The 56,367-nt window shown below is 71.8% G+C and carries 48 protein-coding genes and 1 pseudogene (1 of these 49 only partly in view); 20 read left to right on the top strand and 29 right to left on the bottom strand.

The annotated features are described in order from the left end of the window. Positions 1-238 carry the 3' portion of a secondary thiamine-phosphate synthase enzyme YjbQ gene (locus LZ198_RS37655; RefSeq protein WP_253976981.1) on the top strand. The gene continues 176 nt to the left of window position 1, outside the view, so 238 of the gene's 414 nt are visible here — the last part of the coding sequence; the start codon falls outside the window, past its left edge; it ends in the stop codon at positions 236-238. Positions 239-245: 7 nt separating this feature from the next. On the opposite strand, the gene LZ198_RS37650 is transcribed toward LZ198_RS37655, so the two are convergent. The 5 genes from LZ198_RS37650 to LZ198_RS37630 all read right to left on the bottom strand — a co-directional run bounded on the left by LZ198_RS37650 (position 246) and on the right by LZ198_RS37630 (position 8,040). Further along, positions 246-1,862, bottom strand: coding sequence for a L,D-transpeptidase family protein (locus LZ198_RS37650; RefSeq protein ID WP_407667499.1), 1,617 nt, complete (start codon positions 1,860-1,862; stop codon positions 246-248). A gap of 796 nt (positions 1,863-2,658) precedes the next feature. Further along, positions 2,659-3,822: a C39 family peptidase gene (locus LZ198_RS37645; RefSeq protein ID WP_253976979.1), complete on the bottom strand. Its 1,164-nt coding sequence runs from the start codon at positions 3,820-3,822 to the stop codon at positions 2,659-2,661. Between the two features lie 191 nt (positions 3,823-4,013). After that, complete coding sequence (locus LZ198_RS37640) at positions 4,014-4,565, bottom strand: hypothetical protein (protein WP_253976978.1); 552 nt, start codon at positions 4,563-4,565, stop codon at positions 4,014-4,016. Between the two features lie 29 nt (positions 4,566-4,594). Then, positions 4,595-7,507, bottom strand: coding sequence for a CHAT domain-containing protein (locus LZ198_RS37635; protein ID WP_253976977.1), 2,913 nt, complete (start codon positions 7,505-7,507; stop codon positions 4,595-4,597). Beyond that, positions 7,504-8,040, bottom strand: coding sequence for an RNA polymerase sigma factor (locus LZ198_RS37630; RefSeq protein WP_253976976.1), 537 nt, complete (start codon positions 8,038-8,040; stop codon positions 7,504-7,506). Before LZ198_RS37630 ends, LZ198_RS37635 begins: the two co-directional genes overlap by 4 nt. 197 nt (positions 8,041-8,237) lie before the next feature. Between LZ198_RS37630 and LZ198_RS37625 the strand changes: the two genes are divergently transcribed. After that, the gene (locus LZ198_RS37625) at positions 8,238-9,692 is read left to right on the top strand and encodes a hypothetical protein (protein WP_253976975.1); all 1,455 of its coding nucleotides are present in this window, start codon (positions 8,238-8,240) and stop codon (positions 9,690-9,692) included. 34 nt (positions 9,693-9,726) lie between these two features. Here the strand turns inward: LZ198_RS37625 and LZ198_RS37620 are convergent, their stop codons facing one another. From LZ198_RS37620 to LZ198_RS37610, 3 genes are read right to left on the bottom strand one after another with little or no spacing between them, the layout of a single operon-like run. Then, positions 9,727-11,070 carry a sigma-54-dependent transcriptional regulator gene (locus tag LZ198_RS37620; protein ID WP_253976974.1) on the bottom strand — a complete coding sequence of 448 codons (1,344 nt, stop codon included), beginning with the start codon at positions 11,068-11,070 and terminating at the stop codon, positions 9,727-9,729. After that, positions 11,067-12,500, bottom strand: coding sequence for a sensor histidine kinase (locus tag LZ198_RS37615; protein ID WP_253976984.1), 1,434 nt, complete (start codon positions 12,498-12,500; stop codon positions 11,067-11,069). The genes LZ198_RS37620 and LZ198_RS37615 overlap by 4 nt, the downstream gene beginning before the upstream one ends. Before the next feature lie 51 nt (positions 12,501-12,551). Next, on the bottom strand, positions 12,552-13,001 hold the full coding sequence (locus LZ198_RS37610; RefSeq protein ID WP_253976973.1) for a hypothetical protein: 450 nt from the start codon (positions 12,999-13,001) through the stop codon (positions 12,552-12,554). A gap of 297 nt (positions 13,002-13,298) precedes the next feature. Here LZ198_RS37610 and LZ198_RS37605 point away from each other — a divergent pair, with 297 nt between their 5' ends. The 5 genes from LZ198_RS37605 (at position 13,299) to LZ198_RS37585 (ending at position 21,470) form a co-directional block, all read left to right on the top strand. Beyond that, positions 13,299-13,550 (top strand): hypothetical protein, encoded by a 252-nt coding sequence (locus LZ198_RS37605; protein ID WP_253976972.1) that lies wholly within the window; start codon positions 13,299-13,301, stop codon positions 13,548-13,550. 303 nt (positions 13,551-13,853) lie between these two features. Next, positions 13,854-14,444 (top strand): GAF domain-containing protein, encoded by a 591-nt coding sequence (locus tag LZ198_RS37600; protein WP_253976971.1) that lies wholly within the window; start codon positions 13,854-13,856, stop codon positions 14,442-14,444. 103 nt (positions 14,445-14,547) lie between these two features. Beyond that, positions 14,548-16,422: a serine/threonine-protein kinase gene (locus LZ198_RS37595; protein ID WP_253976970.1), complete on the top strand. Its 1,875-nt coding sequence runs from the start codon at positions 14,548-14,550 to the stop codon at positions 16,420-16,422. Positions 16,423-16,504: 82 nt separating this feature from the next. Next, positions 16,505-20,284, top strand: a complete 3,780-nt coding sequence (locus LZ198_RS37590) for a tetratricopeptide repeat protein (RefSeq protein ID WP_253976969.1) — start codon at positions 16,505-16,507, stop codon at positions 20,282-20,284. Between the two features lie 142 nt (positions 20,285-20,426). Beyond that, positions 20,427-21,470 carry a hypothetical protein gene (locus tag LZ198_RS37585; protein WP_253976968.1) on the top strand — a complete coding sequence of 348 codons (1,044 nt, stop codon included), beginning with the start codon at positions 20,427-20,429 and terminating at the stop codon, positions 21,468-21,470. 107 nt (positions 21,471-21,577) lie between these two features. Here the strand turns inward: LZ198_RS37585 and LZ198_RS37580 are convergent, their stop codons facing one another. The 3 genes from LZ198_RS37580 to LZ198_RS37570 form a co-directional block, all read right to left on the bottom strand. After that, positions 21,578-22,954: an alpha/beta hydrolase family protein gene (locus tag LZ198_RS37580; RefSeq protein ID WP_253976967.1), complete on the bottom strand. Its 1,377-nt coding sequence runs from the start codon at positions 22,952-22,954 to the stop codon at positions 21,578-21,580. An 81-nt stretch (positions 22,955-23,035) separates the two neighbouring features. Further along, positions 23,036-23,422, bottom strand: a complete 387-nt coding sequence (locus tag LZ198_RS37575; protein WP_253976966.1) for a hypothetical protein — start codon at positions 23,420-23,422, stop codon at positions 23,036-23,038. 132 nt (positions 23,423-23,554) lie between these two features. Continuing rightward, the gene (locus LZ198_RS37570) at positions 23,555-24,667 is read right to left on the bottom strand and encodes an isoaspartyl peptidase/L-asparaginase family protein (protein WP_253976965.1); all 1,113 of its coding nucleotides are present in this window, start codon (positions 24,665-24,667) and stop codon (positions 23,555-23,557) included. A 196-nt stretch (positions 24,668-24,863) separates the two neighbouring features. Between LZ198_RS37570 and LZ198_RS37565 the strand changes: the two genes are divergently transcribed. Beyond that, complete coding sequence (locus LZ198_RS37565) at positions 24,864-25,568, top strand: type 1 glutamine amidotransferase domain-containing protein (RefSeq protein ID WP_253976964.1); 705 nt, start codon at positions 24,864-24,866, stop codon at positions 25,566-25,568. A 55-nt stretch (positions 25,569-25,623) separates the two neighbouring features. Here the strand turns inward: LZ198_RS37565 and sufT are convergent, their stop codons facing one another. From sufT to LZ198_RS37530, 7 genes are read right to left on the bottom strand one after another with little or no spacing between them, the layout of a single operon-like run. Then, positions 25,624-26,166, bottom strand: a complete 543-nt coding sequence (sufT, locus tag LZ198_RS37560; protein ID WP_253976963.1) for a putative Fe-S cluster assembly protein SufT — start codon at positions 26,164-26,166, stop codon at positions 25,624-25,626. A gap of 18 nt (positions 26,167-26,184) precedes the next feature. Then, positions 26,185-26,640 (bottom strand): Fe-S cluster assembly sulfur transfer protein SufU, encoded by a 456-nt coding sequence (sufU, locus tag LZ198_RS37555; RefSeq protein ID WP_253976962.1) that lies wholly within the window; start codon positions 26,638-26,640, stop codon positions 26,185-26,187. Next, positions 26,637-27,860 (bottom strand): cysteine desulfurase, encoded by a 1,224-nt coding sequence (locus LZ198_RS37550; RefSeq protein ID WP_253976961.1) that lies wholly within the window; start codon positions 27,858-27,860, stop codon positions 26,637-26,639. Before LZ198_RS37550 ends, sufU begins: the two co-directional genes overlap by 4 nt. Continuing rightward, positions 27,857-29,185, bottom strand: coding sequence for a Fe-S cluster assembly protein SufD (gene sufD, locus LZ198_RS37545; RefSeq protein ID WP_253976960.1), 1,329 nt, complete (start codon positions 29,183-29,185; stop codon positions 27,857-27,859). Before sufD ends, LZ198_RS37550 begins: the two co-directional genes overlap by 4 nt. Then, positions 29,182-29,967, bottom strand: coding sequence for a Fe-S cluster assembly ATPase SufC (gene sufC, locus LZ198_RS37540; protein WP_253976959.1), 786 nt, complete (start codon positions 29,965-29,967; stop codon positions 29,182-29,184). Before sufC ends, sufD begins: the two co-directional genes overlap by 4 nt. 2 nt (positions 29,968-29,969) lie before the next feature. Next, a complete protein-coding gene (gene sufB, locus LZ198_RS37535; RefSeq protein ID WP_253976958.1) occupies positions 29,970-31,406 on the bottom strand; it encodes a Fe-S cluster assembly protein SufB in 1,437 nt (478 codons plus the stop codon). Further along, entirely contained in the window at positions 31,403-31,921 is a 519-nt protein-coding gene (locus LZ198_RS37530; protein WP_253976957.1) for an SUF system Fe-S cluster assembly regulator, read from the bottom strand. The genes sufB and LZ198_RS37530 overlap by 4 nt, the downstream gene beginning before the upstream one ends. A 194-nt stretch (positions 31,922-32,115) precedes the next feature. On the opposite strand from LZ198_RS37530, the gene LZ198_RS37525 reads away from it, so the two are divergent. Next, positions 32,116-33,360, top strand: a complete 1,245-nt coding sequence (locus tag LZ198_RS37525) for an ABC transporter substrate-binding protein (RefSeq protein ID WP_253976956.1) — start codon at positions 32,116-32,118, stop codon at positions 33,358-33,360. A 59-nt stretch (positions 33,361-33,419) separates the two neighbouring features. Here the strand turns inward: LZ198_RS37525 and LZ198_RS37520 are convergent, their stop codons facing one another. From LZ198_RS37520 to LZ198_RS37495, 6 genes are all read right to left on the bottom strand, one after another. Further along, complete coding sequence (locus tag LZ198_RS37520; RefSeq protein ID WP_253976955.1) at positions 33,420-33,611, bottom strand: hypothetical protein; 192 nt, start codon at positions 33,609-33,611, stop codon at positions 33,420-33,422. Positions 33,612-33,631: 20 nt separating this feature from the next. Next, positions 33,632-34,486 carry a hypothetical protein gene (locus tag LZ198_RS37515; protein WP_253976954.1) on the bottom strand — a complete coding sequence of 285 codons (855 nt, stop codon included), beginning with the start codon at positions 34,484-34,486 and terminating at the stop codon, positions 33,632-33,634. After that, a complete protein-coding gene (locus tag LZ198_RS37510; RefSeq protein WP_253976953.1) occupies positions 34,486-35,622 on the bottom strand; it encodes a TadE/TadG family type IV pilus assembly protein in 1,137 nt (378 codons plus the stop codon). Before LZ198_RS37510 ends, LZ198_RS37515 begins: the two co-directional genes overlap by 1 nt. Then, complete coding sequence (locus tag LZ198_RS37505; protein ID WP_253976952.1) at positions 35,619-37,184, bottom strand: TadE/TadG family type IV pilus assembly protein; 1,566 nt, start codon at positions 37,182-37,184, stop codon at positions 35,619-35,621. Before LZ198_RS37505 ends, LZ198_RS37510 begins: the two co-directional genes overlap by 4 nt. Then, on the bottom strand, positions 37,160-37,948 hold the full coding sequence (locus LZ198_RS37500) for a TadE/TadG family type IV pilus assembly protein (RefSeq protein ID WP_253976951.1): 789 nt from the start codon (positions 37,946-37,948) through the stop codon (positions 37,160-37,162). The genes LZ198_RS37505 and LZ198_RS37500 overlap by 25 nt, the downstream gene beginning before the upstream one ends. Before the next feature lie 345 nt (positions 37,949-38,293). Beyond that, positions 38,294-39,844: a DUF4388 domain-containing protein gene (locus LZ198_RS37495; protein WP_253976950.1), complete on the bottom strand. Its 1,551-nt coding sequence runs from the start codon at positions 39,842-39,844 to the stop codon at positions 38,294-38,296. 180 nt (positions 39,845-40,024) lie between these two features. Between LZ198_RS37495 and LZ198_RS37490 the strand changes: the two genes are divergently transcribed. Next, positions 40,025-40,321, top strand: a complete 297-nt coding sequence (locus LZ198_RS37490; protein WP_253976949.1) for a hypothetical protein — start codon at positions 40,025-40,027, stop codon at positions 40,319-40,321. A gap of 68 nt (positions 40,322-40,389) precedes the next feature. Beyond that, on the top strand, positions 40,390-40,689 hold the full coding sequence (locus LZ198_RS37485) for a hypothetical protein (RefSeq protein ID WP_253976948.1): 300 nt from the start codon (positions 40,390-40,392) through the stop codon (positions 40,687-40,689). A 57-nt stretch (positions 40,690-40,746) separates the two neighbouring features. On the opposite strand, the gene LZ198_RS37480 is transcribed toward LZ198_RS37485, so the two are convergent. From LZ198_RS37480 to LZ198_RS37470, 3 genes are read right to left on the bottom strand one after another with little or no spacing between them, the layout of a single operon-like run. After that, positions 40,747-41,580, bottom strand: coding sequence for a tetratricopeptide repeat protein (locus tag LZ198_RS37480; protein ID WP_253976947.1), 834 nt, complete (start codon positions 41,578-41,580; stop codon positions 40,747-40,749). Between the two features lie 34 nt (positions 41,581-41,614). Continuing rightward, positions 41,615-42,820, bottom strand: a complete 1,206-nt coding sequence (gene hemW, locus LZ198_RS37475; RefSeq protein WP_253976946.1) for a radical SAM family heme chaperone HemW — start codon at positions 42,818-42,820, stop codon at positions 41,615-41,617. A 13-nt stretch (positions 42,821-42,833) separates the two neighbouring features. Then, positions 42,834-45,518, bottom strand: a complete 2,685-nt coding sequence (locus LZ198_RS37470) for a plectin 1 isoform 8 (protein WP_253976945.1) — start codon at positions 45,516-45,518, stop codon at positions 42,834-42,836. Between the two features lie 210 nt (positions 45,519-45,728). On the opposite strand from LZ198_RS37470, the gene LZ198_RS37465 reads away from it, so the two are divergent. Together LZ198_RS37465 and LZ198_RS37460 are read left to right on the top strand one after the other, a co-directional pair. Then, on the top strand, positions 45,729-48,329 hold the full coding sequence (locus tag LZ198_RS37465) for a M16 family metallopeptidase (protein ID WP_253976944.1): 2,601 nt from the start codon (positions 45,729-45,731) through the stop codon (positions 48,327-48,329). 92 nt (positions 48,330-48,421) lie between these two features. Next, the gene (locus LZ198_RS37460) at positions 48,422-49,288 is read left to right on the top strand and encodes a 50S ribosomal protein L11 methyltransferase (protein WP_253976943.1); all 867 of its coding nucleotides are present in this window, start codon (positions 48,422-48,424) and stop codon (positions 49,286-49,288) included. A 131-nt stretch (positions 49,289-49,419) separates the two neighbouring features. Here the strand turns inward: LZ198_RS37460 and LZ198_RS37455 are convergent, their stop codons facing one another. Beyond that, a complete protein-coding gene (locus LZ198_RS37455) occupies positions 49,420-50,544 on the bottom strand; it encodes a metal-dependent hydrolase (protein WP_253976942.1) in 1,125 nt (374 codons plus the stop codon). 175 nt (positions 50,545-50,719) lie between these two features. On the opposite strand from LZ198_RS37455, the gene LZ198_RS37450 reads away from it, so the two are divergent. The 4 genes from LZ198_RS37450 to LZ198_RS37435 all read left to right on the top strand — a co-directional run bounded on the left by LZ198_RS37450 (position 50,720) and on the right by LZ198_RS37435 (position 53,475). After that, the gene (locus LZ198_RS37450) at positions 50,720-51,244 is read left to right on the top strand and encodes a DUF1993 domain-containing protein (protein WP_253976941.1); all 525 of its coding nucleotides are present in this window, start codon (positions 50,720-50,722) and stop codon (positions 51,242-51,244) included. Positions 51,245-51,356: 112 nt separating this feature from the next. Next, positions 51,357-52,346, top strand: a complete 990-nt coding sequence (locus LZ198_RS37445) for an AraC family transcriptional regulator (protein ID WP_253976940.1) — start codon at positions 51,357-51,359, stop codon at positions 52,344-52,346. Between the two features lie 108 nt (positions 52,347-52,454). After that, complete coding sequence (locus tag LZ198_RS37440; RefSeq protein WP_253976939.1) at positions 52,455-52,946, top strand: Mpo1 family 2-hydroxy fatty acid dioxygenase; 492 nt, start codon at positions 52,455-52,457, stop codon at positions 52,944-52,946. A gap of 10 nt (positions 52,947-52,956) precedes the next feature. Then, the gene (locus tag LZ198_RS37435; RefSeq protein ID WP_253976938.1) at positions 52,957-53,475 is read left to right on the top strand and encodes an Mpo1 family 2-hydroxy fatty acid dioxygenase; all 519 of its coding nucleotides are present in this window, start codon (positions 52,957-52,959) and stop codon (positions 53,473-53,475) included. A 10-nt stretch (positions 53,476-53,485) separates the two neighbouring features. Here the strand turns inward: LZ198_RS37435 and LZ198_RS37430 are convergent, their stop codons facing one another. Continuing rightward, positions 53,486-54,481, bottom strand: a complete 996-nt coding sequence (locus LZ198_RS37430) for an asparaginase (protein ID WP_253976937.1) — start codon at positions 54,479-54,481, stop codon at positions 53,486-53,488. 187 nt (positions 54,482-54,668) lie between these two features. Here LZ198_RS37430 and LZ198_RS37425 point away from each other — a divergent pair, with 187 nt between their 5' ends. The 3 genes and pseudogenes from LZ198_RS37425 to LZ198_RS37415 all read left to right on the top strand — a co-directional run. Further along, complete coding sequence (locus LZ198_RS37425; protein WP_253976936.1) at positions 54,669-55,403, top strand: 16S rRNA (uracil(1498)-N(3))-methyltransferase; 735 nt, start codon at positions 54,669-54,671, stop codon at positions 55,401-55,403. A 110-nt stretch (positions 55,404-55,513) separates the two neighbouring features. Beyond that, positions 55,514-55,780 carry a GlsB/YeaQ/YmgE family stress response membrane protein gene (locus LZ198_RS37420; protein WP_253976935.1) on the top strand — a complete coding sequence of 89 codons (267 nt, stop codon included), beginning with the start codon at positions 55,514-55,516 and terminating at the stop codon, positions 55,778-55,780. A gap of 196 nt (positions 55,781-55,976) precedes the next feature. After that, positions 55,977-56,367: pseudogene (locus tag LZ198_RS37415) on the top strand (hypothetical protein); the annotation flags it as partial.

The raw sequence follows: 56,367 nt of genomic DNA, 5'->3' as shown, positions 1-56,367 counted from the left end.
TCGCGACCTGGAGTCCTTCTTCTCCCGGCTGGTGAAGGACGGAGACCCGCTCTTCGTCCACGACGCCGAGGGGCCCGACGACATGCCCGCGCACGTGCGCACGGTGCTCACGCAGAACTCGCTCAACATCCCCGTGAAGGATGGCGCGGCGGACCTGGGGACGTGGCAGGGCGTCTACGTCTGGGAGCACCGCACCTCGCCCCACCGCCGACGCGTCACCGTGTCGGTGGTGGGCTGACGGCGGCTCAACGCGCCGCGCGTGAGCTGGCGACGCGGACCTTGCGTTCCTTGCGCTCCGGGGTGGTGACACGCGCCTGTCCCCGGATGCGCACGAAGGAGCCGGGCGCGTCCGCCGTCGCGTTGACCATGGACCAGCCCGTGGGCACCTCCGGCGCGGCCCAGCCGTAGAGGATGCGCGCGTCCCGGGGCGACAGGTTGATGCAGCCGTGGCTCATCGGCTCGCCGAACCGGTCGTGCCAGTAGGCGGTGTGCAGCGCGTAGTCGTCCTGGAAGAACATGGTCCAGGGCACGGTGGCCACGCGGTAGGTCTCGTTGCCGGCGGTGCCGTTGCCGGTCATGTCCGCCTCGGCGAATTTGATCCACACGCGGTAGAGGCCCTCGGGCGTGTCGGTGCCGGGCTTCCCGGAGGAGATGAGCGTGGCGTACACCGGGCGCTCGCCCTCGTAGGCGACGAGCACCTGCGCGTCCAGGTCCACGTCGAACCACCGCTCCCCGGACTCGACGCCCGGCGGCGCGTGGGTGAACCAGGCCACGTGCAGGTCCTCGCGCGACACCCAGTGGTCCTCCGCGATGAGCACCCAGCGTCCGTCCGGGGACAGCTCTCGCACGGCGACGAGCGTGCGCGGGGGCAGCACCGTCTCGCGCGCGGCGTTCGCGTCGGGCGCCACCTTCACCTCCACGGGCGCCGAGGGCCGCTTGCGCGATTGGGCCCAGGCGAAGGGCGTGGACAGCTCCGACATCGCCTCGGCGTCGACGCCGACGAACGAGGAGGGGCGGTACTCGCGCAGGACGCGGGCCTCCAGATACTGGCCATCCGCCGTGCGCCAGAAGGTGCGGCGCCCCACGCGCACCTGTCCGCGCAGCTTCACCGTCACCGAGCCCTTGAGCAGCACGCCCTTCCGCTTCGCGCGCGCCAGGGCGAGGCTCGGATAGGCGCGCACGCGCTTGCCCACGACACGCGCGTAGGTGCCCGGCGTCAGCTCACCCTCGCGCAGCCGGGGCAGGTCCCGCACGCGAGGCTCGCGGAAGTTGGGCTCCAGGTAGCGCTCACAGACCCAGCCGCGCGGTTGGATCTCCACCCAGGCCTCGCACTCCGGGCCGCGCATGGCCGTCTCGCCCTTCCACAGCACGCGCATGTCCTGGGCCACGGTGCCCAACGGGGGCGCGTTCTGCCTCGGGGCGGAGCGCACCGCGATGGAGCGCCGCACCCGCAGCGAGCCCGCATCCGGGGCATAGGGCACGGCGACGGGCTCGGTGCCCGCGTCGACGGTCCGGGCCGTCCCGGGCTCCGGTGCGTCCTCGTCTTCGAGCGAGGGGTCGTCGAGCACGAAGCTCGTGTCCTCGAGCGGCTCGCCGTCGGGGCCGAGGACCAGCTCGGCTCCCGGGTTCCGGCGGTCCGGGATGACCACGAGTTCCTCGGCGGGGAGTGGCTCGGCCTCGGGCTCGTCGTCCTCGAGGGGGTCCTCGTCGCGCTCGCGCTTGGGCGTGGCGCTGAGCGCGGGGTCGATGGAGAGCGAGGGCGCGCCGCCTTCCGGGTCGCGCGCCTGTGCCCCCCGTGACGCCACGGGTCGGGTGGTCCCCGCGTCCGGCTCCGGCGCCGTGCGCTCCCAGGCGGCGTGCAGGTCCCCTTCGGTCGTGACGCCCGCGATGATGCCCCCGTCGCGGGCGATAGTGGCGACGTCGACCGCGCCCTCTGGAGATGACGCCGAGGCAGTACCCGAGTCCTGCGCGGAACCCGCCACGTCCACGCGAACAGGGTCCACGAGTCCCGAGGCACCGAGCGTCTCGACCGCGCCTGTTCGCCCTGTTCCCGCGAGAGCCGTGCTCCCGTTCGGAGCGGTCGCTGCTTCCGCTCCGCCCGGCCCAGAGGGGGTCATGCCCTCACCCCGTGCAGCCGCCACTCCCGCTTGAGTCGCTCCAACAAGACTCCCTGCGACGTCCGGCGCGGTCGCCGCTTCCGAGCCGCCCGCTCCGGGACGGGCCGCGACGCCGCCCGCCGCGTTCATTCCGGCACCGGAGGGAGGCGCGGCATCACCGGTCGCGGTCGCCGCCCCCGTATCGATGGAAGTCTTCATGACCACGCCGGAGGCATCCGGAGTGGCTCCGGTGAGCCTCGCGTCCGCGCCCCCGGCCGGGCGGTGCGGTTCCTCCGTCGTCGGCGAAGGAGTGCAGGCGAATCCAGGCAGGAGCAGAGCGAGCCGAAGCCAACGTCGCATGTGCATCGCAGGCTAACGACTGCACGCCCGACCGCTCAACGTCGGCTGAGGTGGGGATGACTCCGGTCGGGTGCGTAATCCGTGCGGTGTCGACGGTGGATGTCACATGCACCGGAATACGAGCGCCACGCCATCCCCGGAGTGCGGGTTCCCCGCATCATGTTTCACGATGAGACATGTCACATCGTCGCGGCGCACGCCCTCAGCGCAACTGGCCGATGAACTCCGGCGGGAGCGTCGTGCCCGCGGGCCAGAGCACGTACGCCGCGCCTCGCGAGTGCTGCCACGCGCGCCACAGCTCGTCCCGCTTGTAGGTGACGTCCACCGTCTCGTCCGTCTTGAACGCGGGGTCGTTGCACACGACGTCTCCCGTCGCCGTGAAGCCCTTCAACACGATGAGGTGACCGTCCGAGCTGCGCACGGGAGAGCCGGTCAGCTCGCCCTCCTCGTAGGCAATGCTGATGCTGACGGGCACCCCGGCGGCGATGAGCCGCTCCACCTGCGCGAAGCCATCCAGGCGCAGCACCGCGCCGTGCAGCGCGCCGTCGCCCATGGCGGAGGCATACGCGGTGTTGAAGGCCCAGTTGCCCGTGCCCTTGTAGACCCAGTCATACGTGCGGTCCGCGGACGAGGGCACCGTGGTCGACAGCTCCGTCCGCCCGAGCTTCTGCCCCCAGTACCCGAGCAGCATCGTGGTGGACGTGGGCGAGCACCACACGGGCCCCCCGTCCGGATACAGCATCTGTGAGAACCCCGGCACCGGCAGCACCGTGCCCCACGCCGTCCCGTCCGACACCGCGTCCGCGGCGACGCCCTGCTTGTCGCTCACCGCCGCCGACAGCGCCCGCACACGAGGCGAGGCATCGGCCTGGGACGAGAACAACCACACCGTCATCCGCAGCGCCTCCGCGCGCCGCTTCAGGTTGAGCGTGTCGGTGAACACCTGCCCGTTCGCGTCCCCCTGCCCATCCACGCTGTGCCGCGCCACCGGCGCCTTGTCGAAGGCCCACACCCCCAGTTCGTAGTCCTTCGTCCACGCGCCCTCGATGCGCGCCGCGAGCGTCACCTTCACCCAGGTCCCCGGAGGCGTCAGCGCGTCGAAGGACGGCACCACGCTGGTGAAGCCGCCCGGCACCGGTTGCACCTCCGAGACGGCCTTGCCGAGGCGATAGGAGGCCTCGTGGTAGCGCGTGCTCCCATCCTCGTTCCGACCCGCGGGGACAGGCTCCGAACCCGTGGGCGCCGAAGCGTCCAGCACCAGCGCGCCGTCCTGGGCCAGCGCCGTGCCCTCGCGCAGGAATCGCTCGAAGTCATGTTCCCGCGCGCTGCGGTGCCACCACCGCGCCGGGGGCCCAGGCTCGTCCACGGAGGCCTCCTCTCGGCCAAGCTGTTGCGAGACACAGGCTACCTGGGTGGCGGCAACGAAGAGGGAGAGCGTCGTCAGGGCACGGGCGTTCACGGCCCGGAAGTCTGGGAGTCCCCACCCTTCCGAGACAAGCCCCTCTCTTCGGGACGGTCGCTCCCCTGTTCACCAGCCCCTGTCCCCAGGCCCACGTTTCACGGCTGCGCGAGGACACGCAGCGTGACGCGAATGGCCTCCGTCATGTCGCTGAACTGCGGGCGGAGAACCTTGGCCAGCCGCTCGTCGCCAATCGGCGGGGTAGGAGGAGTGCCGGTCGGCTTGTTGATGGTGGTCTGCCCTCCATTATCAAGCGCTTGCCCCACGCCCGACATCAACACCGCGAGTTGGCGCAGCTCCCGCCGATTCCGGATGACCACCTGGGCATTGGCGGGCAGCCGTTGGATGAAGGCGCTGAGCTGCTCCGCCGTGCGCCCCGTCATCGAGAAGACGAGGGTGGAGCGCCCCGCGTCGACGCCGTAGACGGCGAAGGGCGCCGCAGGACCCGTCGCCGTGTCGTCCAGGACCACCACGGCCACCGGGCGTTCGACGGTGCGAGGCCAGACAGGGGCCGCCCCCTCCCATCCGGCCAGGACGCGCAGCATGGAGTTGTCGACACGCACCGCGATGGGGGTGACCGGCTTCCTCTCGCCCCCCTGCCCCATCGTCATGGACAACGACAGCACCACCACCGCATCGAGCAGCCTCATCGTTCCCCTCCTCGTGGAGTTCCGCCTGCCTACTCAAAGAGCAACACATCCCGCACCCAGCTCCCCGACGATGCGGTCAGCCAGCGCATGCGTTCCTCCCGAAGGGCGAGCGCGGGAGGCGCTCCCGCGCGAATCCGACCGACGACCGCGGCGAAGAAGGCGGGAGCCTCCGCGTCCTGGACGAGCGAAGCGGAGGCGAGGACCACGCTCGCCCCGGAGGCCAGGAAGGCGGAGGGCAAGCTCCAGGTCGCGTGCGGCATCGAGGCGCCGCGCGACGCGTGACATGCCCCCAGGACCACCAGGGGCGCCCCACTCAACCGCTGACCCCGGATGTCTTCCGCGCTGAGCAGATAGCGCCCGTCCGGTGCTGGTGACAGGACGAGCACGGACGCGTCCGGATGCTCCACCCCCTCCAGTCCGTGGACGTGGAATTCGATGAGGCCGGCGTCGCGAATCTCCGTCAGCACCCGGCCGGGCGTGGCCTCCGCGCCCTTCAGCGCCACGTCCGGTGCCGGCCCGCTGCCGCGCCAGCTCGCGAGCGGAGCAAGCCCCAAGGACGCGGGCGCCTGCACCGAGGACACCACGACGCTGCGTCCACGTCCCAAGGGCGGGAGCGCGCGCACCGGGGAGAGGCGATAGCTCCAGGCGATGCGCTCGGGAAGCAGCCGGGGCATTCCCTGCAGCGGCGGAGGCGCGAGGACCTGGACCTGCTCGCATCCCTCCAGTGCCCGCGACAACCCTTCCGGAACCAGGCCCTCGGCCCGCGGGGTCCGGGTCGTGAGCGTGCGGAGCCACCCCACCGCGCGCCCATCCGGCCCTCGCGCGGCGAGCGCCACGCGCTCGTCATCCATCGTCACCGCCAGCACACACTGCTCCGGCACGGGCAACCCGACCTGACGCCCCATGAACTCGAGCGCCCGCGTCGGCTCCTCGCTCCTGACCGCGTCGATGGCCAGCACCGCCAGGCTGAAGGTGCGGGCCTTGTGGCCGGAGACGAAGGCACCTGGCAGCCCCTCGGTGGCCTCCACCGACCGCAGCAGGAGCGCGCGTCCCAGGTCTCGCGTCCGCTCGATGACGACACGCCCCTCGATGTGGTCGAGCAGGGCGCGGTCGGCGACATCCAGGTCCGTGCGCGCCCGCAGTTCGGCGAGAGACTCCTGGAAACGAGCCTCGGTCTGCGGCCGCGCCCCATGGCGCACGAGGTCCGCGAGCACGAACGCGCCATGCAGTGACACGGGCACGCCACACGTCGGAGCCAGGGCCATCTCCCGCTCGCCCGTCACCGGGTCCAGCTCGCTCAACGCGATGCTCGCGAGGATCTCGTGGACATAGTTCTGGCTGCCACAGTCATCGGGGTTTCGCAGGAGCGACTCCCGCAGATAGGCACGCGCCAGGGGAAAGACCTCTTGGAAACGCGCCGTCTCGCCGAGGCGTGACAGCAGCAGCCCCTCCTGCACCCACTCGTTTCCCGTACGTGCCAGCCGGAGGCCCGCCAGCGCGTGCGTACGGGCCGCGTCGAGCCGATGGGTCCAGGTATAGAGCTTGGAGAGCTCCAGTTCGAGCAGTCCGCACCGATAGAACACCCGCGACTCGGAGCACGCGGTGAGCGCACGCGTCAGCACCCCCTCCGCCCGCGACACGTCCCCCCCGCGAAACAGTGCGAGCGCCCGCTCGTGCGCGGCCAGCGCCTGGAACCAGGGGTCGCCCGTGCGTTCGGCGAGGCGCGAGTAGGTCTCGAGATGGGCTCCGACGAGCCCCGCGCGATACAACACCCCCAGGACGATGTCCTCCTGCCCCGCGACCTCGGCCCTGCGCAGGAGGGACTTCGCGACGCTCGGGTCGGGCACCACGTCCTCGACCACGAGGGCGGCATACCCACGCGCCACGGGGCCTCGCGAGGAGAAGGCCGCGCTCGCCACCCGCTCCACGTAGCCCGTGAGCACCGTCCCGCCCTGGACCGAGTCCAGCTCCGCCGCGAGCGGCAGCAGCCCCCTCACCCGGGCCGCCGAGTCAGCGGCCCGGACGGCGTCATACAGCAACAACCGGGAGACTCCCGGGTGGGCCCGCGCCAGGGAGGGCGGCAACGGCGCGCCGCCCTTCACCATCTCCCGACCCAGGCGATATGCCTCCTTCCAATCACGCTGACGGGTGTCCTCGTCCCGCCGAAGCGCGGCGGCGCGCTGACGTGCCTCGTCCGCCCAGCCTGGCTCGCCCCGGGCGGCGACCGCGTCGAATGACCGCGCCGCGAGCAGGGGAAGCCCCAACTCCCCCAGCACGAGCGCGCGATTCCACGCGGCCTGCGGGTGTTCGGGCTCCACCGCGAGAACCCCCTCGAACAAGCCCAGCGCGTCATTCCATGCGCCGCGCTCCATCGCGATCACGGCGCGGTCGCTCTCCAGCGCCACAGAGGTACCGGCCGTGGTCAGCAGCGCCTCCGCGCGCGCGGTCGCGCCCTGCAGGAGATAGGCGGTGGCGAGGCCATGCACGTCCGCCCGCGCCTCCAGCAGCGCGAGTGCCCTGGCCGGAATGGCCTCGGGTTGACGTTGACCGAGGGCGCGGTCCACCACATAGGGACGGTGCGCCTCCGCCAGCGCGTGCGTCAGTCGCGCCTCGAGGGTTCTCGACGGGCCCAACGCGAGCGACACCGGCTCCTCCGCCGGCGCGCGCGAACGGAGCACGCGCGCCGCCCCGAGGACGAACAACACCGAAGCCGCGAGCACCAGGAGGGCGACACGCTCCCGTCGAAAGAAGCGGTGGGGGCGCGACACCACCTTCTGGTCGCGCGCGGCGGCTTCCTGGAAGACGAGGTCCAGTTGGATGGCCTCGTGGAGTCTCGACTGGCAGGCGGCGCAACCTCCCAGGTGCGCCTCGAAGGCCACCGCTTCCCGCTCGCCGAGTGCGCCCGCGACGAAGGCATCGAGGCTTTCACATGGAGCACTCATCCCTCGTCCTCCGGCCGCCCCAGGAGCATGGCCCGCAGCCGCGCCTTCGCCCGGCTGATACGTGAGCCCACGGTGTTGATGGGAATCCCCAGGGCCAGGGAGATTTCCTTGTACGAACGGCGCTCCAGGCCGTGCATCCGACAGACGTCGCGGAACCCGGGCTCCATGCGGGCGAGCGCCGCCTCGAGTTCCTCCGGCCCCACACGCGCCCAGGCTTCTTCAATGGGAGACACGTCGCCCACCGCGTGCGCGGCGGCATCCAGGGGTTCTGCCGCCTCACGCGCGCGGACCCGACAGTGGTCGATGAAGCGATTGTGGAGGATGGCGCCCAACCAGGCGCGCCCGTTCTCGACCTGGGCGAACTGGGTTTGCTTCTGGAGCGCGCGCTCGAAGGTGTCCTGCACCAGGTCTCGCGCGAGCGAGGGATTGCGGCACAGCCGCAGCGCGGTCGCGTAGAGGGATGACTCCGCAGTCTTCAGGAGCGCCAGGAGGGCAGCAGGTGCCTCGGCCCGTGGGCGCGCGACGACCGGCATGTCGCGGGAAAGCTGGCATGTCATCGTCTGGGAGGTCAAGGCACGGTCCCTCGTCCACGGGCTTCGCGCGAGGTGACGACGGACGTCTGGATTTCTTCCCGCGGGGAAGAACTTTTCCGCGCGTCGTCCCTGCCATGGAAGCGGCGAGGCCCCAGCGACCGCGCCCTTCCATTCACTCCTCATGAAAGGCAAGGACCATGGAAACCCGTCCCCGGACCGCGCTTCGCGCGGGCCCCCTGTGCTGGCTGTTCATCGCGATGCTGGCGGCCTGCGACCCGACACAGACCACCGCGCCGGACGACACGCGCATCACCCTGCTCGATGCGAAAGGAGGGAAGAAGTGGGACCAGCCCTGGCGCCCGGGTGGAATGAGCATGGGCCCCGAGCAGGGATTGACCTCCGCGCTCCAGGGCTCGACGAAGCTACACATCCAGCTCGGATTGAAGGACCCGCGTCCCCCCGCCTTCGTCGAGGCGTTGTTCTTCCGCGCGGACGCGGAAGCCCGCACGGCGAGCCTGACCGCACTGGGGGTCTCGAGCGCGGGGAGCGCGGCTGACCCCGAGCCGATGCAAGACTTCCAGGACCAGGTCTTCGCCAGCCAGACGGACCTCTCTGGACACGGCTTCGAGTTCACGGGCTTCAGCCATGACTACCCCTTGAGCGCCGGGGACCTCGCCGCCCAGACGCTGCGCGTCTACGACCATGGCCAGTGCTCCGTGTTCGAGCCCTGGAACCAACTCTTCACGACCCTGGGGCAATCCTTGTTCAAGGAGTTCGCCTGCGAGGCACTGGGGCACACCGGCGTCGACAAGGCCGTCCGCGACGTGACCGGTCTCTACCCCACCTTCCAACGCGCCCAGGGGACATGGGCGCCGAGTGATGGGTTCGCGCTCTATGGTTTCTATACCCTGGACGTGTCCGTCTTCTCGGATGAGCGGGTCGCCTTCTTCCAGCAATACGGCCTCGAGGTGGAGACCGGTTCGCAGGTCCCCCACACGGTCAAGGTCGTGCCGCTCGGCTCCCGCAGGGTGGAGTCCGACAACACCGACATCGAGGATGGCCTCGGCGATGCGCTCGGCACCCGTGTCCCCGAAACAATCGCTCGCAACCTCAACGAGCGCCTGACCCAGTCCTTGCCTGGGAAACTCCTCGTCGGGCATGACTGCCCCACGGGACAGGGGGTCTGCGGAGGTCCTCCCACCCCGTGCAACGCCACGTCCTCGGCTCCGGGCGTGGAGGCAACGAAGTGCCTGACGGAGACCGTCAAGAACGTGCTCCGCCCGGCGCTGGCCCTGGGTGAACTGAAGGTGCCCGACGCGGAGACGGATGCGTGGCTCAGCGACTTCCGCGCGAGCGATTTCGCCTGCGTGGCGGACGCGGCGAGCGCGACGGGGGGCTCCTGCCGATTCCATGTCCCGGTCGAGCGGGTGAACGTGCTGCCCGACGGCTTCGAGTTGGTCTTCCGGCAGAACCCGAACCCCAAACACCATGACGTGGTGGAGGTGCTGAGCGCGCTCAACCGCCAAGGAGGCACGCCCGGCAGCATCGACCATGCGTGCGACCTGAACCGCTTCTCGGATGTGAGCAACGAGTCGCAGCGCCCCTTCACCACGTGGAAGGAAGAGCGCACGAGCCTCGACTCCTGCCCCTGACGAGGAGCCCTCCGCGCGCGCCCGGGCGGAGTCGCTACGACTCCGGCGTCTCCGCCCCGGACGCCTCCAACAGCTTGTAGAGCGTCTTGCGGTCCACATCGAGCAGGCGCGCCGCCTCGCTCTTGTTGCCGCCCACGGCCTGGAGCACGTGCGCGGCGTAGCGCCGCGACAGCTCCGCGAGGCTGGGCATGTCCCCAGCAAGCCCCGTGAGGCGCTTGGGCGCGTCGCCGATGGGCTCCGGGAAGTCCTGCGGCCCGAGCACGCCCGTCACGTTGAGCGCCAGCGCGCGCGCCACCACGTTCTCCAACTGCCGCACGTTGCCCGGCCAGTCGTAGGCCGTCAGCCGCGACATCGCCTCCGGCGTCACCACCGGGCTCACCCCGCCCCGCGCGTGTCGCGCCGCGAAGTGCTGCACCAGCGAGGGGATGTCCTCGCGCCGCTCGCGCACCGGCGGCAGGTGCAGGTGCACCACGTCCAACCGGTAGAGCAGGTCCTCGCGGAACAGCCCCTCCGCCACCCGCTCCTTCAAGTCCTTGTTCGTCGCCGCCACCACGCGCGCGTCCACCTTCACCGGGACGCTCTCGCCCACGCGGCGGATCTCTCCCTCCTGGAGCACGCGCAGGAGCTGCGACTGGACCTTCATCCCCACGTCGCCAATCTCGTCCAGGAACAGCGTGCCGCCGTTGGCCTCCTCGAACACGCCCCGCCGCGCGCCCGACGCGCCGGTGAAGCTGCCCTTCGCGTGGCCGAACAGCTCGCTCTCCATCAGCGACTCGGTGATGGCGCCGCAGTCCACGGGGATGAACGAACCGGACGCACGCGGCGAGCGCTTGTGCAGCGCCCGCGCCACCATCTCCTTGCCCGTGCCCGTCTCCCCGGTGATGAGCACCGGCACGTTGCTGGCCGCCGCGCGCGCCACCTGCTTGTAGACCTCCAGGAGCGCCGGGCTGCGCCCCACCAGCGCGCTGCGGTCCACCTGCTGGCGCAGGGAGCGGTTCTCCTCCACCAGCCGCTTCTGCTCCAGCGCGCGCCGCGCCACGCGGAGGATGGCGTCCACGTCGAAGGGCTTGGCCAGGTAGTCGAAGGCGCCCAGTTGGATGCTGTCCAGCGCGCCCTCGATGTTGCCGAACGCCGTCACCACGATGACGGGGGTGTCCGGCAGATGCGCCTTCACCTCCTGGAGCACCTTGAGCCCGTCACCCGGCTCCGGCATGGCCATGTCCGTCAGCACCAGGTCGTACGCCGTCTCCGCCAGCTTCTCCGCGGCGGCCTTCGGGTGCGGGGCCTGCGACACCGCGCCCAGCGTCCCCAACAACCGCTGGAGCAGATCACGCGCCTGGGGGTCATCGTCCACGACGAGGATGCGGGCAGAGCTCACGAGGCCACCTTGCGCAGCGAGGGAGCCCCGGACGAATCCACGGGACCGGCGGAGCTCCCCGCCACCGGCCGCGTCACGCGCGCGAAGCGCACCACCATCCGCGTCCCCTTGCCTACCTCGGAACGCACCGTCAGCGTCCCGCCATGCGCCTCCACCACGCGCTTCGTGGTGGCCAGCCCCAAGCCGTGTCCCGGCAGCGCGCGCACCTCCGGCGCCCGGAAGAAGGGCTGGAACAGCGAGGCCTGCGCCGTGGCGTCCATGCCGATGCCGTTGTCCTCCACCACCAGCACCGCGTCCACGCCCTCGGTGGACACCCGCACGGACACCTTCGCCTCCGGCCGCCCCGCCGTGTACTTCACCGCGTTGGTGAGCAGGTTGCGCGCGGTGACCTGCAACAACTGTCCGGGGCAGTCCACCGCCACGCCCGGCGCCAGCTCCCGCTCCAGCGCCACGCTCTGCGCCACGGCCGTCTGCGCCACCTCCAACAGCACCGTCGTCACCGCCGTGTCCAGCTCGCCCACCGTGTGCTCGCCGCGCGTGCCGGCGCGGCAGAAGCGCAGGAGCGCCTCGATGAGCTCGCCCATGCGCACCGCGCTCGACTCGCACTGCGCCAGCATCTCCAGCGCGCCCGCGTCCTTGACCGCGCCGGTGCGGCGGATGAGCGTCAGGTAGCCCTTGAGCGGCGCCAGCGGACTGATGAGGTCGTGCGCCACGCGCCGCGTGAAGGCGTCCAGCTCCTGGTTGTGGCGCCCCAGCTCCTCCAGCTGTCCCTGGATGGTGGCGTCGCGCTTCTTGAGCAGCGCGGTGATGTGCCAGCCCACCAGCAGGGACAGGAACATCGCCAGCACCGTGGTGCCCGAGCCCAGCGCCATGTTGCGCACGCGCAGCTCGCCCAGCGTGGCCAGCATCCGGCGCGCCGCGTCCGAGTTCTCCTCCTCCAGCGCGCTGCCCAGCGCGTCCAACTGCGTCGCCGAGGGGCGGATGCCCTCCGCCAGGTGGCGCCGCGCCCGGTCCGCCTCGCGCCGCTGCGAGTACACCGCCGCCGTGCGCACCTGGTGCGCCAGACCCTGGCTGGCCGCGTTGAAGCGCTCCCACATCGCCTTGTCACCCGGCGGCAGGTTGCGCGTGTACGCCTCCGACGCGTGGCGGATGTCCGTGAGGATCTCCTCCATCACCACGTCCGCGGCCTCGCGCTCCGAGTCGTCCGTGGCGCGGATGTGCGCCTCGATGGCGGACTCCAGCGACAGCGCGTCGATGCGGATGCGCCCGATGAGGCCCGCGCGGTTGAGCGCCTCCTGCACGAGCACGTCCACCTCCGCGCCCGTGCGGACCTCCGTCCACAACGTGAAGCCCGTGACGGCCGACAGCAGGGCCACCACGAAGAAGAAGCCGGCACGGTAGCCGCGGATGGGCGTGCGAGTGCTCACCAGGGCCTCGTCCTCTACCACGGTCCCCCGTCGCCGCGAGCCTGTCCCGCGAACCTACGGCGCCCCCGTCCCTCCGCCTGCCGCGGGAGCGTCCGGCTGTCGCACCGACGGCAGCCGCCGCCGCGCCCGCTCCAGCGCGGACTCATAGAAGACGTCCGACAACTGCTCGTGCATCTCCCGCAGCTCGTTCAGCTCCCGCTCGCGCGCCAGGAGCTGCGCGTTGTGCTCCTCCAGCAGGTGCCGGTCCGCCTCCGTGCGCACCAGCTCCTCCAACAACGCCGCGCGCCCCAGCTCCGCCTCCGCGCGCTCCTGCTGCAGCCGCTCGATGGCGGACTCCAGCGCCGCCAGCCGCACCGCCACCACCTCCAGGCGGTCGCGCTGCGCCTCGTACTCGCGCCGCCAGTGCTCGGTCTCCAGCACCTGGGCCTCGAGACGCTCGGGGGGAATGCGCACGCACCCCGCCACCAGCCACGCCATCGCTGTCGAGAACCACAGGGACCGCATACACCGTCTCTTTCGCGCCACGGCCGCGCGAGCCCTCGGCGATGTGCCGCACGCTCGCTCCCTCCTGCCGCGCCAACGCACGCAGCTTGCTTAAAGCGACGCGCATCGTCAAAGCGTCAAGCGCTCGTCTGGGGAGCAAGCCCCCAATGTTGGAGCGTCAACTGAGGAGTTTCTCCCCAGGCGACGCTCGCACCCGTGCAGATGTCACTCGGAGACACCCACTGGCACGCGCGCTGCTGAGGCCCCCGGGCGCAGATCCGGCGCAATTCCGCGCCGTGCCCCTCAACGGAGCTTTCCATGAAGACTGTCTTCGCCGCCGCCCTGCTCGCCGCCGCCACCGCGTTTGCCAACACCCCCGCCCCGGCCGCCGCCGAGACCAAGCCGGCCGCCGAGGCCAAGCCCGCCGAGGCCGCTCCTGCCGCTGAGGCCGCTCCCGCCGCCGAGGCCCCCGCCGCCGAGGCCAAGCCGGCCAAGTCCGCCAAGAAGGGCAGCAAGAAGGCCCCCAAGGCCGAGGCCCCCAAGGCCGAGACGGCCGCCGAGACCAAGTAAACAGGTTTTGCCTGGATAGAAGCACCGCCGCGAGGGCGCCCATCCAAGGGGGCGCCCTCGTTGCATTTCAGGGGTCTGTCGACACCCGGACACTCCGTCCATCCTCGATACCACTGGGAAGCGGTCCCGTGTCATCTACACCCCGCCCCGGGTCAACGGTGCGTCCACCCACTCTTGACTTTCAGTAAAACTGGGATTTGACAGAAACACAAGAATCAAGCTTAATGCGACTTCAGCGGATGACAGACCGTTCCGGATACTGACGGGACGCCACTTGAAATCTTTGTTTTCCTGGAGTTGCCCATGGTGGAAGCCTTCACGAAGGTGTCTGAAGCCTCGAAGCTCCTGTTGGAGAAGGGGCTGGGACTGAGCACCGCCACCGAAGCCCTGGGGATGGTGGGCCACGCGCTGGGCGTGGACCGGGCCTACATCTTCGAGAATCGGACGCAGCAGACGTACGGCCGCTTCATCACGGACCTGCGCTACGCGTGGGCGGAGCCCCCCACGGCGTCGCCCCTGGCCAACCCCGTGCTGCGCGCCTTCTCGTTCCGGGACTTCGCGCCGGGCTGGGTGGACATGCTCGAGGCGGGGATGGTGGTCGCGTGCCCCACCCGGGACGCGCCGCCGATGATGCGCGATCTGCTGGAGCGGCAGGGGACGCAGTCGGCGCTGATGTGCCCCATCAACCCCTCCCGCCAGCAGTGGTGGGGCGTGGTGGTGTTCGAGGACTGCCACAAGGCGCGGCTGTGGAAGCCGGAAGAGGTGTCGCTCCTGAAGTCGCTGTCACGGGCGGTGGCGGCGTCGGTGCGCCACGGGCAGATGCGCTCCTCGTTGGATCAGGTCCGCAACAGCCTGCGCGCCGCGGTGGGCCGCGCCCCGGCGTCCGGCCACTAGGTCCCCCTGACTGGTCGCCCGGGGGGGTGGCGGTGACCCTCGGCGGGCCCGGACACCACGACCGGGCGTTTGCTGCTACCCTGGCGGCCCCCAGTCCACCGCCATGTCCTCCATCGACCCGACGGCGATCAGCCGGCCCCGCTCCCCGGACCTCATCACCGGCTACCGCCTCGAGAAGCTCGTGGGCACCGGTGGCATGGGGGAGGTCCACAAGGCCACCCAGTTGTCGCTCGGCCGCACCGTGGCGGTGAAGCTGCTCAACCCGGAGCTGGCCAAGGACCCGTCCTTCATCGCCCGCTTCCAGAAGGAAGCCGCCGCGCTCGCCGCGCTGAGTCATCCGAACATCGTCTCCATCGTCGACAAGGGGAAGACGGAGACGACGTACTACCTGGTGATGGAGTTCGTGGACGGGGCGTCGCTGCGCGAGTTGATCCGCGCGCCGCAGCTCGACATCCCCGGCGCGCTGCGGCGCATGGTCGAGATCTGCCGGGCCATCGAGTACGCGCACGGCCGTGGCGTCATCCACCGCGACCTGAAGCCGGAGAACATCCTGCTGGATCAACAGGCGGGCGGCATCGCCAAGGTGTCCGACTTCGGCCTGGCGTCGTTCCTGGATGACGCCAACCCCTCGTCGCGCTTCGCGCTCACCTCCACGCACGTGTCCATGGGCACGCTGTCGTACATGGCGCCGGAGCAGCGGGTGGACGCGAAGAGCGCGGACGCGCGCGCGGACATCTTCTCGCTGGGCGTCATCCTCTACGAGTGGCTGACGGGCGAGGTGCCGCTGGGCACGTTCGATCCGCCGTCCCAGCGCAAGCCGGGGCTGGACGCGCGGCTGGACACCATCGTCACCAAGTGCCTCAAGCCGGACCCGGAGGACCGCTACCCGTCGGTGGCGGCGCTCATCGCGGACCTGGAGCTGCTCGTCCCCGGCAGCCTGACGTCGCTGGCGCCGGTGAAGCTCACGCGGCTGCAGCGCATCAAGCGCGGCGTCATGAAGGTGGTGCACGTCGCGCTCAAGTCGGCGGCGGTGCTGCTGGTGCTGGCGGCCATGTTCGTGCTGGGCACGGCGTGGTGGCTGAGCGGCCAGCGCGAGCGGCCGTCGACGCCGGGCGCGGCCATCATGACGTACCTGGGCGAGCCCGAGACGCAGATGATGCCGGGCCGCGAGGAGAGCCGTCCGGAGCGCCGCAGCTACACGCTGGGCGACGGTCCGGACCTGCAGAGCCTCCAGGTCGCCGGGCGCCCCGTGGTCATCGACGAGAAGGCGCAGGCGCTCGTGTTCCCCTGGACGGACGACGAGCGCCCCGTGGGCCGCGCGCGCGTGGACGTCACCCGGCGCGACGGCGACATCCTCAGCTTCACCAGCCACGTGCTGGCCCAGCCGCCTCCCCAGACGTGGGAGCGCCGGCTGCGCGACATGTTCAACCTGTACCAGCCGGCGCCCGCGCCCATGGTGTCCATGCTGCTGTTGGGCAGCCAGGGGCGCTACGTGGCGCTGGTGCACACCGGCCCGGGCGAGCCGCTGCGCCTGGAGTGGGCGCTGGGCGAGCGCCGGGGCGCCATGCTGGGCACGGAGGCGCCGAAGAAGGCGGACCCGCTGCCGCTGGAGCTGGCGGTGGACGCCGAGGGCCGGCTGGAGGCCTTCATGGGCACCGGCAAGGACCGCCGGGCCGTCTTCGAGCCCCTGGCCCTGGGCACCGGGTGGGTGGAGCAGTTCGGCGACGCGCCGGCCCCCGCGCTGGGCTGCATCGGGGCGGCCTGCACCCTCAGCCGCATCGTCTACACGCTGAAGCAGTCCCCGCCGGGTGGCACCACCGCCCCCCTGCCGGCGCTGGTGGCCACCCCGCCGCCCCCCGCGAAGGTGGCCGCGGCGGTGCCGGCCAAGGCCGTGACGCCCCCCAAGAAGGTGGCTCCCCCCCCGCCCCCCAAGAAGGCGCCGCCCAAGCCGGCCCCGAAGAACGGCAAGCGCCGCTAGGCGGCCGGGCACCCGCTCCGGACAGGTCCACGCAGGGGAATATGGCCTGGGACGGGGGATTGCATTATCCCTCGGCACTCCTATGCGCACCTTCCGCCGCGGCCTGACCGCGCTCGCCCTCGTCGCCGGCCTCTCGGGCTGCTCCCACACCACGTCCACCGCCGCCGCGCCCCACGTGCTGGAGTCCGCGGCGGAGAAGGCCCGCTCCGGCTCGGACGAGGCGCGCACGCTCGCGCTCGCCGGCTTCCACGCCTACCTCATGGCGGGTGACGCCACCCAGGCCCAGCAGCGCTTCGACGCCGCCGTCGCGAAGGACGCGGGCGAGCCGTACGGCCTCATGGGGCAGCACCTCCTGGCCCGGCGCGCGGGCCGCACGGAGGTGGCGCTCACGGCCGCGCTGGAGCTGGTGCGCCGCGCGCCCACGCACCCGCTGGCGGTCATCGCCGCGCGCCACGTGCTGGAGTCGGCCGGCACGGCGCCGCCGCTGGACGACGCCATCCTCCAGGCGACGGAGGCGGGGCTCGGCGCGGGCGCCACGGGCGAGACGGCCTACCTCTTGCGCGGCGCGCGGCTCGCGGTGGCCCTGGCGCGCGGCGACGCCCTGGCGCGCGACGTGGCCCTGCGCGAGCTGGGCGGCGTGTCCGACGTCTCCCTGGTGGGCCCGCTGTCCGCCTTCCACGTGCTTTCGTGGGACGAGGCGCTGCCCGCGGTCAAGAACGGCTCGCTGGCGGGCCCCTTCACCGGCGCGTTCGGGACGGTGCCGGTGCGCACGCTGCGCGCGCCAGACGGGCGGCTGGACCTGGCCGGAGAGCCGGGCGAGGGCGACCTGTACCTCATGGCCTTCGACGTGGAGGTGGCCGAGACGGGCGCGTACGTGGCGCGCACGGTGAGCGCCACCTCGCACCAGGTGGTGATGGACGGCGCGCCCCTGCTCGAGCGCGCCGCGTGGGGCCGCGCCACGAGCACCGTCGCCGCGCGCGCGGTGAAGCTCACCGCCGGCAAGCACCGCGTCCTCGTCCGACAGCTCAAGGGCGCCACCTCCGGCGTGCTGTCCTTCACCCTGCTGCGCGCGGACGGCAAGCCCTCCGCCGTGCGCTTCACCCCGGCCACCGGCGCCGCCCCCGCGACGTGGGGCACCACCCCGCTGGCCACGGCCGAGGCCACCGACGTCTACCCCACCGCCCGGAGCCTGAAGGCCGCGCTGGCGGGCGAGGCCGGGGAGCTGCTCTCCACCGTGCTCGCCGCGCGCGACGGGCTGGCGAGGGACCCGGACGGCGCGCGCGAGCTGATGGCCGGAGTGGAGGCCACCACGCCCGCGCTGCTGTCCCTGCGCGCGGAGCTGGCGGCGGCGGACCGGACGGTGCCTTCCAAGGTGGCGCGCGGCCGGGCCACGCGGGACCTGGAGGCGGTGCTGACCAAGGACCCGGGCAACGTGGCGGCGCTGCTGCAGCGCGCGGACCTCTTCATGGACGACGGGCAGCCGGCGTCCGCGCTGGAGACGTTGAAGACGGCCGGCGAGGTGTCGCCGAAGGCGGGCCCTCCGCTGTACCTCCTGCGCGCGCGGGCGGCGCTGGCGCTGGACGTGGACTCGCTGGCGGAGGAGTCGCTCACCCAGGCGCTGCAACTGCAGCCGCGGCTGTGCGAGGCGCTGGGGCTCCAGTACAACCTGGCGCGGCGGCGCGACGCGGTGGAGCGCGCGGACGCGCTGGTGGAGTCGCAGCGTGACTGCCCCGGCTTCCAGGTGCGGCTGGCCGAGCACGCGCGCACGCGCGGGGATTTGGAGACGGCGGCGAAGCAGTACACGGACCTCCTGACGAAGGACCCGTCCAGCGTGAGCGCCGGCGTGTCGCTGGCGAGCATCTACATCGGCCAGCGCAAGCACGACGAGGCGATGGCGGTGCTGCGCGGGCTGGAGGCGACGTGGCCGCGCAGCACGGAGCTGCTCAAGCGCATGGCGGACGTGCGCGAGTACGCGGGCGCGCCCGCGGAGGCGCTCACGCTGCGCGAGAAGGCGCTGGCGCTGGAGGGCGACGACCTGACGCTGCGCCGCGCGGTGGAGCGGGCGAAGACGGGCAAGGAGCTGCTCCAGGAGCACGCCATCGACGGGCGCGAGGCGCTGCGCGAGTACGAGGCGGAGCCCGTCACGGGCGGCTCGGCGGTCTTCGTGCTGGACGCGGCCGCGGTGCGCGTCTACCCGGACGGCAGCGTCGTCAACCGCATCCACACCATCCAGAAGGCGCTGGAGCAGTCCGGCGTGCAGGAGATCGCCGAGGTGAACGTGCCGCGCGGCGCCCAGGTGCTGGCGCTGCGCACGCTCAAGGCGGACGGGCGCGTGCTGGAGCCGGAGAACATCGAGGGCAAGGACACGGTGAGCCTGCCCGGCGTGCAGGTGGGTGACTCCGTCGAGGTGGAGTACCTGCTGGCGGAGAGCCCGCGCGGCCCCGCGCAGCCGGGCTTCACGGCGTCCGCCTTCTACTTCCGCATCGCCAACCAGCCCAACGCGTGGACCACGTACACCGTGGTGGCGCCCAAGGGCACGGGCATGAAGGTGGACGCGCACGGGATGAAGGCCCCCGCGCCCACGGTGGTGGGGGACGAGGAGGTCTTCCACTACGAGGCGCACCGCGTGCCGCCGTTCATCCCGGAGCCGGACGCGCCGCCGTCCGGCAACGAGTACCTGCCCTTCGTCATGGTGGGCGCGGGCGCCACGGGCAACGAGTCGCTGGTGCGCGTGTACGGCGACGCCTTCCAGGACCGCTGGATGCGCACGGCGGAGGTGGAGGACTTCGCGCGCAAGGCCGCCGAGGGCAAGAAGGGCCTGGAGGCGGTGAAGGCGGTGCACGCGGCGGTGATGGCGCGCTTCACCGGGCGGGACAACGGCCTGGGCCAGTCCGCGGCGTCCACCGTGGCGCAGGACCGGGGCAGCCGGCTGTCGGTACTGAAGGCGGGCCTGGAGTCGCTGGGCATCCGCACGCGCGTGGCCGCGGTGCGCACCTTCAACGTGGACCCCAGCGACTACCTCTTCCCGTACGACAGCCTGCTGCCGTACGCGGCGCTGCGCGTGGAGCTGCCCGGGGCGGAGCCCATCTGGGTGGACACGTCCGTGCGCTACGGCCCCTTCGGCGAGCTGCCGGAGTACGCCATGGGCGAGCGCGACGCGTACCTCCTGCCGGAGCCGGGCCGCGCGCCGGAGAAGGTGAAGACGCCCGCGCTCAAGGAGGCGGCGGGCAAGAAGGTGAAGCTGATGCTGGCCCTGGACGCGGACGGCAAGCTGTCCGGCAAGGGCGAGGAGACGTACTCCGGCTTCGAGGCCGCGCAGTTGGCGGAGGCCTTCAACCAGCTCTCCGCGGAGAGCCGCAACCAGGCGCTGCAGGGCGCGGTGGCGCGCTACTTCGGCGGCGCCTCGCTGTCGAGCGTGACGCTGGACCGCGCGGACGCGGTGGGCGCGCCCTTCGTGCTGCGCTACGAGTTCACCGTGCCCCGCTTCGGCCGGATGGAGGGCGACCAGCGCATGGCCCTGGGGCCCCTCACCTTCCCCGCGCAGCTGGGCCGGCGCTACGTGCAGCTCAGCTCGCGCCGCACCCCGCTCTACATCGACAACACGGAGGCCAGCGGCACGGAGGTGACCCTGGCCCTGCCCTCGGGCTGGAAGCTGCCGGACCCGCAGCCCGCGCTCGACGTGCGCACCCCCTTCGGCCGCTTCTCCCGCACGGAGAAGGTGGAGGGCTCCACGCTCACCGTCACCGAGTCCCTGCGCGTCCTGCGGGACCGGGTGCCGCCGAACAAGTACGAGCAGTTCTCCGGTTTCACGGGGGATGTGGACCTCATCCAGACGCGGGAGATGTTCCTGGTGAAGCAGTAGGCTCCCCACGCCCGGGCGCCCTCCCCCTTTTGAATACGGGGGGCGCCCCCGCGTCCGACCCTGCACGGACGCCCTACCGCACCGAATGCCCATCCGGCAGGCGGGAACACCCGGCCGGGCATGCAGCAATGGAGATGACGTCATGAGTCCTCGAAGCTGGCTCTGTCTGGTGGCCCTCTTGTCGGCCCCCGTGGTTCAGGCGCAGACCGCCCCCGTCCCCTCGCAGGACCCGGGCTATTCCAACGACGACCGCTACGACGGCGACTTCGACGACGACTCGGACGAGGAGGTCGCGCCCATGGCGCCGCAGCCGCCTCCCTCGCTGCCGTCCGAGCAGCCGTCCAGGCGCCCGTACGCCGGCGCGGTGTGGGCCTCGGGCCACTGGTACTGGGATGGCGACGAGTGGCGCTTCAACCCCGGCACCTGGCTGGCCCCCATGGACGGCTACCAGTTCGTCAACGGCTACTGGGAGCAGGACCGCGACCGCTGGTACTGGGTCTCCGGTGGCTGGGCGCCCCGGGGCTCCACGCAGGTGGAGATTCCCGTCGCGGTGACGTCCCAGGAGCTCACCACGCAGCAGGCCCCCCCGGCGCCGCGCGAGGAGATGCGCCCCGCCGCCCCCGCGTCCAACCTCGTCTGGCAGCCCGGCTACTGGTACTGGGCCGGCGCGCGCTGGGATTGGGTGGACGGCACCTGGGCCGCGGCGCCGCGCGCCGGGCTCGTGTTCGTGTCGCCGCGCTGGGTGCTGCGCGGCGCGAACTGGACCTTCGTCGGCGGTGGTTGGGCGCCCCGGGGCTCGGTGCACGTCACCATCCCCGTCTTCCGCCACGCCCGCATCGATGTGAGCTGGGGCCACCCCAACTACTTCGCGCACACGTGGTACCGCGCGCCGTCCGTCCGCTACTACTACCACCACCCGTGGCGCACCACGGGCCACTACTACCGGAACGACCGCGTCTGGCGCACGCCGCACTACACCTACTCCCGCCAGCGCTCCGCGCCCCAGCCCGTCCGCAACGAGTGGCGCGGCCGCCCGCAGCAGCGCTCCGAGCGCTGGCGCGCCCCCAGCTACAACGCCCCCCGTCACCATGACGCGACGCCCGTGCGCGGCAACGGCAATGGCCATGGCAACGGCAATGGCTCGCATCACCGCGGCGGCCGGGACCATCACGACCGCCGTCACTGAGCCCCGTCCCGCCTGAACCGGTGGGCACACCCTGGGCCATGTCCTGCTCCCGCGAGGAGCGGGGCATGGCCCTTCGCTTTTTTCCGTCCAGGTGCCCCGCCAGCCGCTCAGCGGGGCAGGCCCGAGGCCAGCGCGTCACGGAGGGTGTCTCGCGTGTACTGGGTACCCCACACCGCGTTGACGACCGCGGCCACCCAGTCCACGCCGGCGGCGCGGTTGCCGTCCGACAGCTCGACGAGCGTCACGCGCGGGTCGGTCAGCTCGCGCAGGCGAGGCGCCACGTCGGACACGTCGCGGCCCGACGCCTGGAGCGCGCGCACCTCCCGCAGCCACTCCACCAACGAGGACTGGAGCACCGGCACGTAGAGCGGCTGCGTGTCACCACCCAGGCGCGTCAGCAGGTGGCTCGTGGCCAGGGTGTCGAGCGTATGGCCGTACCGGGACACCAGCACCCCGTGGTCCAGCGCGCGCGTGTCCCAGTCCGCCGCGCCCGGGTGCTGGAAGTACAGCGGCGTCAGGCGCTGCCCCAGCCGCGAGGCCAGCTCGCGCGTCTGCTCCACCGGGATGAGTGAATCCCAGTCCTCGTGGATGACGAGGAAGGGCGTGTCCACCGCCGCCGCCAGGTACTCGTGCGTCCAGCGCGTGGAGTCCACGCCCGAAGCGCCGGGCGTGCCCCCGGTGGTGGCGAAGACGCGGCGCAGATACGGCTCGAAGAACATCGAGTACTGGGACCGCACCACCGGGTCCGACACGCGCGAGGGAACCACCGCGGAGAGGTAGTCCTGCTGCCGCGTGAAGTCGGACAGCGGATAGAGCGCCACGCCCACGCGCGGGCGCACCTCGGCGGGCGCGGACGCGGCGGCGTAGAGCGCCTCGAAGCCTCCCCACGAGCCGCCGTGGATGCCGACGCGCGAGCGGTCCACCCCGGGTGCCTGCGCGAGGAAGGAGAACCCCGCGTGCATGTCGTCGACGTCGTTCTGGAGGTCGCCCCCGGCGTAGAAGCGGCCGAAGACGGCCAGCACGCCGAAGTCGTGGTACAGGAAGAAGAACGACTCCGCCGCGACGGCCTCGGGGGTGACGGGCGCGTACGCGATGACGGACGAGCCTTCGTGGTAGTGCGGCTCGCTGTCGTCCGGGTGCAGGCCCGCGCCCCGCGCGGCCCACTTCGCGTCCACTGCCTCACCCGTCCACGAGATGCCGTCATAGGGTCGCGTGAGCAGCATCGCGGGCCAGGTGCCCTCCTTGCGTGGAGGGAACCACTGGGCGTACGCGGCGGCCTTGCCGTCCTCCTGCAACCGCAGCAGTTGATACGGCCACTGCATCCCCCAGGCCTCGGCCTGCCCCGTGGCGAGCACGGTCACCGTCAGTTTGGAGGACGTTCCACCCGAGGTGTCGGGCGGGGTTCCGGTGGAGGGACTTGGCGACGGAGCGGAGGAGCAGGCCAGGAGGGCCCAGCCCAGGGCGAGTGCGAGGAGCGTGCGCATGTGTCCCCAAGGACACCGCACGCGCGAACTTCGGAAAGCGGCCCGCGAACTTTCCTCGCGGGCCCCTTCATGGACCGTCACTCAGAAGTGGCAGGTGTAGTCCGTGCCGCAGTAGCCAGGACGGCCATTGCAGTTGCAGTTCGAATCCTCGGAGCAGAACTGCGCGTGGCAGATGGGACCGCCGCCACCACCACCGCCGCCACCGCCGCGGTAGGTGTACTCGCACGCGTCGTTCACGCAGGCCACCGACTGGGCGGACGGACACGCGTTCCAGCAGTCGCTCGCATCCGAACAGAAGGCCTGGAAGCAGAGGGCGGCGGCGCCCGCCTTCTCCTGCTGCGCGCTGCCGATACAGACAGCGTCCCCGTCCATGTCCGAGGCCTGGGCGGGAGCGGCGGAGAGGACCACCGCAAAGAGGGCGAGAAGGGCCGCGGCGCTCCACGGCAGGTGCTTGCGAAGTGACACCATGACAGATGCTCCTTTCGACTCAGCGGGGACGCGCGGCAGTGCGCGAACCCGGCCACAGACTACAGGAGTATCTGTGTTGCACTCCAGGGCGTGTTGAATCGCCATGCGCCCACTCGGACCGACACAGCGTCCCTATTTCGATACAGCGGTGTCCGGTTCCGCGAAAATCGCCACGTGCGGCTGGCCGTCGTCACCGATGTAGCCGCGATACATGCCCGAGGAGTTGAACGGCATGGCCACGTTGCCCTGGGCGTCCATGGCGATGACACCGCCCTCGCCGCCGGCCTTCACCAACACGTCGTTGATGACGACGTCGGCGGCCTCGGCCAGGGACTTGCCCTGGTATTCGACGCGGGCGCAGATGTCGCGGGCCACCGTGTAGCGGATGAAGAACTCACCGTGGCCGGTGGCGGAGACGGCGCAGCCGGGGTCCGCGTACGTGCCCGCGCCGATGATGGGGGAGTCCCCTACCCGACCGAAACGCTTGTTCGTCATGCCGCCCGTGGACGTGCCCGCGGCGAGGTGGCCCGAGGCGTCCAACGCCACGGCGCCCACGGTGCCGAACTTGTGGTCACCCGTGACCGGGTCGTGGCCGGGGCGCAGCGACGAGGGCTGCTGCCGCTCCTTCTCCAGCGCCCGCTGGAGGCCCTGCCAGCGCTCCTCCGTGTAGAAGTACTTGGGGTCCACCAGCTCCACGCCCTGCGTCTTCGCGAAGGCCTCGGCGCCCTCGCCCACCATCATCACGTGGGGCGACTTCTCCATCACCTTGCGCGCCAGCTCGATGGGGTTCTTCACGTGGCGCAGGCCGGCCACGGCGCCCGCCGCGCGCGTCGTGCCGTCCATGATGGCGGCGTCCAGTTCGTTGATGCCGTCGTGGTTGAACACCGCGCCCTTGCCCGCGTTGAAGTACGGCGAGTCCTCCAGGACGCGGATGGCCGCCGTCACCGCATCCAGGCTGGTGCCACCGCCCACCAGCACCGCGTGGCCGGCGCGCAGCGACGCCTCGAGGGCGGCACGCACCTGGGCCTCGCGCTCGGGGGACAGGTTCTCGCGGGAGATGACGCCCGCGCCGCCGTGGATGACCAGACCCCACCTCGGCTGGGCGCGCAGGCCCGGCTGCTTGCGGGTGGTGAGCGCCTCCTCGCCGCCTCGCCCGGCCTGGGTGCTCGCGCAGCCCAGGGGCAGCAGGAGCAGCGCGGTGCCCGTGACGAGGCCACGGCGCAGGGGAGCGAGGGAGGCGTGCATGGGGACTCCAGGGAGGGACGGGGGTGACGCGTCGGTAGCATGGCGACCGGGGAGGCACAACGCGAGCTGGCTCGCTCGCCGTGCGGCCAGTCGGCGGCCATGGGGGAGAGGGCCTCTTCGTCCGCCCTCCCGTGGGTGCCCGGGCGGCCCGGCATGCACAGAGTCGAGGGCGACCTGAACACGGTGGGAGAGCGCGATGAAGAAGCTGAGGGGTCTGCGGGTCGCGGTGCTCGCGACGAATGGTTTCGAACAGGTGGAGCTGACGCGTCCGGTCAAGAGGCTCCTGCGGCAGGGGGCGGACGTGCGCATCGTGTCGCTCCACGCGGGGCACATCCGGGGGATGAACCACATGCTCCCGGGCCGGCGCGTGAAGGTGGACGCGACGCTGCGCGAGGTGAAGGCGGCGGACTTCGACGCGGTGCTGCTGCCCGGGGGCCTCATCAACCCGGACACGCTGCGGCAGAGCGCGCTCGCGCTGGACTTCGTCCATGACGCGGACTCGCTGAACCTGCCCATGGCCATCATCTGTCACGCGCCGTGGCTGCTCATCTCCGCGGGCCTCACGGAGGGGCGCACGCTCACCTCGTGGCCCGGCATCCGCGACGACCTGCGCAACGCGGGCGCGCAGTGGCAGGACGAGGCCATGGTGCGCGACGACAACTGGGTGACGAGCCGCGGCCCCCAGGACCTGCCCGTCTTCGAGAAGGCCATGGTGGAGCTGTTCCTGGAGAAGATGCCGGAGGTGAAGGCCCGCGCGCGGCCGGAGGAGGAGCTGCCCCTCGCGGTGCGCAGGCCGCTGCCCGGCGAGGCCCATGTCGAGCGGCGCTGGCCGCGGCTGCTGGTGGGCAGCCTCGCCACGGCGGCGCTGGGGTTCGGCGTGCGCAGGCTCGCCCTGCGCTGACGGAGACATCCTCGAGGGCCCGGAGCACCTGCGCGCCGGGCCCTCTGGCTTCACGTCACATCCACCCGAGCTGGAGCCGCGCGACGTCCGTCATGCGGTCCTGGCTCCAGGGCGGGTCCCACACCAGCTCGACGTTCGCCTCCTTCACGCCGGGCACGGTGCCCACCTTCGTGCGGACGTCGTCCACGAGCACCGGGCCCATGCCGCAGCCGGGCGCCGTCAGCGTCATCTGGATGTCCACGCGGTGCCCGCCGTCCGGCATCGGCTCCGTCTTGCAGCCGTACACCAGCCCCAGCTCCACGATGTTCACCGGAATCTCCGGGTCGTAGACCGTGCGCAGCTGCTCCCAGACCTGCTCCTCGTGGAAGGCGGACGCGTCACCCGCCTCCTTCTCCTTGGGCGCGTACTCCTCGCCCAGCGCCGCGCCGTCCTTCTCGTCGACGCGGAACAACTGGCCGTATGGGTCCTGCACCGTGATGTTGCCGCCCAACGTCTGCATCACCCGCAGCTCGGAGCCCTCGGGCAACATCACCCGGTCCCCGCTGGGGATGATGGTCGCGGAGACCTCCCGCATCAGCACCGTCATCATGCCTCGCATGGTGCGCTCCCTCCTCCCCTACTCCGTCGAGACGGCTTCATCCCGCCCCTCCAACGCCGCGCGCATCGTGTGCCAGGCCAGGCTGGCGCACTTCACGCGCGCGGGGAACTCGCTCACTCCGGACAACACCGCCAGCTTGCCCAGCGCCTCCAGGTCCACCGACTCCGGCCCCTCCGTCACCAGCGCGTGCACCTTCTCGAACAGCGCCTCCGCCTCCGCCTTCGTCCGGTCCTTCACCGCCCCCGTCATCAGCGACGCGGACGCGCGCGAAATCGCGCACCCCTGCCCCTGGAAGCCGATGTCGCGGATGACGTCCCCCTCCAGCTTCAAGGTCACCGAAAGCTGGTCGCCACACAGCGGGTTGTGCCCCGCCGCCTGACGGTTGGCGCCCTCCACGACGCGGAAGTTGCGCGGCCGCTTGGAGTGCTCCAGCACCACCTCCTGGTAGAGGTCCTGCAACTCACCCGAGCTCACCCGAACACCTCCCTCACCTTGTGGAGGCCCCGGACGAGCGCGTCCACGTCCTCCCGCGTGTTGTAGAGCGCCAGCGACGCGCGCGCCGTGGCCGGCAGCTTGAAGTGCTGCATCACCGGCTGCGCGCAGTGGTGGCCCGTGCGGATGCAGATGCCCTCGCGGTCCAGAATCGTCCCCACGTCGTGCGGGTGGATGTCCTCCACCGTGAAGGACAACACGCCCGCCTTCTCGCGCGCGGTGCCCACCAGCCTCAGGCCCGGCACCGACTCCAGCGCCTGCGTGGCGTACGCCATCAACGCCCGGTCGTGCTCCGCGACGGCGTCCAGCCCCAGCGCCTCCAGGTACTTGATGGCCGCCGCCAGCCCCACCGCGCCCGCCAGGTTCTGGGTCCCCGCCTCGAAGCGGTGCGGCACGCGGTTGTACGTCACCTTCTCCATCGTCACGGAGAGGATCATGTCCCCGCCGCCCTGGTACGGCGGCAGCGGCTCCAGCCGCTCCAGCCGCCCGTACAGCACGCCGATGCCCGTGGGCCCGAAGAGCTTGTGCCCGCTGAAGGCGTAGAAGTCGCAGCCGATGTCCTGCACGTCCACCGGGAAGTGCGTCACCGACTGCGCCCCGTCCACCAGCACCGGGATGCCCTTCGCGTGCGCCTTGCGCGTCAGCTCCTTCACCGGGTTCACCGTGCCCAGCGCGTTGGACACGTGCGTCACCGCGAGGATGCGCGTGCGCTCGGTGAGCAGCGCGTCCACCTCGTCCAGCACCAGCTCGCCCCGGTCATCCACCGGAATCACCCGCAGCGTGGCGCCCTTCTCCTCGCACAGCATCCGCCACGGGACGATGTTCGCGTGGTGCTCCATCTGGGTGATGAGCACCTCGTCGCCCGGCCCCACGTGCTTGCGCCCGTACGTCTGCGCCACCAGGTTGATGGCCTCCGTGGTGCCGCGCGTGAAGATGATTTCGCGCGAGTCCCGCGCCCGCAGGAAGTCCTTCACCACCTCGCGCGCGCCCTCATACGCCTCCGTCGCGCGCTCGGACAACACGTGCACGCCGCGGTGCACGTTGGCGTTGTCGTGCTGGTAGAAGCGGACGATGGCGTCGATGACGGCCTGGGGCTTCTGCGCCGTCGCGGCGCTGTCCAGGTACACCAACGGCCGCCCCCGCACCTCCTGGTGGAGGATGGGGAAGTCGCGCCGCACGCGCTCCACGTCGAACCCGCTCATGGCGTCACTCCTCCCCGGGCCGCGCCGGGCAGCTTCCGGGCCAGGAGGCCCTCCACGCGCTGGCGCAGCGCCCCCGCGGGCACCGCCTCCACCAGCTCCCGGGCGAACGCGTACGTGAGCAGCCGCTCCGCCTCGTCCCGGGGGATGCCACGCGAGCGCAGGTAGAACAGCGCCTGCGCATCCAGCCGCCCCACCGCCGCGCCGTGCGCGCACTTCACGTCGTCCGCCAGAATCTCGAGCTGCGGTCGCGCGTCCGCCTGCGCCTTCTCCGACAAGAGGAGGTTGCGGTTCTGCTGCCGCGCGTCCGTGCGCTGCGCGTCCTTGCGCACCCGCACCAGCCCGTGGAACGTGCCGCGCGACTGGTCGTCCAGCACGCCCTTGTACAACTCACGACTCGAGCACCGGGGCACCGCGTGGTCCAGCGCCGTGCGCTGGTCCAGGTGCTGCGCGTCGCGCCCCACGTACAGGCCATTGAGGGTGGCGTCCCCACCCTCCCCCGCGAAGGCGACGTGCACCTCGTTGCGAGCCAGCGCCGCGCCCAGCGCGAAGGCGTGCGACGCGAAGCGGCTGTCGCGCCCCTGGCGCACGTGCAGCCCGCCCACGTGCAGCGCCGCGTCGCCCTCCGCCTGGAGGCGGAAGTGGTGCAGGCTCGCGTTGTCCCCGAGCGTCACCTCCGTCACCGCGTTGGTGAACGTGGGACCCGCGCCGCCCGCGCTGGCGTACGTCTCCACCAACGTCGCCTCGCTGCCCTCCTCCGCCACCACCACCACGCGGGGGCTGGCCAGCACCGGCGCGTCCCCCCGGGTGAGGAACAAGAGCTGCACCGGCACCTCGCTGAGCGCGCCCCGCGCGAGCCGCAGCACCGCCCCATCCTCCAACAGCGCCGCGTTGAGCGCGGTGAACGGATGCGCCTCCGCGAGCGCGCGCTGCCCCAGCTCCGACTCCAGCCGCGCGCCGTCGTCGCGCAGCGCGTCCGCCAGCGGCTGGAGCGTCACGCCGCGAGGCAGCCCCTCCACGGACGACAGCGCCGGCACGAAGCGCCCGTCCACGAACACCCACCGGGGGCCGGGCAGCGCGAGCGCCTCCACGCGCGCCGCCAGCGCCGCCGTATCCCCCACGTCCTCCACGGGCGCGAAGTGCCCCTCCGCGATGGGGCTCACCGGCGTGTACTTCCACGCCTCGTCGCGCGTCGTGGGCAACCCCTGCCGCTCGAACTGCGCCAGGCCCTGCTGTCGTACGCGCTTCACCCACGCGGGCTCGGACGCCGCGCCCCGCGCCTGGAAGCGCGAGGCCACGTCCAGATAGCGCGCCAGGCCCGCCGTCATCGCCGAGCCTCCCCACCCTTGCCACCCGGGCCGTCCTTCAGCCCCAGCCAGCCGTAGCCCTTCTCCTCCAGCTCCAACGCCAGCTCGCGGCCACCGGAGCGGACGATGCGGCCCGCCGCCATCACGTGCACCTTGTCCGGGACGATGTAGTCGAGCAGCCGCTGGTAGTGGGTGATGAGCACCATCGCGCGGGACGGCGAGCGCAGCGCGTTGACGCCGCCGGCCACCGTGCGCAGCGCGTCGATGTCCAGGCCCGAGTCCGTCTCGTCGAGGATGCCCAGGCGCGGCTCCAGCACCGCCATCTGGAAGATCTCGTTGCGCTTCTTCTCGCCGCCGGAGAAGCCCTCGTTCACCGAGCGGTTCATGAAGGCCTGGTCCAACTGCACCAGCTTGGACTTCTCCTTGGCCAGTTGGAGGAAGTCCATCGCGTCCAGCTCCTCCAACCCCCTCACCCGGCGCTGCGCGTTGAGCGCCGTGCGCAGGAAGTGCAGGTTGCCCACGCCCGGAATCTCCACCGGGTACTGGAACGCCAGGAACACGCCCTCCGTCGCGCGCGCCTCGGGCGCCATGCCCAGCAGCGACTTGCCATCCAGCAGCACCTCGCCCTGCGTCACCTCGTAGGCGTCCCGCCCCGCCAGCACGCTCGCCAGCGTGCTCTTGCCGGAGCCGTTGGGCCCCATGATGGCGTGGACCTCGCCGGGCGCGACCTCCAGGTCGATGCCCTTGAGGATGTCCTTGTCGCCCACGCGGGCGTGCAGGTTCCGAACCGACAGCAGTGCCATACCTACCCCACGCTCCCTTCCAGGCTCACTCCGAGCAGCTTCTGCGCTTCCACCGCGAACTCCATCGGCAGCTCCTTGAAGACCTGCCGGCAGAAGCCGTTGACGATCATCGACACCGCGTCCTCCTGGGAGATGCCACGCTGCCGGCAGTAGAAGAGCTGGTCCTCGCCGATCTTCGACGTGGACGCCTCGTGCTCCACCTGCGCGGTCGCGTTCTTCACCTCGATGTACGGCACCGTGTGGGCGCCGCACTTGTCCCCGAGGAGCAGCGAGTCGCACTGCGTATAGTTGCGCGCGTCCTGCGCGCTCTTGAGGACCTTCACCAGCCCCCGGTACGTGTTCTGCCCGCGCCCGGCGGAGATGCCCTTGGACACGATGGTGCTGCGGGTGTTCTTCCCGATGTGCACCATCTTCGTGCCGGTGTCCGCCTGCTGGAGGTTGTTGGTGAGCGCCACCGAGTAGAACTCGCCCACCGAGTCATCCCCCTTGAGGATGACGCTCGGGTACTTCCAGGTGATGGCCGAGCCCGTCTCCACCTGCGTCCACGAAATCTTCGCCTTCTCGTGGGCGATGCCGCGCTTGGTGACGAAGTTGTAGATGCCGCCCTTGCCCTCCGCGTCACCGGGGTACCAGTTCTGCACCGTGGAGTACTTGATGGTGGCGCCCGGGAGCGCGACCAGCTCCACCACCGCGGCGTGCAACTGGTTGGTGTCGCGCTGGGGCGCGGTGCAGCCCTCCAGGTAGCTCACGTAGGCGCCCTCGTCCGCGACGATGAGGGTGCGCTCGAACTGGCCCGTCTCCGCCGCGTTGATGCGGAAGTACGTGGACAGCTCCATGGGGCAGCGCACGCCCTTGGGCACGTAGACGAAGGAGCCGTCGCTGAACACCGCGGAGTTGAGCGCCGCGAAGAAGTTGTCCGAGTGCGGCACCACCGTGCCCAGGTACTTCCTCACCAGCTCCGGGTGCTCGCGCACGGCCTCGGAGAACGAGCAGAAGATGACGCCCGCCTTGGCCAGCTTGTCCTTGAACGTCGTGGCCACCGACACCGAGTCGAACACCGCGTCCACCGCGACGTTCTGCAGCCGCTTCTGCTCCTCCAGCGGGATGCCCAGCTTCTCGTAGGTGCGGAGGATTTCGGGGTCCACCTCGTCCAGGCTGTCCTTCTTCGGCTTGAAGCGCGGCGCCGAGTAGTAGCGGATGGCCTGGTAGTCGATGGGGTGGTACGTCACCGCCTGCCACGTGGGCTCGCGCATCGTCTGCCAGTGGCGGAACGCCTTCAGGCGCCAGTCGAGCAGGAAGGAGGGCTCCTCCTTCTTCGCCGACAGCGCGCGGATGACGTCCTCGTCGAGGCCCGGAGGGAAGGTCTCCGCCTCCACCTGGGAGACGAAGCCGGCCGCGTACGGACGACGCGTCAGCTCCTGGAGGGTGTCGGTGGTCATGAGCGCACTCCTGTCACGGATGTAGAGGAAGCATTCGGGGGCGCGGCGGGGTGCTGGGGGCGCGAGGGGACCCCCAGGCCCACCAGCCGCTCGGGCATGCGGGGCGCGGGCGCGAGGAGGTCCGCCAGCGTCAGCCGGCCCAGCGCCTCCTGGATGGCCTGGTTGATGAGGCGCCAGTGGCCCCGCACCTGGCACACGGACTCCAGCTCACAGGGCATCGCGCTGGTGGCGTGGACGCCACACTCGGTGAGCGACACCGGCCCCTCCAGCGCGGACACCAGCTCCGCCAGGGACAGCGACGTCGCGGGTCGGGCCAGCCCATAGCCGCCGTTGGCGCCCCGCTGCGACACCACGAGGCCCGCCTGCAAGAGCCCCTTGAGCACCTTGCTCGCCGACGGCAGCGGCACCCGGGTGCGCGCCGCCAGCTCGCGCGTCGTGCGGGTGTCGCCCTCCGCGCGCGCCAGCTCGGTCATCAGCACGATGCCGTAATCCGTCATCTTGCTCATCCGGAGCATGTGGGCCGCTTGCGTCCTTTCCGGGTCCTGTCCCAATGGAGGCCGGGGGGCCTCCGCGCGGGACGTCATATGTAATCTGGACCGATTCAGTCCACATTGCATTTTGGCCACCCGGTGGGGGAGGCCCGGTTGGAGGGCTGGGGGGAGAGGGCTAGGGTGCGGATCCGCTCACTTGGAGTGGAGGGAATCCACCGATGCGCCGTCCCCTGATGCTGTGCGCCGTGCTCGCCCTGGCCCTGGCGGGCTGTGAGAAGAAGTCCTCCCCGCCCCCCACGGATGCCCCGGCGACCGGGCAGGCCTCCGCTGCGTCGGACCCGAAGGGGGCGCAGGCGGCCGGGGCGCCCTCCCCGGGTGGCGCGCAGGCGGCCGCGCCCACGGACAAGGACGTCATCCTGGTCGGCGAGGTGGGCAGCCTCACCGGCAGTGAGGCGACGTTCGGCGTCTCCGCGCGCAACGGCATCGAGCTGGCGCTGGACGAGGCGAACGCGGCGGGGGGCGTGAAGGGCCGCAAGGTGCTGGTGCGGGTGTACGACAGCCAGGGGCGGCCGGAGGAGGGCGCGCAGGCGGCCACGCGGCTCATCACCCAGGACAAGGTGGTGGCCATCCTGGGCGAGGCGGCCTCGTCGGTGTCCATGGCCATGGCGGAGAAGGCGCAGGCGGGCAAGGTGCCCATGATCACCCCCACCTCGACGAGCGCCGAGGTGACGAAGAAGGGCGACTACATCTTCCGCGTCTGCTTCATCGACGAGTTCCAGGGCCTGGTGATGGCGAAGTTCGCGCGGGAGAACCTGAAGCTGTCGAAGGTGGCGCTCCTGCGCGACAACAAGAGCGCCTTCTCCATGGGCCTGGCGGACGTGTTCAAGGACCGGTTCGAGGCGTTCGGCGGCAAGGTGGTGGCCGACGAGAGCTACTCCAAGGGCGACACGGACTTCCGCGCGCAGTTGACGGCGCTCAAGCAGGTCAAGCCGGAGGCGGTGTTCGTCCCGGGCTACTACACGGACGTGGGCATCATCGCGCGGCAGGCGCGCGAGGTGGGCCTCAAGGTGCCGCTGCTCGGCGGTGACGGCTGGGACTCCGACAAGCTGTTCGAGCTGGGCGGCTCCGCGCTGGAGGGCAGCTACTTCTCCAACCACTACTCGCCGGGCAACCCGGACCCGGTGCTCCAGGCCTTCCTGACGCGCTACAAGGCGCGCTACGGCACGGTGCCGGACAGCGTGGCGGCGCTGGCGTACGACGCGGCGCGGGTGCTGGTGGAGGCGATGAAGCGCGCGCCGGACGTGAGCGGCCCGGCCCTGCGCGACGCCATCGCCCAGACGAAGGACTTCCCCGGCGTGGCGGGCCGCATCACGCTCGACGCCAACCGCGACGCGGTGAAGGAGGCCGTCGTGCTGAAGGTCGCGGACGGCAAGGCGGAGTTCGTGACGACGGTGAAGCCGTAGGCCGCGGCCGGGGGCGCGCCCCGTCGAGGCGCGCCCGCCCGGACGTGGTGCCCCCGCCCTCAGGGCACGGGGGACTGGATGACGTAGTAGATGGAGCCGAAGTAGCGGTTGAGCGCGTTGAGGAGCTGGACCAGGAACGGCCAGCCCAGCACCGTGAAGCCGAGCAGCGCGGCGGTGACGGTGGCGTACTCCACCGCGGCCTGACCGCGGGCGAGCACGCGGGGCACGAGGCGCCGGTGGGTCTTCGCCATGGTTGCATCCTTCCTGTGAGTCATTGCACGGACCCTCGCTGCAACAGCGAGAGCTGAAGCTCCACGCCGCCCTCGGGGACCCGGGGCCGCAGGAGCGCCCGGCCGGAGACGGTCTCGAACGTCACGTCGAAGGCGATGCCCCCCGCATCCACCTGCTCCAGCTCCGCCACGCTCCAGCCCTTCTCCTGGAAGAGCGCGCGGTAGCGTTCGGCGGCCTCGGCGGGCGTCTGCGTGGTGAGCGGCCCGGAGACGAGGTGGTGCGAGGCGCCCTCCATGTCGAAGGTGACGGAGGTCGGCCCGGTGAGGTCCGCCGGCAGGGGAATCCACGCGGGCACCTTCGAGGCGCGCTTGAGCAGGGGCTCCATCTCCCCCGCGGACACGAAGCCGAGCGTCTCCCCGCCCTGCGAGAGCACCGACACCAGCCGCATCTCCTTCATGTCCTCGCTCCAGTAGCCCACCCAGCCGCCGTTCTCGCCGTGGCGGCGCTCCACGACGGGGATGCCCTTGTCCTGGAGGACCTTCTTGTAGTGCGACAGCACCTGGTCGGCGGAGTCCTGCGTGGTGAACCACGCTACGGAGATGGGCACCTCCGGCCCCAGGTAGTCCACCGCGAGCAGCTCCGCGCGGCTGCCATTGGGATACGGCGGGAAGTGGACGAGCGCGCGCTGGAGCGCGGCCTCCTCCGCGGCAGTCCGCCCCGGGGCCTTCTCTGGGTCCGCGAACGCGGGCAGGGGCGGCGGCGTCCACTCGTCGGAGGCGCCCTGCTTGCCGTAGACGACCCCCTCCCAGGCGGTCCCGATGAGCGCGCCCACCACCGCCACGGAGAACAGCAGGGCGGGGACGCGGACGACCAGGCGCGAGGACGCTCCCGACATCAGCACTTCTCCGCCTGCTTGCAGCCCAGGTAGTACTTGCCGCGCGCCTCGTGCGTCGCCTTGTTGTTGTCCTTGTCCCAGTCCCGCCACTCGCTGTTGAAGTAGGAGGAGTTGCCGCTCATCTGCTTGATCTGCTGCGTGGGACCGCCGCTCTGCGGGAAGGGCTTGATGGAGAGGCTGGGCTCCGCGGGGTTGTCACCGGGCGGGAGGCTGGCGAGCTGGATGCCGCTGGCGAGGACCTCCGACGTGGCGTCGCTGACGAAGGCCTCCGCGGAGGACTTCATCTGGGTGTACCCCTGGTTGCCCCCGTCCTTGTAGACCTGGGCCACGCGGACGTAGAGGTCCTCCGAGTCGTTGTTGGCCTTGCCCGGCTCGCTGGTGGCCTCCTTCGTCAGGGCCCACGTGTCCGTCACGATGGCGAGGCGCTCCCAGGGCAGCAGGTAGACGTTGCCCGCGAGGCCCTTGGGGTCGTCCACGACGTTGCCGCCCTGGGCGTTGCCGTGGATGCCATTGCCGCGGCTCTGCGTCTCGCGCGCCAGTTCGATCTGGCTGAAGGTCTGGAGGAACGTCTTGGGCAGCAGGTAGTTCTGCACGCCCAGCCGCGCCGAGCAGCGGATGACGCCGCCCCGGGCGAAGCGGTCCATGTACGACTGGTGCAGCGTCACGCCGTAGGCCCCCGCCTGACCACCGCCGCCGCCACCCTCCGGGTCCGCCTGGTTCAGGTAGCAGTAGACCTGCTTCGCGCCGGGGTTGAGCCAGCACGCGTGCGCGGCCAGCTCCGCGTGGTGGGACTCGTCGTTCTGGCACTCGGGGCCCTTGCCCGGACCGAAGCTGTCGATGCCCGACTCGTGGTCGCAGAACATGTACCGCGCGTAGACCTGCGCGCTGTAGAAGCCCTTGAAGGGCTCGTTGCCGGAGGGGCTGTCCTCGTCCGCGGGGCCCGACGAGGGCGTGGAGGCATAGTCCTGCACGGTGTAGTCCCAGACCGTGGACAGCGCCGTCTCCTGCGAGTCCATGGCGTGGCGGAGCAGGTCGTCCAGGAACAGCGCGTACAGGAAGACCGGGATGAAGACGATCATGCACAGGGCCGTCTCCACCGCGGCGGCGCCTCGGGTGTTGCGACGCGTGAGCCTCACAGCGGCACCCCTTCCGCCTGCGACGCCTGGGACGCATCCGAGTTGCCGGCGGCGTCGAGCACCTGCTTCGCGTCGCCCTGCTTGAAGGGATGCAGCTTCGCGCGCCAGTAGGGCGCGAAGAGGTTGGGCGCCTCCTGCCAGCCGTTCTCCCCGAAGCGGTGGTAGTAGACGAGCGACTTGGACATCGCGACGCCGTCCCCCGGGGCCACGGTGAGCTCGCCCGCGCCCTGGGCGCCGTGCTCGTAGCGCACCTGGCCCTTGGTGTTGAGCTCCCACGGGGCCTGCCGCGTGTTGCCCACGCGGAACGCCATGGTGAGGTAGCTGTAGACGCGGGGCTGGCCCCAGTCCCGGTCCGAGCTGGGGTTGGCGCGGAACTTCATGAAGCAGTTGCCGGAGCCGGCGCAGCCCGTCAGCGCCTTGGCGTTGACGCCCTCGAAGCGGTGCTGGCCGGAGTGGGCGCCGTTGCCCGTGTGGCCGCCGCCGTTCTCGTCGCTCCACACGTCGGAGTCGTACTCGGTCGAGCCCATCAGGTTGTGCTTCCACCAGTGGGTGACGCGGCCCTCCTCGTGAGCCGCGAGGGTGGTGCCCTCGTTGCCGCCGGACTGGCCTCCGGAGTCGACCGAGCCCTTGCTCTTCACCGTCTTGGCGGTGCCCTTGTGCGGGGACACGAGGTAGCGCCCCTCGCCCGGGATGTCCTTCAGCTCCTTGAAGAAGTCGCTGTTCAGGTAGGGCGGCTTGTCGGTCCCCATGGCGCTGATCTTCCGGTTCGCCGGCCAGCCCGAGCGGGTGGCGTTGGAGATCTCCGTCATCACCCGGGCCCGCGCCTCGGGTGAGGAGTTGCCCACGCTGCCCTGGCACTCCATGCCGTCCACGGCGCAGTTGAACTCGTTGGCGTTGATGGAGCCCACGGACGAGTTCAGGTCGCTGGCGCCGGGCGCGGAGTACTCCTTGAGCTGCGCCAGGCCGTGGCTCGAGCCGTCCTTCACCGCTTGAATCGTCTTGTCGTGCACGGAGCGCTGGGCGGTGTGGATGCCGTCCACCATGTCGTCCAGGCCCTGCATCGCCTCGTTGAAGTCCGACTCGAAGCCCTTGACCTTCTGGTCGTACTCACGGCCCTTGTTCTTGAACTCGCCGGAGATCTTCATCGCCTGAATCGCGTGGATGCAGTGCTCGATGCACTTGTAGTAGCAGGTCGGGCACTTGAGCATCTCGAGGCCGGCGATGATGACGAAGTTGTCGCCGGAGGCCCGCAGCATCTCGCCCGTCACGCTGGCGGCGGCCATGAACGCGTGCAGGCTGTTGCCCGCCACGTAGGCGCTGGCGACGGCCCGGTTGCTGACGGCGTAGTAGTTGAGCGCGCGCGCCTCCAGCACGGCCATGGAGTACGACAGCGCGTCGCTGTGCTGCTGGAGGCTGATCTTCCTGCGCAGGGCGTGGCTGAGGTTGAAGCTGAGCGTCACCATCAACGCCAGCACGAGGAAGGACAGCGACCCCAGGACGATGGCCTGCCCGCGTTGGGCGCGACGGCGCGTCCGACTCAGTAGGAGAACGGAAGGATGCATGCGTTCTTGTCCGGAATGGGTGCGGAGTTGAGATAGATGGCCGACTGCATGCGCATGTTGTACGTGGCGCGGATGGGCATGATGTAGACGCCCTTCCCGGCCGCGCTCTCGTACGGGCTCTCGCCGGTGGCGGCGCCACCGAACTTGCGGCGCTTCACCTTGTCCTGCTCCTCCGACTTCACCTTCCCCATGCGCAGCATCATGGGAATCTCGCGGGCCCGCGCGGACTGGTAGATGACCCAGTCCGCGAAGGGGATGACGAGCCGGTAGTTGAGCGTCACCTGGATGCGCAGCTTGGTGCGGTGGTTCTGCCGCCAGCCCGACGGCTCGATGTTGCCGGGCAGGTCGAAGTCGAACTCGTCACTGCCGGAGATCTCCTCCTTGGACGGGCCGCAGATGGTCACCTCCGCGTACTTCAGGTCGACGCCCTGCATCTTGTTGTTGCGCAGCTCGTTCCACTTCTGCGCGAACTCCTGGCCGCTGCCCACGGGGCGCACGTACTCGGCGCCGTTGGCGCCACCCGAGCGCGCGCTGAGGATGGGCAGCAGCACCGCGAGCGCCGCCGCCTCCATCTTCTCCACCTTGGCGTTGTGCAGCGAGCCCGCCCGCACCGCCTTGTAGGCCGCGTACTTCGTCAGGAGGCGGGCCTGGTGCATCAGCCCCAGTTGCAGCGTGCCCAGGATGAGGAACACGAACAACGGCAGGATGATGGCGGACTCCACCGCGGCCTGGCCTGATTGCTTTCTGAGAGGAGGGGGAACCATCCGGCCTCGCAAGACTGAAGGCGACCCCGCGTGCGGGTGGCCAACGAAGTGACAACCGTGACAATCAGATCTCGCGAATGACGGGTCGATAGTTGCCCGCCATACGCGACATTCTTCACATCCGGGGAACGCGAGACCGCAGGACATCACCCCTCGGGGAAAAATCCACCCGAAGAAGGTTCGACCGGCCACATGACCGATGAGGAGGAACGGCCATGGCCGCCTGACCGATGGGTCCCGGGACACTCTCGGCGATCTCGAATCCTGGACGGGGAGGGCCACTGCCGTCCCACCACAATTTCGTGACAGCCCGCACGCCGGGCATCCTGACGCAGGGCGGCATGGCTAGCGCCGCTTGACGAGCTCCTGGACCAGCTCCACGTAGCGGCGGTTCTTGGGGTTGAGCTTGAAGGCCTTCCGGAAGGCGTCCTCGGCCAGGGCCCACTGCCCCTCGCCCTGCGCCACCTCGCCCAGGAAGGCCCAGCCCTCCTCCAGCGCGGGCTCCTGGCGGGTGAGTTCCTGGAGTTCCTGGAGGGCGAGCCGGCCGTGGGACTCCGGCTTCATGAGGTAGCGCGCCCAGGCGCGATAGGCCTGGTACAGCGCGCGGGGCTCGATGTCACAGGCGTACTCGAAGTACTCGAAGGCCCCCGCGAAGTTGCGGGCCGCCAGCCGGCGTTTCGCCTCGTCGAACTGGGTGGTGGCGTCGAGCAGCTCGGTGCGGATGCGGAACTGCTCCGCGGTGGAGGGGCGTCCCGTGGCGCCCTTCTCCTTGTCCCGCTGGGCCGCGCGGCGCTTGCGCCACAGCAGGGCCTGCTCCGTGTCGGCCAGCGCGGCGTAGGCCCGGGCGTACGCCACGAGCAGCGTCTCCGCCTTCTCCTTCAGCTCGGGGTGCTGGAAGCGCAGGGGCGAGTGGCGCTCCGTCCAGCCGAGGAAGGCCCGGCGCAGCGGGGCGGGCTGGACGTCCTCGGGGACCTCCAGCAGGGCGAAGGGGTCCTTGCCACGGTGGGCCAGGAACGCACCCACCAGCGCGTCACGCACCGCCACGTCCTCGTCCGCGAACGGCGTCCCCGCGGACCGGGCGGGCTCGGGGGGTGGGGCCACCCCCGGCTCGGGGGCGGGGGGCGGGGCGGCCTGGACACGCGCGGCCAGCTCCCGGGCGCGGGCGTCCGTGTCCTCGACGAAGCCCGCCACGCCCAGCAGGCACAGCGCGTACAGGCGCCGCAGCACCGTCTCCGTGTCGAAGCCCGTGCGCTCCTGCAGCTCGCCGAACGTCGGGCGCTGGCGCAGCATCTGGAAGAGGCGCGCGTCCTTGGAGGAGAGCTTCGGGCCGGACTCCACGCCCGGCGTCTGGCCGAAGCGCCGCTCGTCCGTGAAGGTGAAGTGCGTGGCCACCGCGTCGAAGGGCATCACGTTCGCCACGCCCGTGAGGACGAGCTGCGCGGTGTTCGTCCTCACGCTGGCGTCCGGCGACTCCTCCACGTCCGCGATGAGCCGGTAGCGCGCGTCCACCCAGCGGAAGCAGTCCAGCAGCTTGTGCGCCAGGTTCGCCTGGAGCTGCTTGTAGAGGTCGAACGGGCTGATGAGTGATTTCTGGATGAGCAGCGGCCCCATCCGCACGCCCGACGACACGCTCTCCGCCAGGCACTTCTGGTAGTCCGCCTCCGACAGGCGCCCCTTCTCCACCAGGTACTTGCCCAGCGTCTCGTGCAGCAGGTTGGACTGGCACGCCACCGGCGAGCCGTCCTCGAAGAGGATGCGCTTCTCCCGCTGGCGCACCTTCAACTCCAGCGTGCACGTGCGCTCCTCCACCATCAGCGCGTGCAGGAGCAGCGGGAACGGTGTGTCGGACAGCAGTCCCTCGCGCTGACGCAGCACCTGCGACGGTGTCGGGAACATGGATGAGGAAGCCTCGGCGGGAGATGCGGGGGCGAGCAGCGGAAGCCAACGCCCCACGGCGGCCCCTGTCCAGTCCCCCGCCCCGCCCACGACAACCGTATTTTTCGGTCATCACCGAAAAACAAGGAATCGAGAATTCGTCTGGGTATGCTTCGCACCACACCCCTGATGGGAGAAGCGATGGTCCCTGTGTCCCGCGTCCTGGCCCTGGTGGTTCCCTGTCTGCTCGTGGCCTGTGGTGGAGGCCCGTCGGAGAGGGCCGAGCAGTCGGAGGTGGGCACGACGGAGCAGCCCAGCCGTCCGTGCAGCTCCGACGCCGGCTGTCCCGATACCCAGACGTGTGTGTCCGGAACATGTCTGCCGCGCTGTGAGCCGACGGCGCCCGCTTGCGGCGGACTCCAGTGCTGCCCACCCTACCGCGCCCAGGAGACGGGCCCCCTCAGCCAGCCGTACTGCGCGCCCATCTGCTTCGGCTGAAGGCCCGCCACCGAAGGCATCCGCGTCACCGCCCTCACACCCCGCAGTCCCCACACCCGGAGGAGCCCATGAAGTTCATGTCCCGCGTCATCGCCCTTGGAGCGCTGTGCCTCGCCGCCGCCTGTGGCGGCGCCCCCACGGAGCAGGAGACGAACACCGCCACGGAGTCGTCCGAGCAGGAGCTGGTCAGTTGCAGCGTCAACGCCGACTGTGCCTCCGGCCAGACCTGCGCGTCGGGGACCTGTTACGCCAAGTGCCCCAGCAAGGGGAGCTGCTACGGCTTCAACACGTGCTGCCCCGCGTACACCATGCCCAACGGCAACCCGACCGAGGCCTACTGCGCCCGGGCCTGCTACGCGTTCCACTGAGCGCCACCTGACGCCCTCGGCCCGAAGCGGCCGGGGGCGTCGTGGTTTCGGAGGGGGCTACTCCATCTCCCCCACGTCCTCGTCCATGCCCGCGGCGCCGGGGTGCTCCCCCTGGTAGCGGTTGTAGCCCGGGTACGGCGAGCGCGGGGTGAACAGGCCGGCCTGTCGCGCGACCATCGACCCCGCGCCCAGCACCAGGGCGAGCAGCACCGCGTACGTGAGCGGGCGGCTCGGCCGCGAGAGCCAGGCCCAGCGCCGTTCGCGCCGCCGTTGGAAGCCGGGGGCCGCCACGTACTCGTTCCACGCCAACCGCCGCATGTGCTTCGCGTCGGCGCCGCGGCCGGCCTTCGACAGCGCGCGCGCCAGCAGGTAGCGCCCCTCCACGGTGCCCAGGCGCAGGGTGCAGAAGCGCTCCAGCGCCTCGATGGCGCCCTTCACCTCGCCGCGCTTGAGGCGGAAGCGGCCCCGCTCCAGCTCGATGGCGCCCTGCCGGTAGCCCGCGTCCAGCTTCGCCGCCTCGTCCAGGAGCAGCTCGCCGCGGCGCGCGTCCCCCGCGCCCAGGTACGCGACCCCGAGCAGGAACAGCGTGTCCACGTCCTCGTCGCCCGCCTCCAGGTTGGGCTTGAGCACGTCCACGGCCTCCGCGTACCGCTTCTGCTCCACGCGGATGTCCGCCAGCTCGTGGCGCGCCCGGCGCTCGTGGGGGTTGGTGAGGATGGTGCCCGCCAGCTCCCCGGCGCGCTGGAAGCGCTTGAGCATGCGCATGGGGCTGGGCAGCACCCGCCAGGTGAAGCGGTCCGCCACGAAGATGATGACGATGACCAGGCCCAGCGACAGGAGCGGACTGCCCGTCAACAGGGTCAGGAACATCCACAGCATCCACTTGCTCATGCGTCCCTCGGCATCCTTTGCGGCGGCGCGGCCGTCACAACAACCGCGCGCAGACGGCGCTGTGTACATCCGCGCCCTTCTCCGTCAAAGCCAGTCGTCCGTCCGTCAGCGTCGCGAAGCCGTGCTCCACCAGCCGCGCCACCTCCACGCGGCGGGGCTCCACCGGTTGTCCGTAGCGGCGGCACACCGCCTCCCAGTCCACGCCGGACACCAGCCGCAGGCCCATGGCCAGCCGCTCCGCGAACAGCTCCTCGGGGCCCAGCTCCTCGCGCCCCTCCTCGGGCAGCCGTCCCGCCTCCACCTCGCGCAGGTACTTCTCCGGGCTGCGGAGGTTGACGTAGCGAGACGGCGTCGGCGTCAGCAGCATGCCCGTGGCGCCGACGCCCAGGGCCAGGTACTCGCCCCCCGTCCAGTACAGCGCGTTGTGCCGGGAGCTGAAGCCCGGACGCGCGTGGTTGGACACCTCGTAGCGCGTCAGCCCCGCGGCGCCGTACACCTCGCGCACGCGGTGGGACATGGCCACCACGTCGTCGTCCGGGGGGAGCGTCAGTTCACCGCGCTGGAGCTGCTTCGACAGCGGCGTGTCCACGGCCAGCACGTCGCGCTCCACCGTCAACGCATACGTGGACAGGTGCTCCGGCGCGAGCGCCACCGCCCGCCGCGCGTCGTCCTCCACCTCGGCCAGCACCTGTCCGTGCACGCCGTAGATGAAGTCCAGGGCCACCACGGGGAAGTCCGCCCGGCGCGCCAGCTCCACCGCGCGCTCCACCTGGGCCGCGTCGTGCGCGCGCCCCAGCGCCGCGAGCGTCCGGGCCTGGAAGGACTGCACGCCCAGGGACAGCCGGTTGACGCCCGCCGCCCGGTAGCCCGCGAAGCGCTCCGCGTCCGCCCGCTCCGGGTTGGCCTCCAGCGACACCTCCGCGCCGGGCGACACGGCCATGCGCGCGGCGATGCCCTCCAACACGCGGGCCACGTGGCGAGGGTGCCACAGCGACGGCGTCCCACCGCCCAGGAAGATGGACTCCAGGGGGCGCGAGCGCAGCGCGGGCACCGCCGCCAGCCGGGCGTCCAGCTCCGCCAGCACCGCGTGGGCGTAGCGCTCCTCGGGCACCTGCCGTGCCACCGCCACGGCGAAGTCGCAGTACGGGCACTTCGCGAGGCAATAGGGGAAGTGCAGGTACAGCCCGAAGCGGGCCGCCGGCATCCCCGTGAGCGGATCCACTGGCGCGTCGAAGGGCATGACAGGCCAACCGCTACTTGCGGCCCTTCAATTGCGCCTCGAGTTTGGCGATCTTCGCCTTGTAGCCCGCCGCGGCCTCGAGCGCCGTCTCGGCCGCCACCAGCTTGCGCTTGAGGTTGGCGACGTCCGTCTTGAGGCCCTCGCGCTCCGCCGCCCAGTCCCCGCCCGCCCCGGCGGACGGGCGCTCGCCCGCCTCCGCCTCCAGCCGCGCCAGCTTCTCCTCCAGCGCCGCGCGCGCCGCCTGCTCCGCCCGGAGCGAGGCCTCCGCGTCCTTGAGCTTCGCCTCCGCCGCGCCCGCGTCCTTCGCCTTGCCCGCGCGCGAGCCCGCCTCCGCGGCCAGCTTCGCCTCCGCCGCCGCCAGCTTCGCCTCGGCGTCCTTCACCTTGCCGGCGTGGGCGGCCTCGACCTGCGCCAGCCTCGCCTCGGCGTCCTTCACCTTGCCGGCGTGGGAGGCCTCGACCTGCGCCAGCTTCGCCTCGGCGTCCTTCACCTTGCCGGCGTGGGCGGCCTCGACCTGCGCCAGCCTCACCTCCAGCTCCGCGCGCGCGTCCTCGGACGCCTTCGCGTCGTCGGCGTGGGCGGCCTCGACCTGCGCGAGCCTCGCCTCCAGCTCCGCGCGCGCCGCCTCGGCGTGGGAGAGCTTCGCGGCCTGCGCGGCCTCCGCCTGGGCCAGCTTCACGTCCGCCGCGGTGCGCGCCGCCTCGGTCTCCTTCACCTTCGCGACCAGCGAGGCCTGCGCGGACTGGTTGGCCTTCGCCGTCTCCGCCTTCGCCGCCTCCAGCGCGCCCTCCAGCATCTTCAGCCGCTGCTGGAGCCGCTCCGCCTTGTCCGCCTCCGCGCGGGTCGCCTCGAGTTCGTCGCGCAGCCCTTGCAGCTCCGCCTGGGCGCCGCCCTGGCCCTCCTCCAGCGCGTCCGCCCGGGCCTCGACCTCCGCGACCTTCACCTGCGCGTCGGCGCGCTCGGCCTCGGCCGCCTCGCGGCGCACGCGCTCCAGCGACGTCTCCTCGCGCGACTGGGCCAGCGCGGCCTGCACCCGCGACAGCTCCGCCTCGCGTTGGCCGGAGGCCGTCTCCAGCATCGTCACGCGCGCGGCCAGCCCCACGCGCTCGGCGTCCGTGGTGGCCGCCTTCATCTCCACCTGGGAGAGCTGCTTCCTGAGCGCCTCGTATTCGAGGTGCGCCGCCTCCAGCGACGCGGTCACCTCGGCCACCTTCGCCTCGGCCTGGTGCACCGCCTCGCCCAGCGCCGCGGCGTCCGCCTCCATCCGGTCGCGCAGGGCCACCTGCTCGACCTCGGTCGCCTCCAGCGCCTCCTTCAGCGCGGCCGCCTCACCCTCGGCCACCGCCGCGCGCTCACCGGCCTGCGACAGCCCCTCTTCCAGGGCCTGGGAGCGCTCGGCCGCCTTGGCCGTCTCCGCCTCCAGCCGGGCGTTGAGCCGGGACAGCTCCGCGGTGCGGCCCTCCAGCGCCTGGCGCAGCGCGGGCAGCTCCGCCGCCTCCGCGGTGCGCGCGGTGAGGGCCGCGCGAAGGCCGACGATTTCGGCGTCCTTGAGCGCCAGCGCCCGCTCCAGCTCCGCCACCTGCTGCTGCAGGGTGCGCAGCCCCTCCTCCACCACCGCCAGCCGGCGCCGGGCCTCGTCGCGCTCGCCCTCCAGCGTCCGGGCGCGCGCCTGGGCCTCCTCGAGGGAGTTCTTCGACCAGTCGCTCTCGCTCTCCACCGCGCTCAGCGACGCCTGGGCCTCGCCCAGCGCCGCCTCGAGCTGCCCGGCGCGCAGCGAGAGCGACTCCTTCTCCTCCGTCGCCGTCGCCAGCTCGCCGCCCAGCCGCTCCACGTCCGCGATGGCCTGCTGGTACTGCTCCTGGACGGCCTCCAGCGCGCCCTGGGCCTCGGACTTCTCCGCGGCCAGCTCCGCCACGCGGTCCTGCGCCAGCGACAGCGCCTCCTTGGCGCCCACCAGCTCCTCGGCCACCGCGCCCCGCGACTCGCGCTCCTCGTGCAGCTCCGCCGTCAGCCGCGGGACGTCCGACTCCACCTCCGCCAACGCGCGCGACAGGTCCTTGCGGTCCGCCTCGACGGCGTCCAGCTCCGCCTGGACCGCGGCCAGCTTCTCCTCCGCGTCCCTCGCGCGCTGCTCGGCGCCCGTCAGCGCCTCCGACGTCTGGGCCAGCTTCGCGGGGGAGTCCTTCACCGCGGCCAGTTGCGCCTTCGCCTCCGCCGCCTCCTTGCGCGCCTGGGTGAGCGACTGCTTCAGGCCGCTGACCTCGCCGTCGCGCTCCGCGTACAGCGTCCGCGCCCGGGCCAGGGTCTCCGTCTTCTGGCGGACGACCGCCCGGAAGTACTCCAGCTTGTCCTCCGGCGAGGCGCCCATGGGCATGCGGGGCTCGGCCGGCTCGGTGAACGGGTCCTGGCCTGGGACCCGCACTGCCCGCGAAGCCGCGCCCGCCACGGGGGCGGGGGTGGTGGCCGGGGCCTTGGGCGCACCCGTCCCCACCGGCGCGGAGGCCGAGGACGCTGCCGGGCGACGCGGGGGCAGAGGGGGCGGTGCGGCGGGTGGTGGCGCCGAGGGCGGGGGCTTGGCCTGGGGTCTGGGGGGAGCAGCGGCGGGGGCGGCGGGGGCCGCTTGGGCGCCAGTGTCCTCCAGGTCCAGGCTTTCGCGCAGGTCCGCCAGCGGATCCACCTCTTCCGGAGGTGACGGCATGGGCGGAGCGCAGGTTACAGCCCGGCGGCGCGTCCGACCAGGGACGGAATGGGGGAAGAGGCCCTCTCGACCCAACGGGCGGGCGCCGACCCCACAGTCCCCCTCGACGGCGGGGGTCCGGGGCGTTAGCCAGAGAGAGGAAACATCGAGGGAAACATCACACCCCACCTTGCCCTCACGGGGGGCGAGTGCCAGCTTCGGACGTTCTTTATGGCCATCCGCTACGCGCTGCCCAACGGGCTCACCGTCGTCTTCGAGGAACAGCACGCCGCCAAGGTCGCGGCCTTCCAGGTCTGGGTGAAGGTCGGCAGCGCCGACGAGCGCCCGGACCAGGCGGGCCTGGCCCACCTGCACGAGCACATGCTCTTCAAGGGCACGGAGCGGCGGGGCCCCGGTGAAATCGCCCGGGACGTGGAGGCCCACGGCGGGGAGATCAACGCCTGGACGTCGTTCGACCAGACCGTCTACCACATCGTCATGGCCAGCCAGTTCGCCCGGATGGGGCTGGACATCCTGGGCGACGCCGTGCGCCGCTCGGCGTTCGACGCCGAGGAGCTGGCGCGTGAAATCGAGGTGGTCTGCGAGGAGATCAAGCGCAGCCAGGACACGCCGTCGCGCCGCGCGTCGCGGGACCTGTTCGCCACCGCCTTCCAGGTGCACGGCTACCGGCTGCCGGTCATCGGCACGGCGGAGAGCGTGCGCAGCTTCACGCGGGAGAAGGTGCTGGAGTTCTACCACCGGTACTACACGCCCCAGAACATGGTGCTGTCGGTGGCCGGCGACCTGCGCGAGGACGAGCTGCGGGGCTGGGTGGAGGAGATCTTCGGTGGGGACTGGGGCCGTCCGTTCGCGGGCCCGGTGGTCCGCGCGGCGGAGCCCCCCCTCACGGAGCGGCGCGTGCTGCTGCGGCCGGACGACGTGAAGGAGGCCTCCGTCCACGTGGCCTTCCACATCCCCCAGGCGGGCCACCCGGACACGCCCGCGCTGGACCTGCTGGCGATGATCGTCGGCCAGGGCGAGGCGTCGTGGCTCACCCGCGAGGTGAAGCGGCGGCACAACCTGGTCAACGACATCCACGCCTTCGCGTACACGCCGCAGGACCCGGGCATGTTCTCCGTGGCCATGAACCTGCAAGCGGAGAACGCCCCGCGGGCGCTGCGGGAGACGACGCGCGTGCTGGCCACGCTGCGCGCGGCCCCCGTGTCCGCGCAGGAGCTGTCCACGGCGAAGGCGCTGATGGAGGCGGAGGCCGTCTACCAGCGCGAGACGGTGCAGGGCGTGGCGCGGAAGATGGGCTACTACCAGTCCGGCCTGGGCAGCCTGGACGCGGAGGAGCGCTACTACGAGGAGATCCGCGCGCAGACGCCGGAGAAGCTGCGAGAGGTGGCGCGCAAGTACCTGCGCTTCGACCGGGCCATCGTCACGGCGCAATTGCCCGGAGGCCAGGGCCTGACGGAGGCGGACGTGCACGCGGCGCTGGACGGGGCGGACCAGGAGCCGCCGGCCGCGCCCCCGGAGCGCAAGGCGCGCAAGGTGGACGCGGGCGAGCCGTCCTTGCGCGTGGGCGGCACCTCCAAGAGCCCGCCGCGCACCATCATCGAGAAGCTGCCCTCGGGCGCGACGGTGCTGGTGCGCGAGGACGCCTCCGTGCCGCTGTTCGCCGTGCGCGCCGCGTTCCTCGGAGGCCTGCGCTACGAGACGGCGAGCGACAACGGCATCTCCACGCTCCTCAGCCGCTGCCTCACCCGGGGCACGCCGTCGCACGACGCGGAGGACATCTCCCAGCTCATCGACGCGTACGCCGGGAACATGGGCGGCCAGAGCGGGCGCCACTCGACGAGCCTGCGCGGCGAGTTCCTCTCCCGCCACTTCGAGCCGGCCTTCCGCCTGTTCGCGGACAGCGTGCTCCACCCCGCGTTCCCGGAGGTGGAGGTGGCGCGCGAGCGCTCGCTGATGCTGCAGGACATCCTCACCCGCGAGGACAAGCCCTCCGGGCTCGCCTTCGAGCTGTTCCACCGGACGCTGTTCCACGAGCACCCGTACCGGCTGCCCGTGCTGGGCGAGAAGGCGTCGGTGGAGGCGCTCACGCCGCAGGCGCTGCACGCGTGGCACGCGGGCCACATGGACCCGTCGCAGTTGACCTTGTGCGTGGTGGGCGACGTGAAGGTGGACGCGGTGCTCGCGCTGGCGCGGGAGTACTTCGGCGCCTCGCGCGGCAAGGTCGCCCCGCCGCCGCGCATCGCGGCCGAGCCGCGGCCCACGTCCGCCCGGCAGGAGAAGCGGGTGCTGACGCGGGCGCAGTCGCACCTGGTGATGGGCTTCCAGGGCATGCGGCTCGACGACCCGGCGCACTACGCGCTGGAGGTGCTCTCCGGCGTGCTGTCCGGCCAGGGCGGGCGGCTGTTCATCGAGCTGCGCGACAAGCGGTCCATGGCCTACAGCGTGAGCAGCTTCGGCATGGAGGGCATCGAGCCGGGCTACTTCGCCGTCTACATGGGCACCAGTCCGGAGAAGGTGGACGCGGCGCTGGCCGGCATCCGGGAGCAGCTCGAGCGGCTGCGCGAGGAGCCGGTGCCGGAGGCGGAGCTGGCGCGGGCGCGGCAGAACCTCATCGGCACGCATGAAATCGGGTTGCAGCGCTGCGGGGCCCGCGCGGGCGTCATCGCCATGGATTCGATGTATGGGTTGGGCGCGGACAACTCCCTGCGCTACGCGGAGTACATCTCGGCGGTGACGTCCGAGCAGGTGCAGGAGGTCGCGCGCCAGGTGCTCGACTTCGACCGGAGCGCGCTGGCCATCGTCGGGCCGTGAGCCACCGGGGCCCGTCCCTCCTCGACAGGGGAGGCGGACGGGCCCCTTCACGGCGCTTTCCCGGCGCGCGGGGCGCGGTAAAAGGGCCCCCCATGTCACAGACCTACCTGTCCCTCACCGTGGAAGTGCCCGAGGAAGCGTCCGAGTCCATCCAGGACCTCCTCCACGAGTCCGGAGCGCTCGGACTCGAGGTGCGCGACCGCGAGACGCCCACCATGCCCGGCGTGCAGGCGCCCAACGCGGGGGAGGCCATCCTCATCGGCTACTTCGAGGACCGGGACACGGCCGAGGCCGCGCGCGCGGAGGTGGCGGACGCCTACCCCGCCGCCCGCCTGCGCCTGGACGAGCAGCCGCAGCAGGACTGGAGCAACGAGTGGAAGTCCCTCATCAAGTCCGTCCACGTGGGGCGGCTGTGGGTGGGACCGCCGTGGGACGTGGAGAACGCCCCGAAGGAAGCGGTGCGGCTGGTCATCGAGCCGAAGATGGCCTTCGGCACGGGTGACCACCCGACGACGTCGCTGTGCCTGGCGGCGGTGGACGCGTACATGGTGGACCACGTGGGCGCGAGCGTGTTGGACGTGGGCACGGGCACGGGCGTGCTGGCCATCGCCGCGAAGAAGCTCGGCGCCGGGCGCGTGGTGGCCACCGACAACGACCCGACCTCCGTGGAGCTCGCGGGCGAGAACATCGCCGACAACGGCACGCCGGACATCGACGTCTCCGGCAAGGAGCTGACCGCGGTCGAGGGGACGTTCGACCTGGTGCTGGCCAACATCCTCGCCAACACGCTCATCGAGCTGGCGCCGCTCATCGCCCCCAAGGCCAAGGACCGGCTGGTGCTCGCCGGCGTGCTCGCGCACCAGCGCGCGGACGTCGAGGCGGCCTACCGCAACCTCGGCTTCACCGTGCTGCCCGGCGCCACCCAGGGCGAGTGGGTGCGCATCGATTTGAAGCGCTGAAGGCTCCGCGAGGCCAGGGGGGGCCGCGCGCGGAGGCGCGGCCCCGGGCCCCGGTGTCCGTCGTCGCGCCACGGCGGTGCGGCCCGTGCTCGAGTTCGAGGGAGCACCGGACCGCCGCCGCCGTCCGGGCCTCAGTGTCCGTCGTCGCGCGGCAGCGGGCGCAGCGCCTCGTCGAGCTCCACGACGGCGGAGCCCAGGCTGCCGCCGCCCTGCCGGAAGTAGCGCACGTCGTCGATGGCGACGCGCCAGCCTCCGGCCGTCTCCGTCACCTGGAAGGTGGGCAGGCGCAGCCAGTTGGCGAGCCCTCGGATCCGGGGCGCCGCGAGCGCGGCCTGGATGACGGGACCGGGGTTCGGGTCGCGAGGCACGCTCGGTCCGCTCAGCGACAGGTGGTCCTCGCCCCCGCGCAGGAAGTCCGCGCGCACGAAGTGGTAGCGGTCCGCCCCCAGGACGATGATGTCCCGCACGAAGGGGTTGGCGGGGATGGGCCCGGCGATGGCCCGCTCCACGGGGTGCCCCTGCGCGCGAAGCCACGCCAGCGCGCGCGGCGCCGCCACCTGGGAGCCCACCACGAGCGCGCCCAGGTAGAGCACCAGCCCCACGCCACACCCGCGCGCCACGCGCTCTGCGGAGAGGACCCGCGTGCCGCGGAGCCTCAGCCAGAGGATGGCCAGGACCCCCACCGCCCACAGCACCTTCGCGGGCCACGGCACGAACGAAGGCACGGTGACGAGCGCGGTGGTGGCCACGCCCAGCACGCCCCACCCCGCCGCCGACTTGCGCGAGCGCGCGTCCGCCATGATGACGGCGGCCCCCGCCAGCAGCCACACCCACGGGTCGATGATGAAGAGCGTGTCGCCGTAGAACCACGTCCCGTCGAACGGCATCAACAGGCGCACGCCGTACGTGTTGAGCCAGTCCAGCGCGGGGTGGCTCAGGATCGAGAGCGTCGACAGCAACAACAGCGGGCCGGCCCGCGCGGGCTCCAGGTCCGGGTGCCGGCGCCTGCGCACGTGACGGTCCCACAGCAGCATCAACCCCGTCAGCACGAAGGGCCACAGCGCCAGGGCGAGCACCCCGTGGGTCCAGCCGCGGCGCCAGTACAGCGACGCGTCCGAGCCCGCGAAGGTGACGAAGCCATCCACGTCCGGGAGGTTCGCGCCGATGACGAGCGTCGCGGTGGCGAGCGGCGTGGCGCGCTTGAGCCCCGCCTCCGCCATCCAGGCACCGACGAGTGAATGGGCCAGATTGTCCATGGGCGCGCGGGAATCCTGGAGATGGGGCGACGTCGGGCGCGGGAGCGTACCCCACGGACACGCCTCGCCGCGTCATGCCCCCTCCCCCACGAACGACGTGCCTTCACCGCGCCGCCGTGCTGGAGTCCCGCCACCCTTCCCCCACGCCGCCCCCCTCGGCGGCCAGGAGCGCCCCATGTCCCTCTCGATGCACCAGGCCTCCATCCCGGTCTTCGTCCGCGCCTTCGGCGTGCTCTCCCGCCTGTTGGACAAGGCCGTCGAGCACGCCCGGGCCCACGGCCAGGACCCCAACGAGCTGCTCACCGCGAGGCTCGCCCCCGACATGTTCACCCTCGTGGGGCAGGTGCAGCGCGCCAGCGACACGGCGAAGGCCACCGCGGAGCGACTGAGCGGCGTCCCCGCCCCGAGCATGCCGGACACCGAGGCGAGCTTCCCGGAGCTCCAGGAGCGCATCGCGAAGACCGTGGCCTACCTCGAGAGCGTCGACCCCGCCCGCTTCGAGGGCAGCGAGCAGCGCACCATCGAGCTGCCCCTGCGCGACTTCAAGCCCGTCTTCCGGGGCGACGGCTACCTGTTCACCTTCGCGCTGCCCAACTTCTATTTCCACGTCACCACCGCGTACGGAATCCTCCGGCACAAGGGCGTGCAGATCGGCAAGCGCGACTTCCTCGGTCCGTACACGCCACCGGCGAACACCTGAGGCCCCGGCCCGCTTGGGCCCGGCGCGCCGAACACGCTAGCGTCCGCCGCGCGTGGAGACTCCGCCCCCACTTCCACCACCGAAGCCGCCGGCCGAGGTCCGCTCCCAGCTCGTGGGTCCGCTGCTCGCGTACCTGCGCGCCACGGGGCACGACCCGGCCCCGCTCGTCGAGCGCTTCGGCCTGCCGGGCAACGCGGACGCGCTGCCCGAGGTGAGCCTGCCGCTCGCCACGCTGCACGCGTTCCTCGAGGCCGCGGAGGCCTTCTCCGGCGACGCATTCCTGGGCCTGCACGTCGCCCAGCGCGTGCCCCGCGGCAACTACGGCCTCGTCGAGTACATCGCCCGCGCCTCGCCCACGCTGCGCGCCACCTTCCGCGCGCTCGCGCGCTACCTGGCCCTGCTGGAGCCCACCTGGCGCGCCTCCTTCACGGACGCCCCGGACGGGGGCGGGACGTTCGCCTACGGCATCCAGGGCGCGCCGCTCGCGTACGGCCGCCATGCCAGCGAGTACGGCCTCGCCCTCTTCACCCACGTGGGGCGCCAGCTCACGGAGGTCGCCTGGCGTCCGAGCGCCGTCACCTTCGCCCACCCCGCGCCGCCCGACGTCGCGCCGCTGGTGCAGCACTTCGGCGTCACCCCCGGCTTCGGCGGCGGTCGCAACGCGCTGTCGCTCGACGCCCCCACGCTCGACCTGCGCGTGATGGGCGCGGACCCCGCCCTGCTCTCCGTGCTGGAGCGCGCCGCGAGCACCTCCGCGCCGCCCTCCGGGCCCCCGCCCCCGGAGTTCGTCCAGGGCGTCCGGGACGTCATCCGCGCCGGGCTCCAGGAAGGCGCCCCCCAGGTCGGCGACGTCGCCCAGGGGCTCCACCTCAGCGCGCGCACCCTCCAGCGCCGCCTCACGGAGCACGGCACGTCCTTCCAGGACGAGGTCGACGCGGTGCGGCGGGAGCTGGCCTTCCGCTACCTGCGCGACGCGAACCTGGGCATCAGCCAGGTGGCCTTCCTGCTCGGCTACGCGGAGCTGAGCACCTTCGACCGCGCCTTCAAGCGGTGGACGGGCATGACACCCCGCGTCTGGCGCGAGGGCGCGGAGCGCGCCTGAGGCCCCCGCCGTGGCGTCCCAGGTCAGGAGATTGGCGTGCCACGCCAGGACGCACCGGGGAGACATCCCCTAACGTCGGCGCGCCGTACCCCCCACTTGGAGGACGCCATGCTCAAGCCCCCGATCGCCGCCCTCTTCGACGAGTACTACTCGTCACACCAGCACCCCACCAACCGCCTCACGCACAAGGTCGCCATCCCCGTCATCATCCTCCACATCATCGCGATGCTGGACTGGGTGAAGCTGGTGGCGGTGCCGGTGCTGCCGGGCGGTGTCCTGACGCTGGGCATGGTGTCGTGGGCGCTGGCGGCCGTCTGGTACCTGCGCGCCGACGTGAAGCTGGGGCTGCTGGTGGTCGCGTTCATGGCCGCGTGCTTCCCCCTCGGTCGGATGATGCCGACCTGGAGCGTGGTGGCCATCGCGGCCTTCGGGTGGCTCATCCAGCTCGCGGGGCACGCCGTCTGGGAGAAGAAGTCCCCCTCCTTCCTCACCAACCTGGTGCACGCGCTGGTGGGCCCGCTCTTCTTCGTGGCGGTGCTCTTCGGCGATTATGTCATCAAGCCCCAGCAGGCCCCCTCCACCACCCCTGCTCGCGCCTGAACCTCCCCTGATGATGAGCTTCGCCGACAAGCTTCGCGCCTGGATGCCCCTGCACGAGAACGGCGTCAGCCGCGCCGTGCACTTCGTGGGCGCCTACCTGTTCATCTTCTCCCTGTCGGCGCCGCTCAGCCTGCTGCGCGTGAGCGTGGGGGGCGTGGAGCTGTCCGCCGCCCACGCGCTCATGGCGGCCGTGGTGCTCTACGCCGTGTCGCTGGAGTGGACCGCGGGGCTGCTCATGGCCCTGCCGCTGGTGCCCACGCTCGCGCTCGCGGAGGCCGTGGCCCGGCTGCCCGGCGCCACCGTCGCCATCACCGCCGTCGCGGTGATGGTGGTGCGCTTCGCGCTCGTCGTCGGCGCGCACGTCGTCTTCGAGAAGAAGACCCACGGGCTGTCGCTGGGCGGCCCCCAGCTCTTCCTCATCGAACCCGTCTACCTGTTGACGCTGGCCCTCTTCGGCCTGGGCCTCAAGCGCGAGCTGCACGCGCGCGTCACCGCGGGCGGCCCGGGCCCCGCGCCGCTCACCTCCTGACGACGCCCGGTCAGCGGAAGTCGAGCGCTCCGGTCACCCGGAGCCCACCCACGACCTCGCCCCGCGTGTTGCGCAGCTCCGGCGTCGCGTGGTGGCCCAGGTCCGACCAGGGCAGCCGCAACCCCTGACGCTCCCCCACCCGGCGCAGCACCTCCAGGAGCGCCGGGGGTGCGCACCGCGCGTCGCCGTCCGCCACCTTCAGCGCCACGCCCAGCCCCAGCGACGGCAGCGCGGCGCAGTAGATGCCCTCCGCGCCCACCTTCGCCACCACCTCGCCGCGCGTCACGGCCATCAGCTCCGTGCACAGCCGGCGCGCGCCAGCCACCAGCTCCGGGTGCGCCACCATGGCCTCGCGCACGCGCCGCGCGGACGGCTCCTCCGCGACGCCCAACCGCGCATAGGCCCGGGCCATGGCCGCGAGCGGCAGGCCGAAGCACACCGCCGTGCAGCCATCCACGCCCAGCCAGAGCGACTCGCGCGGCTCGCCCGTCCACCGGGCCACGCCCTCCAGGATGCGCTCCTGCACCGGGTGCCCCTGTCGCGCGTAGCCCGTCAAGGACCAGCCCCGGTGGCGCGCCAGCGCGAGCATCCCCGCGTGCTTGCCCGAGCAGTTGCTCCAGCGCGGGGTGATGACGACGCCCGCGCGCATCGCCTCGTCCGCCACCGCCTGGGACAGCGGCGGATGCGGCCCGCACGCCAGGAGCGACTCCTCCACCCCACACGCGCGCAGCATGGACATGGCCAGCGAGCGGTGGACGGGTTCGCTGGAGTGGGAGCCGCACATCAAGGCCAGCTCGCGCGCGCCGAAGCCGAAGGGGTCCGCGGCGCCCTCCTCCACCACGGCCAGCGCCTGGAAGGGCTTGGCGGCCGAGCGCCACCACGTCCTCCGCTCGGGCGCTCCGGAAGCGGCCACCCACCGGCCCTCCGCGTCCACCACGGCGACATGGACGGAATGAACGGACTCGACGAACCCCGAGCGGGTGGACTCGACGGCGAAGGCATCCATGCCCCAAGCCAGATAGCAGGCCTGCCGAGATTCTCCAGCGCTCGCGCCGCGCGTCCGTCCCAAACGTCGTGTTCCTCATGGATGGAGGCCAGCAAACCCTGGCGTCGGACAGTGGCTTGCTGTTGAAGTCGACGTCCCCGCACGCGGAAGGGAACCCGTCCCTCCCGACGGGTTGGAGAACGCCGCCGTGGTCCGCCTCTTCGCCCCCATCCCCGAGCCCGCCCCCACGGAGGTGACGCTCACCGGGGACCGCCGTCACTACATCGTCCATGTCCTGCGCCTGGGAGAAGGGGACGCGGTGGAGGTCTTCGACGGCAAGGGGCGCGCCTTCCCCAGCCAGGTGACGGCGGTGGCCGAGGACACGGTGCGCGTGAGGCTGGGCGAGGCGAGGCTCGCGCCCGCGCGCCGGAGCGTCAGCGTGCTCCAGGGGCTCCCCAAGGGAGACAAGCTGGAGCTCGTCCTCCAGAAGGGCACGGAGCTGGGGGCCAGCGCCTTCCTGCCCGTGGACACCGCGCGCAGCGTGGTGAAGCTGGAGCCCAAGCGCGCGCAGGAGCGCGCCGCGCGGTGGGAGAAGATCGTCGAGGAGGCGGCCCGCCAGTGCCGGCGCGACGACGTGCCGCGCGTGGAGGTCCCCCGCCCGCTGGTGACGGCCGCGCGCGCGCTGGCGCCGGGCACCGTGGTGCTGGTGCTGGACGAAGAGGAGTCCGCGGTGCCGCTGGGCGAGGCCTTCCGCGCGGCGGGCGCCGGCACCCCGGTGGCGCTCGTCGTGGGCCCCGAGGGCGGCCTGGCGCGCGAGGAGGTGGAGGCACTGAAGGCCCTGGGTGCCCGCCCCGTCACGCTCGGCGCCCGCATCCTCCGCACGGAGACGGCGGCGCTCGCGGCGCTCGCGGTGATGATGCACCTGGATGGGGAACTCGGCTGACCGGAGGGCGGCCGACCGGCCATCCCACGCGGTTCCCACCCTGAGACATCGATTCCTACGTTTGACGCGACCGGGACCTCCACGGTCCCCACAAACAGGAGACGGGTTTCATGGGGATCATCGCCTTCATCATCATCGGCCTCATCGCGGGCCTCATCGCGCGCGCCATCCTCCCTGGCAAGCAGAGCATGGGCCTGCTGGCGACGACGCTGCTCGGCATGGTCGGCTCACTGGTGGGCGGCCTGATTGGTTCCTTGTTCTCGCGCAACGGGCACTTCTTCGACATCCGCCCGTCCGGCATCATCATGTCGGTGATTGGCGCCATCATCGTGCTGCTGCTGGTGGGCGCGGTGGGACGGCGCCGCGTCCATGCCTAGCGTGGAGCGCCCCCGTACTCGACGTCCCCGAGGGGACGGAGTGGGGCGCCGCGTTGACGAGCCCCTGACGGTTCCACGAGCAAGGGACCGCGGGGGCTCGCACTTTTCTTGCCCACCGCGCGCGGACGTCTTTTCATGGCACGGCTGACGTCAAGCCCGGAGGAGTCCGTTGTCCAAGTGCCTGAAGTGCGGTGCCATGCTGCCGCCCGTCGGAGAGTGCCCCGCCTGCGCCGCCGACACCGCCCACAAGCCCGCGGTGCCCGCCGTGCCGAGCCTGCTCGACCGAGACCTCCAGATCGACCGGCGCCGCGTCGCGGACCGTGCCGACGTCCCCGCCTTCGCCGACCTGGGTGCCCCGCAGCGTCCGCCGCCTCCGCCGCCCTCCGTGGCGCCGCTGGCCGGCCCCCTGCCGCCGCCGCCCGCGCCCCGTGTCGCCGGCCCGCAACTGCCGCAGCCCGGCGTCGCCCGGCCCACGCCCCCGGGCATGACGCCCTCCGCCCGCCCGGCCGCGGCCCGCGTCGCCCCGCCCGTGCCCCCGGCCCAGCCCCGGGCCTTCCCGCCGGACATCCCGCCCCCGGCCGCGGCCC

It is taken from the genome of Myxococcus dinghuensis (assembly GCF_024198235.1).
GTDB classification, from domain to species: Bacteria; Myxococcota; Myxococcia; order Myxococcales; family Myxococcaceae; genus Myxococcus; species Myxococcus dinghuensis.
Note: the sequence above shows the minus strand (reverse complement) of the source record. Positions and strands in the feature narration are given on the sequence as shown.

Bases quoted from the DNA above. Each gene is read 5' to 3' on its own strand.
- LZ198_RS37580 (WP_253976967.1), bottom strand. From the start codon at position 22,954: ATGCGCACGCTCCTCGCACTCGCCCTGGGCTGGGCCCTCCTGGCCTGC.
- LZ198_RS37440 (WP_253976939.1), top strand. From the start codon at position 52,455: ATGCTCAAGCCCCCGATCGCCGCCCTCTTCGACGAGTACTACTCGTCA.
- LZ198_RS37590 (WP_253976969.1), top strand. From the start codon at position 16,505: ATGCGCACCTTCCGCCGCGGCCTGACCGCGCTCGCCCTCGTCGCCGGC.
- hemW (WP_253976946.1), bottom strand. From the start codon at position 42,820: ATGCCCTTCGACGCGCCAGTGGATCCGCTCACGGGGATGCCGGCGGCC.
- sufD (WP_253976960.1), bottom strand. From the start codon at position 29,185: ATGACGGCGGGCCTGGCGCGCTATCTGGACGTGGCCTCGCGCTTCCAG.
- LZ198_RS37550 (WP_253976961.1), bottom strand. From the start codon at position 27,860: ATGAGCGGGTTCGACGTGGAGCGCGTGCGGCGCGACTTCCCCATCCTC.
- LZ198_RS37565 (WP_253976964.1), top strand. From the start codon at position 24,864: ATGAAGAAGCTGAGGGGTCTGCGGGTCGCGGTGCTCGCGACGAATGGT.
- LZ198_RS37525 (WP_253976956.1), top strand. From the start codon at position 32,116: ATGCGCCGTCCCCTGATGCTGTGCGCCGTGCTCGCCCTGGCCCTGGCG.
- LZ198_RS37630 (WP_253976976.1), bottom strand. From the start codon at position 8,040: ATGCCGGTCGTCGCGCGCCCACGGGCCGAGGCACCTGCTGCCCTCCTG.
- LZ198_RS37470 (WP_253976945.1), bottom strand. From the start codon at position 45,518: ATGCCGTCACCTCCGGAAGAGGTGGATCCGCTGGCGGACCTGCGCGAA.
- LZ198_RS37575 (WP_253976966.1), bottom strand. From the start codon at position 23,422: ATGGTGTCACTTCGCAAGCACCTGCCGTGGAGCGCCGCGGCCCTTCTC.
- LZ198_RS37530 (WP_253976957.1), bottom strand. From the start codon at position 31,921: ATGCTCCGGATGAGCAAGATGACGGATTACGGCATCGTGCTGATGACC.
- LZ198_RS37455 (WP_253976942.1), bottom strand. From the start codon at position 50,544: ATGGACAATCTGGCCCATTCACTCGTCGGTGCCTGGATGGCGGAGGCG.
- LZ198_RS37420 (WP_253976935.1), top strand. From the start codon at position 55,514: ATGGGGATCATCGCCTTCATCATCATCGGCCTCATCGCGGGCCTCATC.
- sufB (WP_253976958.1), bottom strand. From the start codon at position 31,406: ATGACCACCGACACCCTCCAGGAGCTGACGCGTCGTCCGTACGCGGCC.
- LZ198_RS37520 (WP_253976955.1), bottom strand. From the start codon at position 33,611: ATGGCGAAGACCCACCGGCGCCTCGTGCCCCGCGTGCTCGCCCGCGGT.
- LZ198_RS37570 (WP_253976965.1), bottom strand. From the start codon at position 24,667: ATGCACGCCTCCCTCGCTCCCCTGCGCCGTGGCCTCGTCACGGGCACC.
- LZ198_RS37595 (WP_253976970.1), top strand. From the start codon at position 14,548: ATGTCCTCCATCGACCCGACGGCGATCAGCCGGCCCCGCTCCCCGGAC.
- LZ198_RS37635 (WP_253976977.1), bottom strand. From the start codon at position 7,507: ATGAGTGCTCCATGTGAAAGCCTCGATGCCTTCGTCGCGGGCGCACTC.
- LZ198_RS37430 (WP_253976937.1), bottom strand. From the start codon at position 54,481: ATGGATGCCTTCGCCGTCGAGTCCACCCGCTCGGGGTTCGTCGAGTCC.
- LZ198_RS37600 (WP_253976971.1), top strand. From the start codon at position 13,854: ATGGTGGAAGCCTTCACGAAGGTGTCTGAAGCCTCGAAGCTCCTGTTG.
- LZ198_RS37480 (WP_253976947.1), bottom strand. From the start codon at position 41,580: ATGAGCAAGTGGATGCTGTGGATGTTCCTGACCCTGTTGACGGGCAGT.
- LZ198_RS37490 (WP_253976949.1), top strand. From the start codon at position 40,025: ATGGTCCCTGTGTCCCGCGTCCTGGCCCTGGTGGTTCCCTGTCTGCTC.
- LZ198_RS37460 (WP_253976943.1), top strand. From the start codon at position 48,422: ATGTCACAGACCTACCTGTCCCTCACCGTGGAAGTGCCCGAGGAAGCG.
- LZ198_RS37495 (WP_253976950.1), bottom strand. From the start codon at position 39,844: ATGTTCCCGACACCGTCGCAGGTGCTGCGTCAGCGCGAGGGACTGCTG.
- LZ198_RS37625 (WP_253976975.1), top strand. From the start codon at position 8,238: ATGGAAACCCGTCCCCGGACCGCGCTTCGCGCGGGCCCCCTGTGCTGG.
- LZ198_RS37605 (WP_253976972.1), top strand. From the start codon at position 13,299: ATGAAGACTGTCTTCGCCGCCGCCCTGCTCGCCGCCGCCACCGCGTTT.
- sufC (WP_253976959.1), bottom strand. From the start codon at position 29,967: ATGGCACTGCTGTCGGTTCGGAACCTGCACGCCCGCGTGGGCGACAAG.
- LZ198_RS37500 (WP_253976951.1), bottom strand. From the start codon at position 37,948: ATGGTTCCCCCTCCTCTCAGAAAGCAATCAGGCCAGGCCGCGGTGGAG.
- LZ198_RS37450 (WP_253976941.1), top strand. From the start codon at position 50,720: ATGTCCCTCTCGATGCACCAGGCCTCCATCCCGGTCTTCGTCCGCGCC.
- LZ198_RS37485 (WP_253976948.1), top strand. From the start codon at position 40,390: ATGAAGTTCATGTCCCGCGTCATCGCCCTTGGAGCGCTGTGCCTCGCC.
- sufT (WP_253976963.1), bottom strand. From the start codon at position 26,166: ATGCGAGGCATGATGACGGTGCTGATGCGGGAGGTCTCCGCGACCATC.
- LZ198_RS37465 (WP_253976944.1), top strand. From the start codon at position 45,729: ATGGCCATCCGCTACGCGCTGCCCAACGGGCTCACCGTCGTCTTCGAG.
- LZ198_RS37585 (WP_253976968.1), top strand. From the start codon at position 20,427: ATGAGTCCTCGAAGCTGGCTCTGTCTGGTGGCCCTCTTGTCGGCCCCC.
- LZ198_RS37505 (WP_253976952.1), bottom strand. From the start codon at position 37,184: ATGCATCCTTCCGTTCTCCTACTGAGTCGGACGCGCCGTCGCGCCCAA.
- LZ198_RS37640 (WP_253976978.1), bottom strand. From the start codon at position 4,565: ATGAGGCTGCTCGATGCGGTGGTGGTGCTGTCGTTGTCCATGACGATG.
- LZ198_RS37610 (WP_253976973.1), bottom strand. From the start codon at position 13,001: ATGCGGTCCCTGTGGTTCTCGACAGCGATGGCGTGGCTGGTGGCGGGG.
- LZ198_RS37515 (WP_253976954.1), bottom strand. From the start codon at position 34,486: ATGTCGGGAGCGTCCTCGCGCCTGGTCGTCCGCGTCCCCGCCCTGCTG.
- LZ198_RS37435 (WP_253976938.1), top strand. From the start codon at position 52,957: ATGATGAGCTTCGCCGACAAGCTTCGCGCCTGGATGCCCCTGCACGAG.